Below are 49,418 nucleotides of genomic sequence, written 5' to 3' on the forward strand. Positions count from 1 at the left end.
GGGGTTGGTACCCCAGGCTGGGATGGGACGCACCGTTGGCGCTCAAGGGCAACGATTCACTGGACCGATGCAACCCAGCTTAGACGAGTGAGCCCAGATCCGTAGGGGCTCCACCAGTGGGGTTAGACTCCACGGGCCAAAGGCCCAGCACCATCCCAGCCTGGGGTGCCAACCCCAGGTGGCCATCCCCACCCACGCCGAGGGCTGAAAGCCCGCACCATCGCGGGGGCCTACACGCGGAATTCAATCTGAATCTCACCCACTTCTAATCACACCCCCTGTGAGGGTGAGGCGGATCCAAGCTTGCCAGTTTGGCCCCGGGTAGGGTAGGTTACCCTAGAACAAACCCGAGCTCCTAATTCATGAAGTCTTTCCTATCCTCCTTGCTTGTACTCGTGTCGGCGACGTCCTTCGCCGGGGTGGTCATCAACGAGATCCATTGCGACTCTGATCCTAATCCCTTGCATTCGGAGTTCATCGAGCTGTTCAACGATGGTTCGCAGGCGGTGGACGTGGGTGGATGGCGTTTTACGGATGGGATCGACTACACGATCCCGGCCGGCACCGTGATTCCGCCCGGAGGCTACTTGGTGGTGTCGGAGGACTTGAAAGGCTTCAACCAGGCCTTTGGTCCGAGCAAGCAAGCGGAGGTGATCGCGCATTGGAGCTTCGACGAGACTGCGGGCGACACGGCGGCAGACTCGACTCTAATCCCGAATGCCGCGGGTGAGTCTAAGACTGCGGTGGCCAGCGGAGGGGTGAACCAGAACGCCGAAGGCAAGTTCGGCGGCAGCGGGGTGAGCATCGACGGCGTTTCGGGGAGTTACCTCACGATTCCGCACCTGGATGCCTTGTGGTCGGGCAGCTACACCATCGCGGCCTGGGTCAGGCCCGAGGATCGAAGCTCGAACCCCATTCTGGCGGACAACCTGGCTCCGCAGGCGTTCCTCTTCAGTGTCGACACCGCTGCCAAGATGTCGCATCGGTTCGCCGCCGCCATGCCGGCCACTCAGCCGGTCTGGACCGGCTCTGGCGGAGTGGTTAGCTCCAACGCCTGGCAGCATGTCGCGGCGGTCTGGGATCGCGAGTCACAGGTGGGCCGGATCTACGTCAACGGGGAACTGGTCTATAAGGGAATCGTCGGAAAAATGCCGACGGAGCTCAAGATGGTGGAAAACGCCCGTCCGTGGCACATCGGACGCAACCAGGTCAATAACGAGTCCTTTAATGGGTTGATGGATGAATTGTGGGTGATTCGAGGCGCTCTGCCAGGAGCGTCGATCGTGACCCTCATGAACGAGAACCGGCTGGCGGCCACGGAGGTGGTTGACCTGGCGGATGTGGTGGGCGGTGGCGATGGCTCTCGGCCCGGGGTGCCGGCCGACCGCGGCATCGATGCAGCCTCCGGTTTGGAAGTCTCAGGGCCTGGGGCGGGCGACCATGCTCCCACCGCACCGGGAGATTATTACCCGGTGGCGCATCCCCTCATCGACGGCGTTTTCGTTCCGAACGGCACTCTGGCCGATGGGCAGGTCATCACGAGCACCGGGGTCAAAGCGGCTCTCAAGTCGGGTGACGGCGATCCTTCCCCTGGCTTTTGGGTGAACGGCGGCGGGTTGATTGGCGATCCCTCCAAGGTGAACAACTCGGGGGGATATTATCTTCCGCGATACTTGGAGGAGACCCTGACGCATTCCTTGCTCTCCGGAATGGCGCAGAAGGGCATCACTTTCGATCTGGACGCGATCGAGGCCTCCCGCGGGGGACTGCAAGTCACCGCGTTCACCGCCGTGGCGGCGGAGTCCCGGATGCAGGCCGGCGGCAAACTGACGGCTATCGTGCTGGTGGATGGGACGGAGATGTTCCGACACACCAACATCGCGGGCAACGAACAGGTCATCGATCTTTCGATCGGCCGTGATGCCCGGTTTCTGACGCTGGTGATTGGCAACTCCGACAATAACAATGCCAACGATCATGGCTTCTTTGCCGATCCCTTCCTGCACCTTGAACCCTCCTCCGGCGCTGGAACGCCGTTGCCCGTGGTGGGGCCCTATCTGGGCGCGCTCGCCTCCGAGGGTGAGCTGGTCACTCTGCGGAACACGGCGGGAGTCGTGATCGACGAGGTGGAGTATCGAACGGAGTTTCCCTGGCCAATCGCTGCGGCTGGAGAAGGAAGTTCAATGGAGCTTCAGCACCCGCGTCTCGACAATCAACTGGCCGGCAGTTGGCGTTCTTCGTTGGGAGCGCCCACGCCTGGGCTTCGGAACAGCGTGTTCACCGAGAATGCCGCGCCCCAGATTCGCCAGGTGGAACACCTCCCGAAGGTTCCGGCGGCCCAGCAGCCTCTAACCATCACCGCCAAGATCACCGACCCGCAGGCCGTGGGCAAGGTGGAGCTTCACTACCAGATCGTGCTCCCTGGGAGCTATATCTCCTCACATCTCGCGCTCACCCCGGCCCAAGTCACGGCCAATCCATCCGCCCCGCGCATTCCGAACCCGCTATTCGAAGCCTCCACCAACTGGGTTACCGTTGCCATGGTCGACACCGGCGCCGCGGGGGACGCGTTCGCCGGGGACTCGGTGTTCACCGCTATCGTCCCCGGTCAGGTCAATCGCGCTCTGATTCGTTACCGGATCACGGCCACCGATGGCTTGGGCAGCGCTGTGCGTGTGCCGTATGCCGATGACCCCGCCTTGAACTTTGCGGCCTATGTTTATAATGGAATCCCCGACTATGTGGCCGCGACACGCTCGGTCACTGGCACCCCTGGGTATGTGCACTCCAAGGAGGTAATGTCGTCGGTGCCAGCTTATTCGTTGATCACCGATGCCAATGATCTGATCAAGTGCATGGCCTACAATGGCAGCGACCAGATTCCTTCCGACAATTTTGAATCCCGCGAGGCGTTCAACTGGAATGGCACGTTTGTCTACAATGGCGAGGTGTATGACCACATCCGCTATCGTCTGCGTCAGCGGAACGACCGTTACGGCGGGGCAGGCAAGCGCAGTTTCCGATTTCGGTTCAACCGTGGCCACTACGCCCAGTTTCATGATGTCGAGGGCGCTCCGTATCCCGAGAAGTGGCGGACATTGAATTCCCACAAAATGAGCGCCCGCGGCGGCCCCAACCTGGGTTTGCATGAGGTGGCTAACTCGTATCTTTGGAGAATCTTTGGGGTTCCTTCCCCGGGGGCGCATTGGTTTCATTTCCGCGTGGTCGACGGGCCGGAGGAAGCGCCTGCCGGTGTGAATGGACAGCATCTGGGAGACTTCTTCGGCCTGATGCTGGGCCTGGAGGACTATGATTCCCGCTTCCTGAGAGCTCGGAAGCTGCCGGCGGGAAACATTTACAAACTGAACAGCTATATTCTTAACGGCAAGGAAGTGCAGCGATACCAGGCGCCGGACAGCGTCACCGATGCTTCGGACTTCTATAACATTCTGAATAATCTGAGACCCCAACGGACGACCGAATGGTTGAACACCCATGTCGATTTTCCGGCGTGGTATCGGTATCACACGGTGGTGGACGCGGTCCGCCATTATGACGTCGCTCCGAACACGGGCGAACATCTCAAGAACCGAGCCTGGTACTTCCAGCCGGACGCCCAGAACCCCCTGGGGAAGCTGGTCACGCTTCCGTGGGACTCCGACACCAGCTGGGGTCCGAATTGGAACGGCGGGGAGGACTTCACGAAGGCCGCGGTGATCTCCTCGAACAAGCCTGAGTTCGTGCGTGATTACCGCAACGTGGTGCGGGAGTTCCGCGACCTGGTGTGGCAGCGCGATCAAATCGAGCCGATGCTGGATCGCTTTCAGGTCATGATCGCTCCGTTTCAGCTCGCCGATCGGGATCGCTGGACGGGTGCGCCCGCAGCCGCGGGTTCCCAATCCGACCCCGCCTTCGCTACCAAGGTGGCTGACATGAAGAAGTTCGCTTTTATCGGGGGTACCTGGGAGGGCGGAGACGATCCGTCCGAGACCGCCTCGAAGGATAGCGGCCTATCGGGTCAGCAGGGACGCGACGCCTACCTGGATTGGTTGCAGACCGACGCCGCCATCCCGGCGACGCCCGTCATTAGCTATTCCGGGGCATCCGGGTATCCGGCCAACGGGCTGGCCTTTACCTCCTCCGTCTTTGCGGATCCTCAGGGCGGAGACACGTTCGGAGCCATGGAATGGCGCTTGGCGGAGTATCAGCCGAATGTGATCCAGCCGGACGACGAACCCATTATCGCCGCAAAGTCCACTTGGAAATTCGACGACCGCGGCATCGATCGTGGGACCGAATGGCGGCAACCTGGCTACGATGACTCGGCCTGGGGTGTGGGCAACGGTGACTTTGGTTACGGCGAGGCTGGGTTGGGTACGACCAACTCGTTTGGTCCCAGCACTTCGAATCGGCACCTGACTTATTATTACCGCAAGCAATTCACCGTCACGGAGCCGGAACGGTTCACCGGCTTCCGGCTGGGAGTTCGCCGGGATGATGGGGCGGTGGTCTATCTCAACGGACAGGAGGTTTTCCGCACTGGGTTACCGGCAGCCCCAGCGCCGATCCTGTTTACCACTCGCGCGAGTTCAGACCAGAATGGCGCGAACGAGACCACGTACTTTCCATTCGTATTGCCGGTGAGCGCGCTCGCGGTGGGGGCCAACACCATCGCAGTGGAGGTGCACCAGTTCTCAACCAACAGCTCCGACATGCGCTTCGACTTGACCCTGGGCGGAATTTATCCCGTGCCGCCGGTCCCGGCCGAGTTGGCTTGGGAGTACGAGCATCGTTGGAAGTCTCCTGTTATCACCGCGTTCGATCCGGCCATCAGCATTCCAGCCAGCGCGGCTCGTGAGAACCGTCACTATCGCGTCCGGGTGCGTCATCAGGATAATACCGGGCGATGGAGTCACTGGTCCGCTCCGGTGGAGTTTCTCACGACGCCTCCGAGTATTCAGCCGTTGCTCGATCATTTGGTGATCTCGGAGATCATGTATGATCCCGCGTCTGAAACACCGGCCGAGGCGCTAGCCGGATGGGGCTCGCAAGATTTTGAATACATCGAGCTGGCGAATCTGAGCTCGGCACTCACTCTGGATCTGACGGATGTCCGCTTTACCAGGGGGGTGGAAGTGGATATTGCCGCTGGAACACGTTTGGCACCTGGCGCCCATTGTTTGGTGGTCCGCAGTAAGGCGGCTTTTGAGTTGCGATATGGCAAGGGTCTTCCGGTGGTTGGAGAGTTCTCCAGCTCGCGGCTGGACAGTGGCGGCGAGCCGTTAAAGCTGGCGTACGGCGGGGGAGTTCCCCTGCGAGAGTTCCGCTATGATGACGAGGCTCCCTGGCCGCTGGGTGCGAACGGCACTGGGCTATCCATCTCCTATCCTACGGGCCTGGGAACCGCGGACCAGGGTGAAGGACTGCGTTGGCGTGTCGGACCCGCCACTCCTGGACACTCGAATGTATTCCCTCAGGACTGGGCGTCCTGGCTGCGGAATTACTTCGATCCGGCCGATCCCACTTATGCGGTGACGTCGGCGCCGGATGCCGATGCGGATGCCGATGGGCAGTCCAACATCCTGGAATATATCCTGGGCTCGTCGCCCAACGTCGCATCTTCCAAAGGGGTGGTGTTGGCCGGAACGGTGGAGCACGAGGGGGCGCGGTACTTCGCCCTCTCCTACTTGCAGCGTCCAGGAGTGACGGTGAGTATCGATGCGTCGAGCGACCTCACGGCTTGGTCGCTTGAATCTCTACTCGAAGTCACCCCTCACCTGGTGCTACCCGATGGATCCACAGCGATTACTCTCCGGGAAGCCGTTCCGTTGGGAGCCAACGGTCGCACCCGGTTCCTGAGGATTCGGGCTAGGTTTTAGGTTTAGAGCTCCGGGATCTGCCAGTCGATCGGCCTCAATCCCGCATCTTCCAGATAGTGGTTGGTGCGGGAAAAGCAGCGGCAGCCGAAAAACTTGCGAGCGGACAACGGCGATGGATGCGCACAGCTGATCACGCGATGTTGGGTTTGTGTGATCAGCTGCGCCTTTTTTTGGGCTGAGGCCCCCCAGAGCAGGAAAACTACCCGGGTTGGCTTGGCGGCTACGAGCTCCAGGATCCTATCGGTGAAGAGTTCCCAGCCTTGGCGTTGATGGGAGTTCGGCTGCCTTGCCTCGAGAGTGAGAACCGTGTTGAGCATCAGGATTCCCTGCTTCGCCCACGTCTCCAAATGGCCGTGTTGCGGGATGGCACATCCCAAATCCGAATGCAGCTCTTTGTAGATGTTTCTCAACGATCCCGGCAGCGGTCGGACTTCCGGCTTCACGGAAAAGCACAACCCATGAGCGTAGCCAGGAGTGGGGTAGGGATCCTGGCCCAACAAAACAACCTTCACGTCGTCAAACGACGTGAGCTCCAGCGCCCGGAAGATGTCTTCCCGCGGTGGTAGCAGCGCCTTTCCGGCGGCAAGTTCTCGAGCAAGGAAGGCATCGAGTGCCTGGTAGCTGGGTTTGGTTGTTTCGTTCTGGAGCAGGGAGCGCCAGCCGACGGGGATGGGAGGCAGCATGCGATCACTCCGGGGGTCAAGCCTTGGCGTCTGATACCGCGACCAAGGCGGTGGCTCGGTGCAGTGCCTGGCTGAGCTCTTCAATTGTGTTGGGCTTGTGCAGCACGTCGCGGATTCCGGCGAGTCGCGCGCGGTGTCTGAGTTCGTCGGTAACGCGGCCGGAGCAGAGTAGGACGGGAATATCCGGTCGGATCTCCAAGATGCTCGACGCCGTCTGGAAGCCGGACATACCCGGCATGTTCTGATCGGTGATAACGGCGTCGAACCGTTCAGGTGCGCTCCGGAATACGTTCATCGCTTCGTGTGGGCTCGTAAAGCCGTCGACTTGATATCCGAGACGCTCGAGCATCCGTTTCGCCAGACTCACGAGGCTGCTTTCGTCGTCCACATACAGCACCCGCAGTCCATTTCCTCGGATGGGCTCGGCGGAACTCGCGGCGACCGCTTCTTCGGTGTTGATCGCGGCGGGGAGAAAAACTCTGAACAGCGCTCCCCGCCCGGGTTGGCTCGCCACCGTGATGGATCCATCGTGATCGTGCACGATGCCGTGCACGACGGAGAGGCCGAGACCTGTCCCCTGGCCGGGTTGTTTGGTGGTGAAGAACGGATCGAAAATACGGCTGAGAGTGGTGGCATCCATTCCCTTGCCGGTGTCGCGCACGGATAGGCAGGCAAACAGACCTGGACGCAACCCCTCGATCCGCTCAGGGCTGCCCGCGGAAACCATGACCGGCTTGAGTTTAATCTCGATGCATCCGAGCTGATCTCCGAGCGCATGCCAGGCGTTCGTGACCAAGTTCGCCAGCACCTGATGGATCTGGGTGGGATCCGCCACCACAGGGGGCGCCGAGTCGTCGATGGAACTGAGCAACTCGACCGTGGCCGGAATGGTTGCCCTCAGAAACCGGACGGTTTCCTGGACGATGGGCGCCAGGCCAATCACCTGGCGGTCCTGGGGTTGTTGGCGGCTGAAGGTGAGAATCTGCTGAATCAGACTTTTGGCTCGCGCGCTAGCCGCCTTGATGCCCGCTAGATTTTCGTAGGCCGGATGCAGGCGCGGCACTTCGGTCATGGCTAGTTCCGCATTTCCGAGGATCGCCGCCAGGATGTTGTTGAAATCGTGAGCGACGCCCCCCGCCAACTGGCCTATGGCTTCCATTTTCTGCGACTGCCGGAGTTCGCGTTCGCTTTCCTGAAGGGCGGCCTCGGCGCGCTTGCGGGCGGTGATGTCGGTGATGGTTCCGACCATGCGAAGCGGCTTTCCGTTCGCGTCCCGCACCACCACCTTGCCTCGATCCAGAAACCAGCGGAACTCTCCGGACTTGTGGCGGAGCCGAACCTCATCCTGCTTCACCGGCGTCTTTCCGGAAAGGTGATCTTCGAGCACCTGTTGGATGCGCTGAACGTCGTCGGGATGGAGCACGGTGAAGAAGAACTCCACCCGCTGGGGGATTTCCTCCACCGAGTATCCCAATAGCCTGGCCCATTGCGCGCTGAAGTGCACGCTTCCGGAAGGGATATCCCAGTCCCAAAGTCCGTCGAGCGTGGCGTCCATGGCGTAGTTGAGCTGCTCCCGACTGGCAGCGAGCTCGCGAGCCTTGCGATGGAGCTCCAGCACGGACATAACTTGCCGGCCAAGAACCCGGAGCCCTTCCAGTTGGGAAGCAGTAAGCTGCCGCGGCGTCCGATCGATCACGCAAAGAGCCCCGATCGCATGACCTTCAGGAGATTGAAGCGGAGCCCCGGCATAAAATCGGATTCGTGGCTCGCCTGTCACGAGCGGGTTATTGGCAAATCGCTCATCGTGGAGAGCATCGGGCACCACGAAGAGCTCGGATTGTAGGATGGCGTGTCCGCAAAACGAGATGTCCCGCGCCGTTTGCGTCAGGGCCGTGCCGACCTTCGATCGGAAAAACTGTTCCTGCTCACCGACCAGGCTCACGAGGGAGATTGGGGTGCCGCATATCTGGGCGGCCAACGCCGTGAGATCGTCCAAGCCCGGATCCGGAAGATCGGTGGGGAAATCATAACGCCGCATCGTCTCAAGGCGCGATGTCTCGTCGGCCGGGGGAAGCGGCTTGAACATAAATTAGTAAAACTCTATAGCCAGTCGTGCTGAGAATGGCGAGTGCGAAAAAGTATCTGACGAAGTCAATAAGGATGGGGGGGTTAGTCGGCCTGCTAAAATTTAAAATCCGGCTGCCGGATTTTTTGGAAATTCAGTCTGACTGCCCAGAATCGATCTGTTTTGCCTCCATTCATCCCGCTCCGCTTGCTTTTCAGACCGCCCTCACCATCCGGTGCAGTCTCTTGAGGTTGTAGGCCGTGCTGGGGAGGCAAAAGAAGTGGTGTGTCGTGATCAAGATTGAGGAAGCGGGGACCCAGGCAAAACTCGACGGCGTTGCCCCGCTCCAGCTTCAAGCATACCAACAGCGAATCGGCTCTTTTCCGCAGGAAAAATATCTAGCAGCCTGTCGCGACGATTCCTAAAAGATAACTCAGCACTATCGGGCTCCAGAGCCGGACTTACGTCCGGTCGGGACAAGTCCGACAGGCTGCTAGGCCAGGACTTCACGCACGACGTGTCCATGGACATCGGTAAGTCGACGGTCGATCCCGCTATGCCGGAAGAATAGGGCTTCGTGGTTGATTCCGAGGAGGTGAAGGAGGGTCGCGTGGAAATCGTAGGTAGTGACGATCCCGGAGGCGGCTTTCCACGACCACTCATCGCTCTCGCCGACGGAAGCGCCCGGTTTGATTCCCGCTCCGGCGAGCCAGGAGACGAAGGTGCCGCCGTTGTGGTCGCGCCCGGTGCTTCCCTGGCTGAACGGCATTCGCCCGAATTCCGTGGTCCAAACCAGGAGAGTGTCCTCGAGCATGCCTCGAGCCTTGAGATCCATGAGGAGCGCGGCGGCGGGCTGATCCATGCTGCGTGCGGCGGCACCCAGCTCGCGCGGGATGTCCCCATGATTGTCCCAGTTGTCGGAACCACCACCATGTCCGCTCCAGACTTGGACAAACCGCACGCCATGTTCGAGCAAGCGACGTCCGAGCAAGCAGCGTTTTCCGAAGTCGGACGTCGCGGGCAGATCGAGACCGTAGAGCCGCTTGGTGGCTTCGGACTCGCCGGCCAGGTTCAGAAGCTCGGGGGCCGAGAGCTGTAGTCGGGCGGCCAGCTCGTAGCTCTGCATGCGGGCGTTCAGTCGGGAATCTCCAGGACGGCTTTCGGCATGGGCGGCATTGAGCTCACGGAGGATCTCAAGACCATCACTTCGGCTCTGAGCCGAGATATGAGCCGCTCCTCCGGGCGCTCGAAGATGGGTCATCGGCTGTGCCGAGGAAGCGTGGATGATGGTTCCCTGGTGGTTGGCTGGGAGAAACCCGGAGGTGAACGCGCTCCGGCCGTTGTAGGGTAGGCCTCGTGCGTCAGGCAAGGCCACGAAGGCGGGTACGTTTTCCGAGAGGCTTCCCAAGGCATAGGAGATCCAGGCCCCAGCGCAAGGGAATCCCGGAAGTGAGAACCCGCTGGTTTGGAGATAGGCCGCCGGACCGTGCACATTGGACTTGGACTGCATCGCCATCAGGAACGCCATGTCGTCGACATGCCTCGCCAGATGGGGCAAGGCGGAGCTGACCCAGCGTCCGCATTGTCCATGTTGAGCCCACTCGAAGGGGCTTTTCATGACCGCTCCCGGGACGCTCACGCTGGCTTCGACGCGTGCGCCTGCGCCCGGGTCGAACTTCTGACCGTGGCGAGCTATCAGCTGGGGCTTGTGATCGAAAAGGTCACACTGGCTCGCGCCGCCATTCATGAAGAGCTGAATGATTCGCTTGGCCTTGGGCAGGTGGGGCGGCGGAGTGGCCGCGGTGGCGTCCCGTTGAAGCAGGGATCCCAGAGCGATGCTGCCCAGGCCGCTCCCGATGGTTCCCAGAAAGTCCCGTCTGGTCTGTGAGGTGTGCATGCTTAGTCCAGAAACAAGAATTCGTTGCTGTTCAGCAGCAGTTGGCAGGCGTTGGCCAGTCCGTGCTGACGAACATAGCCGGCGAACCGCCTCCGTTCCGGCTCGCTGGGCGGTCTGAGCAGGATGGCCTGGAATGCTGCTTCAGCCTGCTGATCGGGAGACTTTGACCGATGACCCAAGCGATCGGCGATATGTTGACTCTGTCGAATCAGGAAAGGGTCGCTGAGCAAGGCGAAGGCCTGCTGCGCGGTGCTGGAGGCGCTACGAACGGGGGTCGGGGTGCTTCCGTCCGGGCAATCCAGAGCATCCATCAGGGGGTCCGGTACGGTACGGAAAAGGAAGCGGTAGACGGCGCGACGACGGGCGGCGCCAGCATCGGGGTCGAAGTGCTCGTAGTCCAAGAATGCCGGATTGCCCCCGGACATGAAGGTGGCGTCGCCTCGAGAGACAAACTGGACGACTGCGGGACCACCCATGGTGAGGTCGAGCCGGCCGGCGAGGTCGAGCACTGTGTCGCGCACCTGTTCGGCGGAGAGACGGGTGCGATTCTGTCGCCAGAGCAGTCGGTTGTCAGCATCGAGCGAAGATCCGTGATCGGCCAGAGTGGATTGCCGCCAGGTTTCGCTGGTCAGGATGAGACGGTGGAGCGCTTTTAGGGAGCCCTGGGCTTCGTCACGAAACCAGATCGCCAGCCAATCGAGCAGCTCCGGATGGCTGGGCGATCCGCCCATCTTGCCAAAATCATTCGGAGTGTCACAGAGGCCGCGGCCAAAGTGCCACGACCAGACGCGGTTGACGATGCTCCGCCAGGTCAGCACGTTGCGGTCATCGACCAGCCAGCGCGCCAAGGCTGCTCTTCGGGCAGATTCTTCGGCGCTTTCCGACACAGAAAGATCGGGGGAGAGTTCAGGGACGCAGCTCAGGGTGCCCGGATGGACCCGGACGCCCGGCTTGCTCAGTTCCCCACGCGCCAGCACATGCACGGGTCGTGGATGGATCGCGGGCTTGAAGTTGTCGCCATCCGGCGGAAAGTCATGGGTGATAGCGTAGACCGATTGCGGTGTCGGGAGAGCCGCCAGGGCATTTTCGTTCTCACGCTGGAGGAAGAAGAGCGCAAGATCTTGCGCCTGCTGAGGAGTTCGCTGTCCGGGGGGCGTGGCCAGAAGCGCGGTCCATTCCGCCGCCAGCGGGGGGAGCGAGGCCGTGGCGGGCGACTCATCGCTCAGCGAGAGCCGGAATCTTCCAATGCCATGGCCGGGCGCGCCACCCTGATGTTCCAGCAGCACGGTAAGGAGCGATCCGTCCACTAGGAGGGTGGGGTCTTTGATCTCAAAGACGGCTTCGTGAGGCTGGCCGTAGCGGGGATGCACTCCCCAGTGAGTCTCGTTCTTACCATCGATCGCCTGAGCGATGGAGATGGTCGGTCCTTCATCGTAATCGGAGATGGCCTTGCTGAAGACGATGGGCCGAGCCGCTTCACCTGAGTTGGGCACTGAGACAAAGGCCTTGATCTCACTGAGATGGAGGTTCCCGTTATCCCAGCGGCCTGGTCCGCGCTGGGGGAGACTGTCGTCGGGCAGCACTTGCAGTCGCAGGGCTCGAGGGCGTCTTGCTGTTGTCCTCGTGGTGAGAATGTAGGTGTCACGATCGGGACGTTTGCCGCTGGCCAGCCAGCTGTCATCGGGTTGTCGTGTCAATGAAGCTCCTCCCGTGGAGATGGCATTCTCTAGACGCAGTGGCGTCCATGCCTTTTCCCGACGCGACTGCTGAGCAGCCCACTCGACCACCTTGGATTGGGTCTCGGGGGAACGGATCGCGGCGAGCGCGGAGGCATCGCGCCTTTTCAGCGACCGCTGCTCGGCCAGCAGTCGTTGCCGAGAGGCGTGAATGGCGGTGTCAGGATCGAAAGGTCGGTTGGCCCGATCGACTCCGGCAAACACCGCCTGCAGCGAGTAGTATTCGTGTTGGGTGATGGGATCGAACTTGTGATCGTGGCACCGGGCACAATGGATTGTCAGGCTTTGGAAGGTCCCGATCACCGTGCTCACCATATTGTCTCGGTCCAGATACTGGGCCATCTGGTGATCCACGGTGTCTTCGCGCACGGTGACCATGAGGGTGTGATCCCACGGACCCGCCGCGACAAATCCCAGGGCCACGGTCGCTGCGGGATCGTTGGGAAAGAGAACATCTCCCGCGACCTGCTCCTGCACGAACCGGTCGTAGGGCTTGTCGGCATTGAGCGATTGAATGACGTAATCGCGATAAGGCCAGGCTTGGGGGCGGGCGTAGTCGTGATCATTCCCGTGGGTATCGGCGTAGTTCGCCACGTCGAGCCAATGTCGGGCCCACTGCTCCCCATAGCGAGGCGACGCGAGCCATCGATCGACAAGCATTTGATAGGCTTGGAACGATGGGTCGGATTCGAAGGAAGCGATTTCCTCGGGCTGGGGAGGAAGTCCGGTGAGATCGTAGCTGAGCCGGCGGATGAGAGCCCGCGGGGCGGCTGCGGGGGCGGGACTGAGGCCGTGCTGTCTGAGTTTGGTCTGGATGAAGGCGTCCAGAGGATTGGCTTCACCTGCGGGGACGGCTGGCTTCTGAAGTGGGGTCAGTGACCACAGCGGTGTTTGCGCAGCTGGTTGGGTGGGCGTGTTGTTCAACCCCGCCGCGACCATGGAGAGGGTGCAACCGAGAAAAATGAATGTCGTGCCAACCGCTTTCATCGGAGCCACCAGTCAGATGACGCTCAGCCTGAAGAACCAGACAGCAGAACGGGTATCGAGCTGAGTCAGGTCTGTGTGTGATCAAAGAGTGCTCCTTGTCGGGTTTCGGATCCAGTGCAAAGTCAAAAAGACAATGGGTCCTCGGAAATGGGAGTGGGGACGTCTTGCCCGCGGACGACGCGGACCACACGGACCTGAAGAGGGACTTGCAACGGCCGGGCCGACTGACGCTACTGTTCTTCTGAATGCACTCCGACTCCGTGTGCTCCGCGTGATCCGTGGGCAAAACTCTTGCTCGGATTTGGTCCCGGCCTCATGGAGAGGCTGTCGGATCTAGAACGCTACTTGGGTTTCGGCCAATTCAGGTGCTTGTGCAGAAAATCGAAAGTGCCTTTGCCGTTAATCGTGTGCGGGCCGTCGAAGAACTCAATCTCGGCTTTGTCGCCCAGGCCCAGCTTCACATATTGACGCTTCGTCTTGGCGAATTCGTAAGCCACCCATTCATCCGGCGCGACACCATCGTCGTGACCGCGTTCCACCATGAATGGCCGGGGGATCATCAGCCAGCTGAGCTCGGCGTAGTTGAAGGTGTTTCCCAGGTTGAACTCCACCATGTCGTACTCGCCCCAATAGAGATAGCAATAGCTGGAGCGGGCCGAGGTATTCTTCCAAATCCATTCGTTGTAATCCGCGGAGCAAATGCTGAGGCAGTACTTATCCAGCAGGGTTGGGATGCGCATGGCAGTTTTCCCGCCATAGCTGAGTCCGTAGAAGGCCATGCGGGCTGGATCCACGAAGGGCTGGGCAGCCAGCCAGTCCAGAATCACTTCATGCTGACGCATGATAAAGGACCAGAGAGTGAGTTTGAGTGGCTGTGCTTTGCGCAGGACCTGACGGAAGCGATTCTCCCCGATGTAGCAGTTCTGGGGCGCAAACGTGATGAAGCCACGTTCGGCCAGGCGGCAGGCATAGGTGTGGTAGGCGGGGTGGTCGACCTTGGGATCCGCCACGTCACGGGGGCGTCCTTCGAGCCCGTGCTGACAGACCACCAACGGACGCTTCTCGCCGGGCTTGATGCCCTTGGGCACCACTAAAATTCCGTAGGCGAAGACATGCGGGTGGACATCCAGAACCACCTCATAGCAGGTGATTTTGTCGGTTTCCGAAACTTTGCGAGATCGCGGGTTGGCGGGCACGGAAGCCGCGGGAATGGGGCCTACGATTTCATTGAGGAAGTAATCCCGATACCATTTCGTGCTCTCGGCGAAGGTGGTGGCATTTTTGCGGTCAGCCTGCTTCCAGAACGCGGCACGAGTGTATTCCCCCTCGCGCATGAGCCACTGCGTGTCCTCAAGAATCTGGGAATACTGGCGAAGGGAGCGCTGAGCATGGTCCGGGGCGGGATGCACGGTCGAGACGGGTGCGATCGAAGTCCCGCTGGCACCGCTGAGTTCGAGTCGCTCCGCGATGGTGGAGAGCGTTTCGATGTTGAAAATGTCCTCGGGTTGGCCACCGACCAGTTTCCAGCGATCCACTCCAGGGACGTCCTTCAGCCAGCTTCGGGCTTCATCCAGCACGCGTCGGGCGACCTCCGGGTTGGGACGCCCCAGTGTTCCCGGAGCGGCACCGTTATGAGGTTGGCCGGGTTTGGGATACTCCGTCTCGGGGAACTGGCCGTTCTCCCAGACGAGCGTTCGAGGCGCGATCAGACCGACCAGCTCTCCGGCCCCGAATTCCTCCGTGATGGCCCATATATTGCGGTAGATCGGTTCATCGTGGAGGTTGGGGTTGATATGATACCCGCTCACTGCGGTAAGGTCGATGCGTGGATCCAGAGCGCCGGCGAAGCAGGCAATAAGACCGCCCTCGCCATAGCCCACCACGGCGATCTGAGACTTACTCCCAGCTGCCTTGGGCTGTGAGGCAAGCCAGTCCACGGCCGCCAGCACCTTCTGCACTTCGTAGCCTTGGATCGTGCGTCCCATTTCATAGGATGCCCGCCAGAGAACTTCCCGTTGCGACTGCTTCAGCTTTCTGACCCCTGGCAGGCCGCTGTGGGTATCCGAGCGGTCGACCAGGCAGGGGATGATCACGCGGCAGCCGTCCTCGGCTAGTTTGCGAGCGAACTGGGCGGCGGCGGGAACCCCGGGCTGAAGTCCCACGAGCTGCTCCGGAGTCCAATCACAATCGGGCAGGGCGACGACCGATGCCTTGATCTCGCCATCCGGCAGCAGCAGCAGTCCGTCGGCCTCCACTCCACGGAACACATTCCACGAGACCGACAGGACTTTGAAGCCCTTGCCGCGTCCGATCTCAGCCGGGTTTGCCGGGGTGTTGGCGGAGAGCGGAGCGGTGGAGCGCAGGACTACGGGATCGCGTTTATCCACCACGCCGAGCAGGGTGGCCAAGCGCTGACGGTTGGTGGTGATGGACTTGGTATAGGCCTCGGCCGAGCTCAGGTCGCGGGCCCAGTGCACCGTGCGGGTTTTGGGTGCTTCGGCCAGCACGGCGTCGAGGTAGGTATCAATTCCGCTGACCATCTGGGCGGCGAGATCGCCCTCCATATTGAGAAGCTGAGTGCCGGGGAACGGCTGAGCCAGCACGGGAAGGCGCAGGACCGCCAGGAGAACGATGGCGGATGAAGCTCGGAGCAGATATCGAAAGTCCATATGCGTTGAGATGTGGCTGACCATCGAAAATGTCAGCTGAAAATGCAAGACCTTGCGTCAGGTGGGGGCCGGGCTTTCAGCCCTTGGAGGTAGGGGGATCCTTCCCTGGGGTTGTCACCCCAGGCTGAGATGGGACGCACCGTTGGTGCTCAGGCCCAACGCGTCACCCAACTCAAGAAGTAACAAACGTGGCTTGAACGAGGGAGCCGAGATCCTTAGGGGTTTCACCAGCGGCTTGGGAGTCCGCGGGCCAAAGGCCCAACACCAGCCCAGCCTGGGGTGACAACCCCAGGTTCCTTCCCCCCACACACGCTGAGGGCTGAAAGCCCGCACCATCGCGGCAGTCACCCGCTGAATTCAACCTGGATCACACCCGTGTGATGGCGACGTGGATTATCCCGAAGCGCTCCTCGCCGGCCAGAAAGCCAATAGGCCGATGGCCACCACGGCCGCGATTCCGAATCCCCAGATGATCCTTACCAGCAAGCCCCGCGTCCCGAGCATGGCCACGGTTCCGGCTTTAAAGATCAGGTTCGAGAGGGAGGCGACGAGAATGAGGCGCAGGCCGGTGATCTCCGAGATTTCGGCTGAAGCGGTGAGTTGGGACACCGAGAGGGTAATGGCGTCCATGTCGGTGAGGCCTGAGAGCGCGGCCACCCCAAAAAGTCCGCTAACGCCCAGGAATTTCTTCGCGGCGGCGACTGCCATCAACACCCCGGCGTAGAGCAGTCCGAAAAGCACCGCCGGCTTGAGTTCGCTGGGATTTTCCTGCGTGGGCATGGGTGAGGCCGCCTTCTGGACTCCGCGCAGGTTGAGCCATCCCAGAAGGCAGAGAACCGCGAACATCACCAGGAACGGAATTACCACAAAGCGAGCGAAGGCGGGAGCCGTGGCGCCGACCAAGATAGCCACCCGTAGAAAGACCACCGCCGAGGCGAGCAGGATGACGAAAGCTCCGAGCGCTGGATTTTGGGGACTCTGCTGGCTTCGCCGGGCATGGCTGACCGTGGTGGCGGTGCTGGAGATAAGGCCGCCGAGGATGCCGCTGGCCCAGATTCCGGCACGTGCGCCGACAAATTTGTAGATGATGTAGCCGCCCAGACTTATGCCGACGATCAAGACCACCATCAGCCAGATTTTAAACGGGTTAAGGACATTGAAGGGACCGTAGTTCTGCTGAGGGAGGACTGGAAGGATCACCAACGATATCAACACGAACTGCATCACCGCCGTGAAGTCACGGTCCCCGATCTTGGCTGCGAGCGTATGCAGTTGGGGTTTGAGGTGGAGGAGGACGGCGGTCGCTCCGCCCACTGCGATCGCGACGGCGGTGGACCCGATCATCCCATAGGCGGCCACGGCGAACATGACCAGCATCGCAATTTCCGTGGTAACCCCGGGAGGATCTTCCTCGGCTTGTCGGAGGGGAAGTCGACCCCCCACGATCACCAGCGCCAGGCTTGCAAATCCTCCGGCGACGACCCAGCCGCCAAAATGCGGCGCGAGCAGCCCGCAGAGGGCTCCTAGGGCGGAGATCAGCGGAAAGGTACGAAACCCCGCCAATCGTGAATCGGTTCTCTGGCGTTGCAACCCAATCAGCAAACCGAGCCCAAGGGCGACGCCTAGTCGCCCGAAAAGTTCTGGCAGTTCCAGCACGGTATGAGTCTACCGCAAAGCGTCCATGCGAACGAGAATTGTTTTGGATGCGGGGGAGTTCCTGAATCCGCCGCCGAGAACCCGCAGGGTTCAAAGAGATTAGCCGGGGCTTGGAGCGCAGCGACACCCCCGGTCTATCGCACCCCAGTTTAACAGCACCCTGAAAGGCGTGCCACTCGCCGACGATTGGACTGACGAACGGATTAGGTTCTTTGAGTAGGGGTGACGCGAGTCTTGGAAGCCGGTGGCATCGCTGCGCGATGCTCCGTAATTTTAACAGTTCCGGGGGTGCGAGCACCCCCGGCTAAATCTCTTTGAACCCTGCGGGTTCGGGCTCCCTAACACCAAGGTGAGAAACTGCCGTATTGCCCAGCTTGTTTAGTCCGCATTTTTGGAGGTAAAGATGAGAGTCCTCTACCGCTCTTCAGCGCTCGACGGAGTCGGGATCCCCAGCCGAGAAGCACAGTTCTCACTCAGTCCAAATCGCCCCGCGAGCTTCAGCGGAACCGCCCTATGGACTGCGCGTGGCATGCCACCGCTTTTCCTGCGCGCCACGCCAGGCCTTGCGTTGTGCAGGGATCCGTCATGAATTTGGGTGAAATGTAGTTCGGGATTGATCAAGATCATTCCCATGAATCCACTTCTGACGCTGCGGACCTTCGTCTTGCTGTGCGTCGCTACCCTCTCCGTTCGCCCCGTTCGGCCGTCTCGTTGTTGTGAGCACCCGTTTGAAGATCAAGCCCATCTCAAGACGATCAACCAAATCCAGGTCCTCGATGTGGCCGGCGATGTGACCTGGGGGAACATCCTTCGGTGAGCCGCGGGCTCCGTGTCGCCTATCTTATGAAACGATTGTTTCTCGCTTGGTCGTGGCTCGGGCTTCTGGAAGTGCTCGTGTACGGTGCGGTCGGTGAGATTAAGCCGGTAGTCACCAAGCGACAGGGCGTTGCCTTTGTCGATTACCACATAGGCTCAAGGCCGATGTCTCCAGCATCGACCGCCGCTCCCGCTGGCGTCCAATTGTGGATTCCGGGTAGCGAACCCAAGGCCATCGAATTTCGTGACGTGAAGCAAAGTCCCGGGGCGTGGGAGTTGGGACCCACCCAGGTGGGTGATCTTATCTTGAGATGGCGGATTACCCAGCGGAATCCTTCGTTAGTCGAGCGGACCTTGGAAGTCAGATCACTCTCAGCGCAACGCTTCAGCCTCGTGTTTCCCTTATTGATGTCGGAAGCAGGCGAGTTCGCTTCGTTCTCCGGGCCCGAAACATCTCGTGTTCTGTTCGACACCGGTGTGAGGGAACGACGGAACCAGACCTATCCTGTCGCCTTGTTCCGCACCACCGACCACGTTCTCGGCTTGGCAGCCGATTCTCCGGGACTCTGGGAGAATCGTTGCCAGGTGCTCCTGGATCCGCCGGCGGGACGGATGGCGGTGCTTACCGGCGATGGGAGCAGTCCCTTCCAGATGATCATCAAGCCACCCGAAGATGCACGCGACACTTACCAGTATTCGATGGACGGCTGGCAGCAGATGGGTCCGGGCGAAACGCGTTCCTACACGACGTGGGTTTTTGTCAGCCCCGCTCGACATCACTATGACGCTCAGGTGGCGGCCCAGATCGCGGTTGCGAACGCGAAGGGATGGAACTCCTCTGCGCTCGAAGCGATCCTCCGCAACACCTCCCATTTCCTGCTACGGAGAAATCTCATGCGCGATGAGAACAATCAGCCGCGCGATGGACGGTACATCTTTATCTCGGGGATGAGCTATGGATGGAAGCAATGGGTGAGCACCGGAATCTATTCGGCGCTGGGGCTGGATGATCCCGAGAAGATGATCGAGTCGTATCGGGCAGTATTCTGGCATCGGATGGATTACGAGGACAACTCGCAGTATTACTTGATATGGGCCGCGCTGGCCAAACGTGCCGGGGGAGCCGTCAACGAAGCGTTGAACCGTAAGGCCTATGAGTTTATCCGGAAGAACGAGCGGGATGGATTCTACATTCCACCTCCGCTCCCAGGCGCTCCTCATCCCAAGGGTTGGAAAACCTACATGGATATTCTGCAGTACGACGATGATGACGCTCCGGCTAGCAACCAGGGCTTTCACTGCGGAGCCCTGATGGCGGCACGGGAGCTGGGCCTGGCGGTCACCGAGGCGGACATCGATCGATCCATCACCGCCTACCAGAACATCTTTAACCGCGACCGCGGCTTCATGCCTACTAGCCTCAAACAACGGGATATCCTAGGGCAGGACACGCTGTACGGAGCGACGCTGACATATGCGGTGTTTGGTCGGAAGGTTCTCACCGACGAGCAAGTGCTGTCGCACTATCGGGTGTCGGAGAAGGTGAAGTCTCCCTACGGACTCCGAGTGATCTCGGCCGCAGACGGATCGTTGCTACCCGGACACAGTGGAGCCTATTGTCATGGCGGGTCCTGGTTTTTTTGCGACTCAGGCAATTATTTGTTGGCGGGAGCGCACGGGTTGGCAGCGTCAGAGGTCGACACGCGCCTGATCGAGAGAATCAAGCTGGAGTTGGTAAACAATCCCGCTTTCAACGAGGATATCAATACGGTGACTGGGAAGCCTCACGGCAACACGCCCTATGCGGATTATTCCGTGTACCTGTGGTTGCGAAAACACATTCGCACCCGACTGAATCAGACGGGACCCGACCCGGTTGGGGTTGCGATCGACGCTTACCTGGGAGTCGTGCGAGAGAACGGGGTTCTCAGGTTGGAGCCAGAGCTGGTGATCAAACCGAGTGCTCGTTAATTCGACCAAGCCTAGAAAGCTTGATGGAAACCCCGTTCTTCCATCCCGCCCATCAGCGGGGCAGGAGCCGGGGGATTGGATGGAATCGAAAGCTTGGTGAGGGGTCCACTGAGAAGTGGATCTTCAGCACTCGTTGCAGTGAGTCGCGTTCCTGCTGAGTGACCCGAATACCTGTCTCGGACGGTACCAGGGCGTTTGCCAGGTACACACTGATGTCCTCCGCGTTCCGGTTCGTGAAAATCAGCTGATGAGACTTCGGACGAAGGGGAGTATGGGTCGCTACAAGCTGCAGTTGGATGATTCCGGTCCCTTCCTTCAACTCGGCGATCGATGGGAACCGATGATGCTCGATTCGGATTTCCTGTTGGCGTGCATCCAGGGTGAGTTCGAGGGCTGAACGGACCAGGTCAGCATAGGCGTCGGATTCGGAGGGAGAGATCTGCCCGTTCTGATCCGCGTCGAGAACACGGATGATTTGGTGAGCTACTTGGGCGCCCGGGGTGAGGTCGAGTTCAATTCGGATCTGTCGGATTCCCACTTCGATCCGCGCCGCCTGAAGGCACTCATCAAGGCGGTGTGCTCCTGTGTGAGTGATGCCCGCTAGCAAGACAAGGAGGATCACTCCCCAGGAGCGGCACCGAGTCGGCCGGCTTACCCGCTGGGCCTGGCGTATCAGGGCTTGAGCCATTTGGCTCCGAACTCGTTGGAGAAGTCGCGATACATGGTATGGATATGCTGGGTGGCATCTCCGCCCAGCCGTTGCGGCGAATACTCAATAAACAAGGTGGGCCCTTGAATTCGGAAATAGGCGGCGCTGCCTGGCGTGGTCGGCCCGCTCCAAGCGAACCAGGTTTCTCCGAGACCCGACTTGATCTCGGACATTCGGGGAGCAGCGGTATCCGCATTCAGGATGCCCACCCATTGCTGGATCAGATCCGTCAGCAGCGCGCGCTGCTTCGCTGTGAAGGTCGAGACTTTGACTCCTTCAGGCACGATCTTCTTGCCTTCCTGCCCGGGTCCGAGCACCAGATCGCGAAATTCAGATCCGAGGATGGCTTGCTTGCGTTGGGAATCGTCCAGGGCATTGATGAGCTCAAACGACAGATCATTCTCCGCGCCCAAGGGGCGGATGGTCCTTCCCTCCCAGGTGAACTTGGCCGGTTGGGCTGCAGTATGGCTCGGAGCGAGCGTTCCCTTGTCTCCCACAAACGTGATGTTCAGGGCGAGATGATGCCCGCCGAATTGGATCAGCCAAGGGTTCTGGGCCGACGGCGCTCCCAAGAAAGAGAGATAATACTCATCCCGTCCGAACACGATGTTCCCTCCGGGCGCATTTTTCGTCAGCAGTTCGTCCCCCTCCATGATGCCAATCACCTTTTGGTAGCCGGCCGGGCTCAACACCGACGCGAGAAACGCCAGGGCGGCATCGCGTTGAGGGCGGCTAAGGTCGCCCAGCCGTAGGCCCGCACGTTTGTAAATGCCGGTGGGCAGGTTGGACCATCGTTTTCTCTGCTCCGCGTTGTCGAAGGGGAAGATGGCTTTCGCGCGTGCCGGGCCATCCAGGGTGGCCAGAAAGGCCTCGGCAGCCGAAACGGCGGGATTGGTGCCGCGCGTCGCTCGCTCAAGCGTGGCCGGCTGAGCGTTGATCTGATGGGGGAGAAACGTGGCAAGAAACGTCCCGGTCATCAGGACGACGGTGGGCGACAGTCGCAGGAGGTGCATCCCGCAACCATGCCCAGCAGGCCAAACGAACGCAAGTCCGTCAAAAAAAAGCGGGCCTTGAAATCAAGGCCCGCTTGGATAAGCAACATTCAGTGTCGGTGGAGGCACCGAGCCAACCGAATCACTTCGTCGGAACGGTCGCGATCGTCTGCAGGATGCGGCTCGCGATCTTGTAGGGATCGCCCTGGGAGTTCGGTCGGCGATCTTCCAAGTAACCCTTGTAGCCGTTGTTCACGAAGCTATGCGGGACTCGGATCGAGGCGCCACGGTTCGCGATGCCGTAGTTGAACTTGTCGATCGACTGGGTTTCGTGAAGACCCGTGAGCCGGAGATGGTTGTCGGGGCCGTACACCGCGATGTGCTCGTTCTTGTATTTGTCGAAAGCTGCCATGAGAGCTTCGAAATAGGGCTTACCTCCGACTTCACGCAGGTGCGTGGTGGAGAAGTTCGAGTGCATGCCAGAGCCGTTCCAATCGACGTCGATGCCCAGCGGTTTGCAGTGGAAATTCACGTCCACGCCGTATTTCTCGCAGAGCCTCATCAGGAGGTAGCGCGCGACCCACATCTGGTCAGCGGCATTCTTTGAGCCTTTGCCGAAGATCTGGAATTCCCATTGCCCCTTGGCCACTTCGGCGTTGATGCCTTCGTGGTTGATGCCGGCGTCCAAGCAGAGGTCGAGATGGGTTTCGACGATCTCGCGAGCGATGCATCCGACCGCGTCGTAGCCGACACCCGTGTAGTACTTGCCCTGCGGCGGAGGAAAACCGCCGCCTTTGGGGAAGCCGAGAGGAGCCCCATCCTTATAGAGGAAATATTCTTGCTCGAACCCGAACCAAGCGCCGGGATCATCCAGCACCGTGGCGCGAGCATTGGTGCGATGGGGAGTCTTGCCGTCCGGCATCATGACCTCGCACATCACCAACACCCCGTTCTTCCGGGTGGAATCGGGATAGACCGCCACCGGCTTCAGCATGCAATCCGAGCTGTGACCTTCGGCCTGCCGCGTGGAACTGCCATCAAAGCCCCACATGGGGAGCTCTTCCAGCTTCGGGAAGCTGCTGAACTCCTTGATCTGTGTTTTGCCACGGATGTTTGCTACGGGCTCATACCCGTCCAGCCAGAGATATTCGAGTTTGTATTTCGCCATAGATATAAATGCAGCGTAAATCGACTCCTTCAACGGTGTCGAATACTTGATTTTATGTAGTGATAATGGTTAATCGATTTTTGTCTAGCAAGCAGAATGCCATGGGACGCCTGGAAGCCCTCGTGCATCCCCAGCCTGGTCGGAATTCATTGTGAGGGAGCTTGATATTCATGATGAAGGATTTTGCCGACCGGATCCGAGTGCCCCTGACGTTGTGGCGCTATTTAAGCACCATGTCTAAAGATGGCCAGGCTGGATGATTTGACCAAATGCCTTCTTTGGGTCAGTCTCGGGTGGTCATGTTGCAGGTAAAAGACACGCTGAGGGCCACGGTCCAGGTAAGTTTCGATGGTCGGGTCTTCAAGACCTATCACGGGCCGGATGCGCCTCAGCGCTTCGAGCGGGAGGTCAAGGTGTTGAAGTATCTTGAATCGCGAGGTTGCGGCTTCGTGCCCAAGTTGCTGGAGGCAGACCCTTCGAAGCTTCGAATCGCGACCACCAACTGCGGCACGCGAGTTGAACATTTGGACGCGGCACGCACTGCGGAGCTTTTTGCGGAGCTGGAGACGTTTGGGGTGCGTCATGACGACCCCGAAATGCGTAATGTGACGTATCGCCAGGCCGATGGGCGGTTCTGCATCATCGATTTTGAGTTGGCGACCATCCTTTCTGAGGCGGAAGGTCAGAAGTAATCTAGGAACCGCATGGAATCTGAAAGCCGCCCTTTGTTGGCAACAACCTTGCAGTGGTTCGGATGGACTGACCGTGGCCGAGTGCGAACTAATAACGAGGATTCGTTCCTGGGACTTCGGTTTGATGCCCGGGAGGTTCACTATTTGGGCCGGGTAGGGGAGTCTCCGACGGGACAAATGGATTTCGTCTTTGCGGTGAGCGATGGCATGGGCGGGGCCATGGCTGGAGAGCATGCCAGCCGCATTGCGGTCCAAACGATTACCAAACTGCTCCCACGCGGTTACCGATTGTCGGCCGAGGGCCTGGCCTCCGGTTTCTCGGATGTGCTGGAGGAGCTTTTCAGCCAGGTTCACGGAGAGCTGAAACATCTGGGACGGTGCTATGAGGAGTGTTCCGGGATGGAGACCACCCTGAGCTTGTGCTGGTTTACCCCCGAGTGGATGTATTTTGGCCACGTGGGCGACAGTCGCATCTACTACCTGCCCGCCCGCGGAGACGCGATTAAACAGCTGAGCCACGACGATACCTACGTCGGATGGCTCTTCCGCAACGGGAAGCTGAATGAACGGGAAGCGCGTTCACATCCGCGCCGCAATGTGCTGCAGAAGGCTCTCGGTGGAGGCAACCAATTTGTAAGTCCCCAGGTGGGAGCGGTCGGATATGAGCCCGGCGACGTGTTTCTCCTCTGTTCCGACGGTTTAACGGAGGGTCTCTACGATAGCCATCTCGCGGAGATTCTCCGCACTCCGGATTCGAACCTGGCTGGGAAGACCCTGGCGCAGCTTTTGGTGGACGAGTCGTTGGCCAAGGATGGTCGTGACAACACCACCGCGTTGGTGATCCGCGTGGTTTGACGAACCCTAGGCCCTACGGTCCACCACGACGACGGGCATTCCCAGCACCGCCATCTTGGGCCTTATTCCCAACCCCGGTGCTTGGGAGGCCGCGAGCCGGCCGTTACGACGGGTGGGCGCACCGTCCGCCGTGCTGACGGTCACATAGCTATTGAAGTCGGTGGTGCTGAATAGGAACTCCGGAGGGGTGCTGTGGGCGAGATGAGCGATGGCGGCCGTTGCGATGTCTCCACCCCAGGAATCTTCCAGGGTCATGGCGATACCCATGCTGATGCAGAGATCTCTGGCTTGCTTGATTTTCGTCAGACCTCCGAGTTTGCTGATCTTGAGATTGACCACATCCATGGCGAGATCGGACTTCGCCCGCAGCAAGATCCCCAGATCATCGATGTTCTCATCCAGAACAAACGGATGCTCGCATTGTCGGCGGACCGCCAGGCATTCCTCGTAGGTTAGGCAGGGTTGCTCGATGTAGACATCCACCTCACGAACCGCCTTGGCCACTCGCACCGCCTCGTGCTGAACCCAGCCGGTATTGGCGTCGGCAACCAAGCGATCTCCCGGGAGGAGTTTTGCCGCGACCGCATGAATGCGAGCGATGTCGACATCGGGATCCCCTCCGACCTTCAGCTGAAATCGTCGATAACCTTCCGCTCGGTATCCGCTCACTTTGGCGGCCATCTGCTCGGGCTCCTCCTGAGAAATGGCGCGGTAGAGATGAAAGTCGTCGCCGTAGCGGCCTCCGAGCAGCTCGCACACCGGCATTCCTGCCGCCTGTCCCAGAATATCCCAGCAGGCGATATCGATGCCGCTTTTAACATAGGGATGCCCCTTCAGTACGGCGTCCATGCGACGGTTCAGCTTCAGCAACTGGCGGGGGTCCTCGCCTATCAAATGGGGGCCGAGTTCACGCAATCCTGCGCGGACTCCTTCTGCATAAGCCGGCAGATAGAAGGGGCCCAGTGGACAAACTTCACCGTAACCCACCACCCCGGTGTTGGTCTCGATGGCGACGATGGTGCTGTCGAAGACCGAGACGGACTTGCCCCCGGACCATTTGTAGGTGGTCTCGTGGAGAGGAAGTTCCACACGGTATGCGAGGATGCGCTGGATATGCATGAGTCGACTGTAACCGGGACGATCATCCGTTTTGGATAAAAATCTTGCCCCGCGCACCCGCCTTTTGACTTCGGTCATGGCCTGTGCCATACGGATACACATAAGGACCATGAACCTGGTTACCGAAGCGGGGCTTTATTTATGAATCATTTGAAGGTGTGGGGAAGGCTGACGGTGTTGCTGGCAGCGATGTCGTGTGTGCAGGGTTGTGCGGTACTCCTCGTTGGTGGAGCAGCTGCCGGTGTTGCCTATGGCACCATCAAGTACAGCAACAACACCCTGGAGACGACGCACAATGTATCGCTGGACCGGGTTTGGACCGCGGCCACTGCCGCGCTTAAGGACCTTCAGCTGCCGGTGAATTCCTCCAAGAAGGACGGCTCCGCGGGAGTCCTCCAGTCCAAGAATGCGCAGGGGCAGCCGGTGACGGTCCAGGCCATCCGGAAAACCGACACGGTGACCGACGTTCGAATTACGGTGGGAACCTTTGACAGCGCCGAGAACCGCACCAAGGCCCAACAGATTCACGACAAGCTGAAGGCCAGGCTGTGACGGTGACCGTGTCGGCTTGGAACGTGAACGGCGGCTGCCCCGGAAGCAAGGAGGGCAGACGCCGTCGCTGTGAGTTCCGCCTCTGCCTCTACTTCTTCAACAGAAATTTGTGGAGATGCCCGAACTGGCTCCATTCGGAGACGATGAGATTGCCATCCTTGTCCATCGATGCTCCGTGCGGTGAGTTGCAGATGCCCGCTTGCCAGTCCTTAATGGGCAGTCCGTAGTTGGCCCGTTGCTTCTCGTTGGGATTGTCTCCCACCTGAGCCACGATGGCGCCGGACTTGTCCAGGACCGTGACGCGACCCTGAAGCTCGGGGAAGATGGCATATTCACCCCGGATGTGCACCGCGGCGGGCATGCGCAGATTCTTTTGAATCACCTTGATGAAGTTGCCCTCGAGGTCCCAGTGCTCGACGCGGTTGTTGTTCCGGTTGCAGACCAACAGCAGGGGCTTGTCATAGCGGGTGTCGATGGAGATGCCGTGGCAAGTTTTGAATTTTCCCTCTTCCTCACCCGGCCCGCCGAAAGCTTTGATGAACTTGCGATTTTTGTCGAACTTGAGCACGTGGTTGGAGCCGTAGCCGTCCGCCACGTAAATCGAGCCATCCGGGGCGACAGTGACAGCACAAGGGTTGAAGCCGCGCGGCTCCTTGTACAATCCCGACTCCTTGGGAAACTCGAGGGTCCATTCGGTCTCGCCGGTCAGCTTCAGCTTGACCACCTGATGATCCGTCGGACGGGCGCCATAGATGTATTCCACACCATCCTCTTCACGGATCTCCAAGCCGTGGATCCGCATGGGGCCGCACGCCCGCAGGAATTTGCCATCGGGACGAAACACGACGATACCCCGGACGGTGTCGGTGGTGATGTAGATGTTTCCCGCTTTGTCGATCACCGCTCCACCATGGCAGGCGCCGAGGCGTTCGCCGCCCGGTGTTTCCTCAAAGTAGTTTGGAGCTATCGAGTATTGCAACTCCGCGGCCGAGATCGTTCCGGCGGCGAGGATGCTGAGGCAGAGCAGTGCAAGTTTCGAATGGGTCATGACGGTTTTCATGGTGGATGATGTGCTAGGTATATCACTCCGCGCGGAATTGTCCCGCGTTTTCGTCGAGTGCAGCGGTTAAGGAGGGGAATCTTTTAGCGACTCTTCGTCAGGGACCGTTTGCCCTCTCCGCGACGTTTTTGAAAGGGAACGCTGTTAACGACCTCCTCAACGAGAACCGAGAAGCGATAGTTTCCGTCGGCCAGTTTCTCGACGATTCGGTCCACCGCGCATCGGTCGTAGTGCTCCAGCCCTCGTCCCAGGGCGTAAGTGAGCATTTTCTCCGTGATGCATCGAACGAACTCGGCTCGCCGCTTGTCGTGAAGCAGCTGTTTGAGTTCGGCCGGTCCGTTGAAGGACTGGGTAGGGCTCAGCCCGCCGGTGGTGTCCAGGGCCGCTTGGCCCTCGTGGGTGCGCCAGCTTCCGATGGCGTCAAAGTTCTCCAAGCCAAAGCCGATATCATCCATCCGTTCGTGACACGAGGAACATGCGGGGTTGGCGCGGTGCTGCTCCATGCGTTGGCGGAGGGTGCCCGTCAGTGGGTGGTCCTTGTCGATCTTGAGCTCGGGGACGTTGGGTGGTGGTGGAGGCGGCGGGGTCCCCAGGAGGGTTTCCATCACCCACTTGCCCCTTTTTACTGGGGAGGTGCGTGTTGGATTCGAGGTGATCGTCAGGACGCTGCCTTGAGTGAGCAATCCCCCTCGCTCGCGGTTCTTGAAGGTCACCCGGCGGAACTCTTCTCCTTTCACTCCCTCGATGCCATACAGCTTGGCCAGACGTTCGTTGAGGAACGAAAAGTTTGTATCCAGGAACTCCAGGACGCTGCGGTCATCCTGGATGATCGATCGGGCAAAGAGCAGGGTTTCCTGCATCAAATCTTGTCTCAGCTGCTCCGTGAACTGGGGGAATTGCTTTGGATCGGGGCTGACGAGCTCCAGGTTGCGGATTTGCAGCCATTGGGCTGCGAAATTGTCGACCAGGGCGCTGGCTCGGGGGTCCGCGAGCATTCGTTTGAGCTGTGGTGCCAGCCGCTTGCGAAGCTGTCCGGTATCCGCCAAGCGAGAAAGCTCTTCGTCCGGCAGGCTGCTCCACAGAAAATAGGAGAGACGGGAGGCCAGAGCATGTTCGCCGATCCAGTGAACTTTCTGCGCCTGATCCGGCTCGGGCTGGAGTTCGCCTCGAAAGAGAAAGTGCGGCGAGATCAGCACGGCTTGCAGCGCTACTTTCACGGCCACCTCAAACACCTCGCCTTCCCTTTTGGCAAGATCGTAGAGGGATAGCAGCCTTTGCAATTCGGCGGTGTCGACGGGACGGCGCCAGGCGCGTTTGGCAAAGCTGCGCAGGAGTTCTGCCGCCGTAGCCCGAGGATCTAGTGGATCCGGTGGGCGGAAAAAGATGCGACGATGGGTTTCGGGCAGGGGTTGAGGCCCCGGATGAAATGGCCCCTCGATTTCGATCCGTTGCAGGAGAAGGTTTCGGTCGCGATTTTTTGGGTTGGGATCCCTGGGGTTGATATAGTTGTTAAGGTAAGCCACTGCGAAGGTGTGGGTTCCGCGACGGGCTTGGAAGCGAGATTCATGGACTTTGGCTTGGGCCGCCGTCTCGGGCAGTTCGACGCGGGCAATCTCCTGCCCGTTCCAGCGGACTGCCATTTTCACCGGCTCCGGACCGGCCTGTTCACCTGCGGCTTTGACTCTTAGGACATACTCCCCGTCGGCTGGCAGCCGGACATTGCCATGGACATCGCCTTCCCGAACCAAGGCGAGCCAACCCCCGTTTCTTTGATCGAGGGGGGCGGTGGCTGCCAGGCTCTCCGGCTCGAATTTCCAGGTCCGAAGGCGCGTGAGGTCTTCCGTTACAATCGCGTCGTCCAGCACTTGTCGGGCGGCGGTCAGGTATTTTTCTAGAAGTATGGGGGACAGCGATAAGACGTCGCCGATGTTGTCGAAACCATATCCGATGTCGTCCTGCGGAAAATCTTCTGCCGGCTGGTAGTCAATTCCGACCAAGTCCCGGATCGTCCGGTTGTACTCGGATCGGTTGAGCCTCCTCAGGGTCACCCGGCCGGGGTCCGGATCGTTGCAATCCACCGGAAAGAATTCCTGCTCGATCCATTTCACCATCCGGATCCGCTCTTCGGACGTGGGTTGGTTTTTCTTCTTGGCCGGAGGCATTTGTTCCGAGCGCAGGTTCAGGAGCACGTGCTCCCAGACTTTGGGCTCTTTTCGCACCGCTGCCAGAGTTCCGAAGCGATCGAAGCTGAGATGTCCCTTTTCAACTCCATCCCCGTGGCAATCAAAACAATAGCTCTTGATGAGGGGCAATATCTCCTGCTCGTAGGTCACGGAGGGACTGGATTTCGCCACGCGCTTGGCACTGGATGGCTTCGCAGCCTGTGCGTCTCCCAGCAACAAGGCACTGAGCGCCAGCCCAAACCACGATCCACGGATTCGAATTCTTAGACACATAGACAGATAGTTCCGGTTGTATTGGACTGGGTCACGCCGGATTAATTCGGGGGGATTTAGGGCAGTGCAGCCGTCGCGAGCAACAACGCCTCGCCCCCTCCCCCTTTCCCCACCCGCTCACAGCGACCGTGTGGGATGCTTCCGGCCTGATGGGGGGTGCGTCATCCGATAACTGAGTTGTAGTCTGCTGACTATCAAATACATGCGAATCCTATAGCAGCCTGGTTTGGACTAACCGTTGGGGGGGAAGGCTCCCGACGCTCCTACCTCCTGCCAACCTCCCTCGTTGAGGCCTGTCCCCGCTTGATGCAGGTCCTACCCGGGCCGAGAGAGGTCTGTCCCTGCTGAGAATGGGGGAGGGTCTGCCCGCCTCCCTGGCCAGTAGAGAAGTGAGGCCTGTCCCTCTTCAGGGGCTGGTGAGGTCTGTCCCCTTCCGGGGGAGAATGGGTGCGAGCGAGGCCTGTCCCTGTTGGATGGGTGGCGGCTATCGTCTCGCGGGGGATGGGGTGGCGGGTGCGGAGATGGAGCGGCTGCTTTCGATGTGCATTCCAGTTGTGATTCCCTGGGCGTCGAGTTGTCGGAGGTTGGAAACACCGAGTGCAGCGACCTGGAATCCTCCGATTTCCCCAAAAATTTCCGTCCTTTTGGCTGGTCAAATTCGCAGAAGGATGGCAAACGCTTCCCCCTTATTCGATGAACGAGCAAATCGTCATTCTCGACTTTGGTTCCCAATACACCCAGGTCATCGCCCGGCGCATTCGCGAGTGCCATGTGTACTCGGTGATTTTGCCCTACAACACACCCGCTGATGAGTTGGCCCGGCTAAAGCCCAAAGGCATCATCCTGTCCGGAGGTCCCTCGAGCGTTTACGACCCGAAGGCGCCGCTGCCGGACCCCCGGGTCTTTAAGCTGGGGGTTCCTATCCTGGGCATCTGTTTCGGGGTGCAGCTGCTCGCTCACTTCCTGGGCGGCAAGGTGGAGAAGGGGCTCAAGCGGGAATACGGCAAAGGCACCCTCACGCTCCGGGACCCTTCGTGTGAACTGTTCCGCAAGCTTCCCACCGCCCTCCAGGTTTGGAACTCGCACGGCGACAAACTGACCAAGTTGCCTAAGGGTTTTTCCGCAGTGGCGACCACGGAGAACTCGGACTTTGCCGCCATCGAGGACCACCAGCGTCGTTTTTACGGCCTTCAGTTCCATCCCGAAGTCGCCCATACGCCTCGCGGCAAGGAAATCCTCACCAACTTTGTTCATGGGGTCTGCGGCTGCGGCAAGGGCTGGACGATGCGTCGGTATGTCGATCAGGCCGTGGACGAGATTCGCGCCCAGGTCGGCCAGGAAAAAGTTATCCTCGGACTGAGCGGGGGCGTCGATTCAAGCGTCGCCGCCGCGTTGCTGCACCGGGCGATCGGCGATCAGCTGACTTGCATCTTCGTCAACAACGGACTGCTCCGCTCACGAGAGGCGGAGGTCGTTCAGGAGGTCTTTGGGCGCAACTTCAAAGTGAAGCTGCAGTACGAGGATGCGACGAAGCTCTTTCTCGGCCGACTGAAGAAGGTCACGGATCCGGAGCGCAAGCGAAAGATCATCGGGAAGACCTTCATCGAGGTTTTTCAGGCGGCGACTCGCCGGGCCGGTAAGGCCAAGTTTCTCGCTCAGGGCACATTGTATCCCGACGTCATCGAATCCGTTCCTATCGCCGGAAATCCGGCCGCACTGATCAAGAGCCATCACAATGTCGGCGGCTTGCCCAAGAACATGAAGTTCTCCCTGGTGGAGCCGCTCCGCTGCTTGTTCAAGGACGAGGTTCGCGAGCTCGGCTTGGAGCTGGGCTTGCCCAAGGAAATTGTTTACCGGCAGCCTTTCCCCGGCCCCGGCCTGGCCGTGCGCATCCTGGGCGAGGTCACGCCCTCCCGCTGCCAGATCCTGCGCGAGGCGGATGCGATCGTGGTCGAGGAAATGAAGCGGACCGGCTGGTACTACAAGATCTGGCAGAGCTTTGCGGTGTTGCTCCCGGTGCGGAGCGTTGGGGTGATGGGCGATGAACGTACCTACGACTACACCCTCGCAGTGAGAGCGGTGGAGTCGCAGGACGGCATGACGGCCGATTGGGTTAAGCTGCCGTACGAAATCTTGGAAAACTTGAGCCGCAGAATCACCAATGAGGTGAAGGGGGTCAACCGCGTGGTGTTCGACATCACCAGCAAGCCGCCTGGAACCATCGAGTGGGAATAGCGCTCTGTTTGAGTCTGAGCCTGCGGACCAACCAGGGCAGTTGAGCCGCTTCATGGCGGTGTCGCCGGTTTCCTTATGAACCGAATTCGTTTGCTGTCGGAACAAGTCGCCAACCAGATCGCCGCCGGCGAGGTGGTCGAGCGACCGGCGAGCGTGGTGAAAGAGTTGGTGGAGAACTCTTTGGACGCCCAGGCCACCCGCATTACCGTCGAGATTCAAAACGGTGGCCGCAGCCTGATTCGGATCACGGATGATGGAATTGGAATGAGCCGGGACGACGCGTTGCTTTGCCTGGAACGCCACGCCACTTCCAAGATCCGCAAGGCCGAGGACCTGAGCTCGATTTCTACGATGGGATTTCGGGGGGAAGCCCTGCCGAGCATTGCCAGTGTGAGTCGATTCTCCCTGACGAGCCGCGAACGGGATAGCGAATCCCCTGAAGGTACCCAGGTCATTGTCAATGGAGGGAAGGTGGTGGAGGTGAAATCCGCTGGCGGACCTGCGGGAACCGTGCTCGAGGTTCGGCAACTGTTCTTCAATGTGCCGGCGCGTAAGAAGTTCCTGCGGACCGAGGAAACCGAGTTTACCCACATTCTTCATTATTTGACGCTGGCTGCATTGTCGCATCCAACGGTGGGATTTACTCTGGTCAAGGATGGCAAGCAGGTCTTGCAGCTTCCCGGTGGCAAGCCAGCCGGGGAGGGCCAGCTTCCCTTTGCAGCGGTTCGCGAGCGCCTGCGTGCAGTGCTCGGCGGGGAAACGCAACTCTTGCCCGTCGACTTCACGGCCGAGTTGGCTGACGTTCGCCGACCGATTTCATCCGAGGACGACGACGCGTTTCACGATGTCTCGACTCAAGAATTCCGGCTGTGGGGCTTCATTGGGCAGCCGGGCGTATCCCGCGGCACTCGCGACCAACACTTCGTGTTTGTGAATAAGCGTCCGGTGGACAACCGAGGCATCCAATTCGCGTTGCTCGAGGGCTACCACACGGCGCTGATGAAAGGGCGGTATCCGGTCTGCTGCCTGTTTCTCGGAATCGATCCGGCGCGGGTGGACGTCAATATTCATCCGACCAAGCGCGAGGTAAAATTTCACAACGAGGCCGAGATCCGGCGACTCACCGCTGAAGCCGTCCGCCAGTCCTTGCTCGCCTTTCATCGGGGCACAGCGGCGGCGGTACCCGAGGCGGAGACACGTTCGGCCTCGGTTGCGTCGGCCGGTTCCCCGGCCCCGCGCGGCGGAGAGGTCGGGCGCTCGGCGGCCGCTGCTCCCTCGGAGACTCCCGAGCTTTTGAAGGTGCCTCGCACTCATCCCAGCGCGGTTTCACCCGGCCCTTCACGGGTATTGCCGCTCGCCGCTGCTGTTCCGGCCAGCGCCTCCGACTTGACATCGCCCGGCGCCGCTACGGTTCAACCGCCACAGGACACGGGATCCACGCCGCGGGAGCCCTTGGCCGTTACTGCGCCAGCAGCCCGGCCTGCCTCGGAGCCTCCGATGCCATCGTCCCCCAGCAGGGGTGACGCCCTGCCCGCGGCTCCGTTGTTGCAAGTGCCGTTGCGCATTCTCGGCGCGATCGGCCGACTTTACGTGCTCATGGAGTCGGATCGCGGTTTGGTGGTGATGGATCAGCATGCGGCGCACGAGCGGATTCTTTTTGAGCAGATGATGCGACGTCTCGAGCAAAGCCAGGCCGCGTCGCAGCGTCTGCTGTTGCCTGAGACCGTCGAGTTGTCGGCGGCCGACGCGCGTTTCCTCGGTGACTTGTTGCCGATACTTACCCGGCTAGGGGTCGGACTGAGCGAATTTGGAGAACGCACTTTTCTTCTGGATGGAGTCCCGCCCTTCGTGAAGGCGTCGGACGCCCGTCGCTTCGTCCTCGGGTTGATCGATGAACTCAAGAAGGCCGGTCAGGAGATGCACCGGCTGCGTCTGGGGGAGGAGGTCATCGCCAAAACGGTTTGCCGCCACGCCGTAAAGGCCAATGATCCCTTGGGGGGCGCCGAGTTGGAAGGGCTGCTCGCCGATCTCCGCCAGTGCGAGATGCCCTACACCTGTCCGCATGGCCGTCCTACCCTGATCGAGATGAGTTACCGCGAGTTGGAGAAGAAGTTCGGCCGGCTGCAATAGCCTGCCGACTGCCTCTGCGTGCTAGGCCGCCTTGGGCTGGACTTGCATTTGACGGATTCGGACCAGGGTGTTCACGTCCAGAATGAGCCCCACCCGACCATCGCCCATGATCGCGGCTCCCGCGATCGCCGGGTTTGCCTTGAAGGTTTCACCCAGGCTCTTAATCACGACCTCCTGTTTGCCCAGCAATTGGTCTACGAGCAGACAGCGGACATCCTGTCCCGCTTCGATCACGATCACGATGGACTCCTCCGGGTTCTTGGTCTGAGGCTCGATGTTGAATGCCTCGTACAGCCGGAGCAACGGATACAGTCGGCCGCGCACGTTGACCATTTCCCCGCGCTCGTGAACGGTCGACAACATTTGAGCCGTCGGCCGGAACGATTCGCGAACTGACAGAGTGGGGAGGATGTAGCGCTCGTTCCCGATGCTGATCACCAGCCCATCGATGATGGCCAGGGTCAGCGGAAGATAGATGTTGAAGGTGGAGCCTTTGCCCTCGATCGAGTCAATTTCCACTTTGCCGCGGAGTTTCTCGATATTCCTTTTGACTACATCCATACCGACTCCTCGTCCGGAAATGTCGGTCACCTTGTCGGCGGTGGAGAATCCGGGCGCGAAGATCAGGTCGAAGATCTCTTTATCGGGCAGCTGTTGATCGGGTCGGAGGATGCCGTTTTCCACTGCCTTTTTCAGGATCTTATCTTTGCGCAGCCCGCCGCCGTCGTCCTTGATTTGGATGACAATGTTGCCGCCTTGATGGTAGGCGCTGAGACGGATGGTGCCCTGCGGGGCTTTGCCGGCTTTGGTGCGGGTATCGGGCATCTCGATGCCGTGGTCCACAGCGTTGCGGATCATGTGAACCAGTGGGTCGCTGATCTCCTCGACGATGGTGCGGTCGAGTTCCGTATCCTCACCTACCAGGACCAGATCGACCTGCTTGCCTTGTTTGGCACACACGTCGCGAACGAGGCGGTTCATCTTTTGGAACGTCGGACGGATCGGGACCATGCGCATGGACATGGCTATCCGCTGGAGCTCCTTCGTGATGCGGCCAAGTTGAGCCAGGTTGCGGTTTAGATTCTGATTGCTCAGCCGAGTCACCTCCGGATCGAGCTGGACCATCGACTGCGCAATGACCATTTCGCCGACGAGGTCTACGAGGCTGTCCAGTTTGAGAGTGTCCACCTTGACAACTGCTCCGGTGGCGGCGTTTCCACTTCCTTGCGAGGCTTTCCCCGTCTGCGCCGGGGCCGCCGGCGCCGGCGTTGGGGCGGCCGGGGTTTCGGGTGCGATCGACGTGGAGGTCGGGGTCAATTGGGTGCTGCTGGCCGCGGTCGCTGGCGGGTTGGCCTTCGCTGCTTGCGCCGGAGGGATTTTGCTTCCCGTGACGGCGGCGCGCACGCGCGTGAGGAGGTCCTGGGTATGCACCAGGATGGGTCCAGGAGGACGCTTGCCCGAAAGCTGCTCGTTCATCTCGTCGATGTATTGTTTCAACACATCGCCGCCTTCGAGAATGAGGTTGATGATGTCGATCGTGATCTCGAGCTTATCCTGGCGAGCGAGGTCGAGGAGGTTTTCGAGCTCATGCGCCGTCCGGTTCATGGGCATGAGGTTCAGAAGTCCGGAACCGCCCTTGAAGGTATGGAACGCGCGGAAGATGGAGTTCAAGGTATCGCGGTCCTTGGGATGATCCTCGAGCACGAGGACACCTTGCTCGATGTTCTGAAGGTGTTCCTGCGATTCGTTGGTGAACTCGCGAAGCAGATCGCCATCGCTGTCGATATTCATGATGAGCGGCGCCTCAGCCTCCTGGGTAGGAGCGGCGGTCCCAGTGGCCGGGGCGACGGGAGCGGTGGCGGGGGTGGAAGACTGGGCGACGGCCGTCCCCCAATGAGCGGGCATGGGGGGAATATTGCCGCCCGTCAGCCAAGCGTCCCCCGCGTTTTGGGCCCAAGTGCCCCATTCGCCGAGCAGGCGGAGGGTAGATTCATCGAAGGTGGCGGTGGTATCAAAAACCTGATCGATCCACTTACGGGCGAACTTGACGGCATCGACCCAGACCTGACCGGCGGCGGCCAACGGCAATTCCTCGATTTGACCCAGCAGACTGTTAATCGGCAGCAGGCCCGAGTCCTTGCCTACTTCGGCGAAGACGAGCTCCATGCTGATCTTCTCCGACAACTGTTTGAACATGCCCTTTTGGTCCGCATTCATAGAGGTAGAAAAATTCTCCGCTTGCTTCACATCCCCAAGCTACCCTTGTGATCGGCCCTGTTGGGAAGGAGTTAAGCAGGCATTTGAGGCGTGGTCAGACGATCTCAACAAAAGTCTTTCTAGAAAGCCCAAGAACCAGCACTCTCTTGGTCCATGCAAGCGTCGCTGAGGCCGGCGACGTCCAATCGAATGCTGGTCATTGATTCCGAGACAGTTTTGTTGAAGAAGAGAGTTCCGCTCACCATCACTCGCGGCACGCGGGCTGAGTCTCGATTGCTGTGGGTGAGGGTCTGTTCCGAGGGGATTGAGGGGTGGGGCGAGGCTGGAGAATTCTCCGTTGGTCCTCTGCGTCAAGATCTTGCGGAGCTTGAAACTCAAGCTCAGAGAGTGGCCAGCATGTTGGCCAAGGAAGACCCATTCGACCGGGCGGCCATGGAGCATGTGATGTTGCGTGCGCAAGTTCCTTCAGCGCTGCGGGCGGCGGTGGACCAAGCGTTGTGGGATTGGAGCGGGAAGCGTCTTGGCCAGCCGGTCTGGCGTCTGCTGGGGCTTTCTTCCTCCGGAGCTGTCCCGACCTCGGTTACGATAGGAATCTGTGCGCCTGAAGTGGCCCAACAGCGCGTTCATGAATGGCAGCTCGCAGGCGAAGTTCAGGCTTTCAAGGTCAAGCTAGGGTCTCCGCTGGGTTTGGAAGCGGATCGAGCGATGTTCCAAGCGATCCGATCTCTGCTCCCCGATGGATTTCATATCAGCGTGGATGCGAACGGTGGATGGGATCCGGCGCAGGCGATCGAGATGAGCCGGTGGCTGGCGGATCGGGGGGTTGATCATCTTGAGCAACCACTGGCGCGCGGCCGGGAAAAGGAGATGGTAGAGGTGTGTGGGAAATCTGCCCTGCCGATTCTCTTGGATGAAAGCTGCTTCACGAGTGCCGACATCCCCGACCTGGCGGAGATATGCCACGGGATCAACATCAAATTGTACAAGTGCGGCGGTGTCTCGGAGGCGCTTCGGATGATCGCGGTGGCGCGGGCTCATGATTTAAAGGTCATGCTTGGATGCTATGGAAACTCCGCGTTGGGCAACACCGCCGCGGCTCATCTGGGGACCTTGGTAGATTACCTGGACCTCGATAGTCATCTCAACCTGGTCGATGATCCTTTCCAGGGCGCGAGTTGGATCGGCGGCCATCTTCAGCTTTCCAGCCTGCCCGGTTTTGGTGTCAGCCATGAGCACGTCCCGACCCACTAAACTCACCTCCGGTCAAAAGGCCGCCATCCTGCAGCATGGCGGTTTGACGGGAGTCGTTAACGGCAAGACCGGACTTTCTTTGCTCCGTTACAGCGAGGCCGAGATCGTGGTGGTGATTGATGAGGAGAATGCCGGTCGTTCGCTGCGTGAAATCACGGGGCTTCCACTGGCGAAAGATATCCCGATCGTGGCGACCACCCATGAGGCGCTCCGGTTCCACCCGGATGTTTTGGCCATTGGTGTCGCTTTCTCCGGAGGAAAGCTCCCGGAGGCGTGGCTCGGCGCCGTTCGCGAGGCCGTGCGTCACGGCGTCTGCATTCAGAATGGCCTTCATACCCGTCTGAATGAGGATCCCGTGATCCGCAGTTTGCTGCGTCCCAGTCAGTGGGTCTGGGATATGCGGCAAGAGCCTCCTGACCTTCCGGTGGGGACCGGAGCTGCCCGCCACCTGGCGTGCAAGCGGGTGCTATTTGTTGGGACGGACATGAACGTCGGCAAGATGACGGCGGCCTTGGAGTTGAACCGTGCGGCGCACCAGCGCGGTATACGGTCCAAATTCATCGCCACGGGCCAGACGGGGATGATGATCGTGGGAGATGGGGTGGCTCTGGATGGCGTACGGGTGGACTACGCATCCGGTGCCATTGAGCAGCAGATGATGCTGTTTGGCCCCGACCATGAGATGCTTTTTGTCGAGGGGCAGGGCTCGCTGATCAACCCGGCTTCGACAGCCACGTTGCCGTTGATCCGCGGCTCTCAGCCGACCCATCTGATCTTGGTGCACAAGGCCGGCATGACGCATCTCAAGCGCTTTCCTCACGTCAAGGTTCCTCCGTTGAGCGAGGTGGTGAAACTGAACGAGGCGGTGGCCAGCGCGGCCGGAGCTTTTGCGCCGGCCCGAGTCACCGGCATTGCCCTGAATGGCTGGGGTTTCAGCGATCAGGCGATCGAGGCCGAGATTCGCGTAATCGAAGCGGAGACCGGCTTGCCTTGCTGCGATGTAGTTAGAAGCGGCGGGGGGAAGTTGCTCGACACGATTGTCTAGCAGCAGACACCGCCTTCGCGATCCGTCGGTTCTCACTGATTGAGTGCTCCTCCGCGTTCTCCGTGCCTCCGCGAGAAAAGATCCCTCCCCTGACTCGGAAGGACTGCCGGAATCTCTCGCGGAGGCGCGGAGAGCGCGGCGAGTAAAGAGTCCATGGAGAGCGTGTCGGACTTGTTCCCACCCCGACCCCGAGTCATCCGAGAAATCCGCGGTTTCAACTGCTTTTTCAGGCTAGCTCCTCAAAACCGCTCCATTCTACCTCGCTTCATCCCTGGAACTCGCGCCGCGGTTTAACTTTCGAGCCTCGTGGATGACGCGCTCCCAGTTAAATGCCGGACCTGGATCCACTTTGTCGGTCTGGATGTGGTAGTGCCCGATCAGACCCTGATAATCCTTGAGGTCGGCGTCCGGAAGTTTTTCCCGGACCAGGTTCCCTTGCTGGTCCCGAGGGTAGTCGCAGCGGAGCTTGGGAAAAACCCGGCAGAGAGTCGCTGTCAGCCGGCTGAGGGCCTTATACTGTTCTTCGGTGAAGTCGTATTGGCGCAGAGTCTTCCCTTGGATGGTTCCTTCGACGGCGTCGGGTCGGGCGGGCGAAGGCACGTACGCCGGGTTGAGAAGCCCGGAGTTGGCCGGATCGGTGGGGAGCTTCAGCACGGTGCGGCCATTCGCGCTCCTCTCGTACCATCTCTGCAGGCGGTCCGCCTGGTCGATCGGAAAGGCTCCCGGGCTGGCGATTTCGACTCCGACCGAGCGGCCGTTGGAAGTAGTGGCGTGCCAAGCGCGCTCTTTGGCATCCAGGGTCTGATAAATGGTGCCATCGAGGTCGATCATGAAGTGCACACTTAAGCACCTCTTGTCATGAAGCACCTCGAAGCAACGTCGGCTCGTGCCGCTCATGTCGAAATGAATCACGAATTGGTCCACGACCTCCTGGAGCAGAGTTAGCGGCCATCCTCCTCCACGAACTTGTTCCAGCTGCCCGGGCGAGAGCGATTCCTTGCGAACGCCAAAGCGATTCGGGGAGGCGTCCTTGGGAAGCGTCGGTTTCGACGCCTCCCATCCTGCTTCCTGGATGGGCGCGAATCTTCGATCGACGCGATAGGCATCATAGCCGCCAGGATCCATCCAAGTGACCACTCGAGTGCCGGTGTGGAAGAGTTGGCCCGCCACGATGATTTCATCGCCTGAACGAACCAGGCGCTTTCCGGGCGGCTGGGTAGATCGACATCCGCTGCCCAGGGCCGTCAGCAGGACAATGGCGCAGCACGTGAGGTTGCGGAGAGAACGGCGCATGGTTTTACCGTGAGTGTGCAAGGTTCGCTCAATCGGCCCGGTAGCCGGCGGTGAATGGGGTGTTGGCAGGGACTTTGGTGATACCCCGGCCGACGTTGGCGGACAGATGTTCGCAGATCTTGAAAATCATCTCCGGGTCATCGCTACCCAGCGAGCCGGCTAACTGGGTAACCGTGAAGGACTGACCCGGGCTGGCTTTGAGATACTTCACGACCTGGGATTGCAGGGAGATCACCGACCCGGCCGCCTTCTTGCCGGCTTCGACGCCCGGCTGATGATAGGCATTGATATTGACGAGCGTGGCATAGAGGCCGACCGCGCGTTCGAACAGCGCGATGAGCACACCGACCGAGAAGCCGGAAACCTCCGACACAATCAAGGACACCGACTCGCGCCCTTTTTCGTACAGCGCCTGACGAGTGCCCAGGTAGAAGCCGGACAGGAAGTCTCCGCTCGTGACCCCGGGCTCCACCTCCATCGAGGCCCCCGACCGATCTTTAAGCACTTCGATGAAGGTCACGAAGAAATTATGCAGGCCTTCGCGCAGCTGTTGAATGTACGCATGCTGATCCGTGGATCCCTTGTTTCCGTAGACAGCAATCCCTTGGTTTACCACCTGGCCTTCCAAGTTGAGCTCTTTGCCGAGCGATTCCATGATCAGCTGCTGGAGATATTTGCTGAACAGCTCCAGGCGGTCCTTGTAGGGCAGGACCACCATGTCCTTGGAGCCGCGTCCGTTGCCTGAGTAATACCACATGAGGGACAGCAGGGCGGCTGGATTCTTGCGGAGTTCGGTGCGACGCGTGATGTCGTCACAAGCGCGGGCGCCTTTCAGCATGCCATCGATGTCCAGTCCCTGGAGGGCCGCAGGCAGCAACCCGACCGCGGAGAGCACACTGGTTCGTCCACCGACCCAATCCCACATCGGAAAGCGGCGCAGCCAGCCGTGCTGCGTGGCATAACGATCCAGCTCGCTGCCGAAGCCGGTGACGGCCACCGCGTGAGCGGCAAAGGAAAGGCCGGCGCGCTCATAGGCTGTCTGGGCTTCCAGCATGCCGTTTCGGGTTTCCTTCGTGCCGCCGGACTTGGAGATGACAACGCAGAGGGTCTGGCCGAGTTCGGTGATCACCTGAGCGAGCACTTTGTCCATGCCATCGGGATCGGTATTGTCGAAGAAGCTGACGCTCATCTTGTCGGTGAGCGAGTGGCCGAGCGCATGGGCTACGAATTGCGGGCCCAGTGCCGATCCGCCGATGCCAATCACCAGCAGGTTCTTGAAAGGACCACGCGCCCCGGAGATCTTTCCTCCGTGGACTTCCTCAGCGAAGGCTTTGACGGCGACGATCGTGTCCTCGATCTCTTTCGCCATGGACGCGGTGGGCGCTAGAGACGAGTTTCGCAGCCAGTAGTGTCCTACCATCCGCTTTTCGTCAGGGTTGGCGATGCCGCCTTTTTCCAACTCAGCCATAGCGACCAGGGCCTTCTGGATTGGGGTGGACATCGTTTGGAGAAAATCCGCTGGGAAATTCATCCGACTCAGATCAAGCGAAAGGCCGAGCTCAGGGTAGTCCGAATAAAGACTTTGAAAGCGATCCCAGAGCTGAGACTTGGAAGGTTGCGTCATGCGTCCGCAGTGTACGAAGGAACGGCCGAAGCGCAAACACGATTTGTGGGGGGAGTGACGAGTGACGAGTGATGAGTGACCCCGACCACTGACTACTGACTATTGCCCCTCGTCGGTTGGTGAATTTTCAATAGGTTTCGAAGACGCGGGGGCCTTTTAGCCGCTGACGCCAGCTTCTAACCGTTCGGCGGGCGAACTGGTAGAGTCGAGACCTGCGGACAGGGAGCAGCTCGGTGTCGATGCGTTGCGCCAATTCGGAAGGGAGGTCAAAATCGGATGCCCCGCAGTTCTCCTCGACATGGGCCAGGGAGCCGGCCTTGGGGATGACGATGGTGGTCGGGTGCCGGAGGCACCAGCGCAATGCGATTTGAGCGATGCTCCTCCCGGTTTGTTGGGCGATGGCTTCCAGTGCGCCTTTAGGGTCACGCGCTCTGATCGCTGCCAGACCTTGGGCCAACGGACTGTAGGCAATGACCGTGATTCCTTGTGCCTCGCAGTATGGGATCACGTCCAACTCCATCGAACGTTCGACCACGTTATAGACCACCTGATTCGAGACGATCGGCCGAGCGGAGGCCGCTTGAGCAGCCTTCAGCTCCGGCACTGAAAAGTTGCTAACGCCCAGGTAGCGAACCTTTCCCATCTCGACGAGCTTGTTCAGCGCAGCGAAGGTTTCGGCGATGGGGACGGCGGCATCCGGAACGTGGACTTGGTAGAGATCAATGACGTCGGTTTTCAGCTTTCTGAGGCTGGCATCCGCTGAGCGCAGCACGTCGTCGTACCGAAGCGCTCGCAGCTTCGTGGCGATGAATACTTGATCGCGGCGGTCTTGAATAGCCTCCCCGACCAGGGCTTCGTTTCGGTATAATTCCGCGGTATCGATGAAAGTCGCACCGAGCTCGATGGCTCGTTGGATGGGCGCAACTCCATCTTCAAGGCGATAGGTGCCGAATCCGATCTCCGGAATGGATAAGGCTGTCCGCCCCAGCTGTCGCTGTCTCATGCGCACCCTTTAAACTCTCAGCGACCGGCTGGTGTCGGTTGAAAGGCATTCAGGTCGAGACTGCCCTCCCGCAGGCAGCCAGCGTGACGACCGTTTGCCAGATAAACGGTACTTTCCAGGCGATAGTCCAGCTTTTGGCCCTCGACAATCGATCGCATGCGGCTGGCGAGACGAAGGTTGCTCAGGTGAAGTTGGACCGGTACCGTGGTGGAGCTGAGGCGAGGCACCTGGACAGCGTCTCCAGAGAGTCCCTTACCGAGATAGGTTCCGTCCAGATAAAGCTTGAAGACGCCGCCGTGCAGAGCGAGCGGTTGGGGGGTGGCGTTCTCGATCCGTACGGTGAACTCCATGGTCGTCTCCGTGACGGTCACCCCGGTGAATCGCACGTTGGCGAGTGTGACGTCGATTTCGGGATCGTGTTGCGGGGAGGCACAGCCGGCCAGGCAGAGTAGGAGGGCGGTCCAGAGCGACAAGCAAGTGCGGGTGCGCATTGGGAGTCTTTAGCGGAAAGCCGGTCGGAGCGCAACTCCCGCTCCGAAGGGGCGAGCAGCCCGGATGTTGTTAAAAGTGGGTGAGGTCAGGGGATCCCGACTCCGTCGGGGGGGCAAAGCGGTAGAGGTCTACCGCACTCCATATGGTCAAGCACCTCGCGAAGCGTCTTGGAGTGCTGTAGCCCTCTACAGCTTTTCCACACCGACGGAGTCGGTCATCTGCGACGTTCCGTCAGTTCGGCTTCTTTTTGAACAGGTTCAGCGGGTTGAGGTTGGAAGGCTGCGCATTGGTTCCGCTCGGGGTGTTGGTGCCGGCAGACTTACGTCCGCCCAGGAGATTCCCCAAGCCATCGCCGAGGTTGTTGACTGCATTGCCCACCCCTTGGATGACATTCGCTGGGGCTCCGCCTAGAAGCCCGGTGGCGGCGCGAGCTGTGAGCTGCAGGATCTGCATCTTGTCAGTCTTCGTCTCCATCTTGCCCAGAGTTCCACTGAGGGCCGCGAATTGAGGCAAGGCGACATAGGCCGCATTGGTTGGCGTGTCAGAATTCATGAGATTGGCCTTTTGGGCCACGCCGCGGGCCAGGGAGATATGCAGGGGTATTTGGACCGGAGAAAGATCGGTGATGTCGGCGATCTCAACGCCCCCGGAGGCCTGGGCCTGGAAGGCGGCCCCTTGCACGATTGCCTGTTCGAGCGTGATCCGACCTTTGGCTGCTTTTGCACCCAGCTCGATGTGTTGAATCGGGGAGCGGGTGATTTCTGGGATATTGAGCAAGGAAGCAATGAGATTGAGATCCAAGGGAAGAAACCAAAGTGTATGGCTGCCTTTCAGGACGTGGATGTTCGCGTTGGTGATGTTCGCGCTGATCTGCGCCGCGAGGTTTTGGCGAAGTTGTGTTCCGGTCACCCCGGCACCCTTGATTTGTGCGTTGGCGACCAGGTTGCCATTCACCTGACCGCGCAGGTCGGGCGAGAAAGTGTTGACGAGGGGCTCGAGTGGCAATCCCTCCACCTGGCAGCTCAGATCGTAGCTCGTGCCTTTGATGCCCTGATCTAGATCTACCGAGATCCGGACCGGAGCGCCGTTCAGGGCACATTGAAGGCCGTTGAGCTTGATCCGACCACCGTCGATAAGCAGCGAGCCTTTGGCGCCGGCCAGGGTAATCTCGCCGAGAAACACCTTGGCGAGATTCAGCTCCACGGTGAGCGGTTTGAACGGAAGGATCGAGGGCTCCGGTTCCACTCGAGGCAGGCCCGAGCTAGCGGTTTCGGGCGGGGTCGGCTTCACGGCCGCCGGATCGGTCATGGCCTCATAGAGCGGCGTGAGATCCAAGGTGGTCGATTGGAGGGTGAACGTTCCTTTTTGAGCGTTCGGTGAACTGGAGTCCAAGCGCCCTTGAACCAGCAACTCGTTGGTCGCAGCGTTGGTCGTGGCGGGAAATCCGAGGGCAAGTCGCTTTAGCTCCAGCACTGATGAGGGCGAGAGGCTGCCTTCAGCGGCGAGGGACATCTGTCCGGGTTTGGTTCCGCCCGAACCGAGGAGGCGTCGAGCGAACCACTCGGTCGTGGCCTTGGCCGAGAAGTCTCCCTTGGCGTTATCCCAACTGGCCGTGGCGTTCACGGACATTGCTGGCTTTCCGGCCTGCGTGAGCTGGACGTTGAGTTGATCGACAACCAACCGCTGAAAGTCAGAGAGCTGAGCTTTGATCTGCAGCTGGAGATCGCCTTGCCGAAAGCCGTTGGTTCCCAAGGTGAGAGAGAGATCTTGGATCCCGGTCTGGGTGTCTACCCGCAGGACTTTACCTCCGTTCTGAGCAGCTATAGCCGCTTTGGAGGTCAGACGTCCGGAGCTGATGGCCTCGCCTAAAAACGCTCCCCAGTCGGACAGGTTGAGGTCGGTGATGGACACCTGCCACGTGGCGTCTCCGGCGCTTGCGGCGGCGGTCGAACCCCAGGCCAAAGCCATCGGCGACGTCAGATCTCCGGCGATCAACGCTCGCCCATTCTGTTGACCTTGCAGCCGGAGCGAGGAGATAGTGGCGCTTTGAGCTGCCCGGTCGGCGGCCACCCCGAAGACCAAATTCAGATCCATGGGTGGCGTGGTGCGGCCTTGCTGGGTGGCGCTGAAACGGTTGACTCCGACGCTGCCGGAGGCCTGGAAGGCTTGGCCACCTTTGGAGATGTCGAGATCGGATTGAGCGGTGAGGGTCGTGTTGCCCCAATCCAAACCGCTTCCGGCGGTGAGGGAGCCGAGCAACTGACGATCGATTCCTGCGACTTGGAGCTTCAGCTTGCCTTCCTGTTTGGCGGCATTGAACGGCCCGGCGAGGGTCGCTGAACCCAGCGATTTACCCCCCTGCTCGAATCGCAGCGCCACTTGCTTGACCTCTGTCGCCGTGACATCCATTTCCAGGGCGGTAGACAAGCCGTTCAGGTTGGCGAACTGTCCGCTTGCTTGCGCGATCGCAGCACGCACTGCCCCTTTGAGCAGTTGGGGGAAGGAAGCCTCATCCAGCGTCAGTTCGAGCTGAGATTGAACCTTGCCGCTCCAGGCTCCGTTGGTGCCCCCGTCCAGCTTGAGATCCGACGAAAAATCCAGCCGCCCCGGCTGGCCTGTGACCAGCGGATCAATCTTGAGGGACAGGCCGGTGGCAGTGATCGATTGTGATGGGCCTTTGGTCGCCGGAGCGACGTGGCGGAAGGAGCCGTTATTGACCGAGAGTTGATGAATATTGAGCTTCATCGCCGGCTTCGATTCGGCAGTCGGCTTTGCCGGGGTGGGATCGTTCAACAGCGGAGCCAGGTTATCCTTGCCGTCGGCCGTGGGAACGATCTGGATGGTCGGAGATTCCACGCGCACTTCGTGAAGGGTCAATTTGCCACCCAAGATATCCATGAGGCTGTATCGTGCCTGGATTTCGGTGGCGGTCAGCAGGGGTATTTCACCTTGCGTCAACACCTTGAGCCCTTTGATGGAGACGGAAGAAAAAGGGCTTAGCGAGATGTCGTCCGCCGTAATGGTGGCGTTCATGGACGTTCCAACGCGGGGCAGGATCACGCTCTTGATGAAGGCACCGCTGGTCCCGACGAAGTAAGCCACGATGAGGAGCACGATCAGTACGCCGGCACCTAAACCCAATCGTCTCACGACGTTGCTTTGCTTCGGAACTGTCTTTGAGGAATCAGCCATAAAAGTCGCTTCTGTTAGATTCCTTCTCGCGACGCCACGCCTAGTGATGCTCGAGACGAACCAATCCCTAAAGTGGGGTTTAAGGCTGGGATGTCAACCGGATCCGGGCACTTTGGCGTTTGGATAGCCTATTTGCCGGAGCTGGCGAAGGGCTGTGTTTCAGCGCATCAGGAGTCCCCCGAAGCGAATGCCACGGGTGCTGATGGTAAGCTCGTCGAATCCCAGTTGTTCCATGACGCCCTCGTAGATGGCGGCACCGGTGAGAATGACATCCGCTCGCTTTTTCGGCAGGCCGATGATGCGGCGGCGATCGTTAAAGGAGAGCGACCAGAGGCGCTCGACCAGGGAATGGATGTCGGTGCGCTTGAGCACCGCCCCTTCGAGTCGATCGCGCTCGAAGCTCTCGAGTTGGTAGATAATCCGGCCCATGATGGTGGAGGCGCCTCCCGTCCCGATCAGGCGGCACGGTGTGGTGGAGGAGCGAAGCGCACGACCGACATCGGGGACAATCCGTTCGCTAATGAACGAGCGGATGGTGTTGCGGCATGCCTGCAACTCCCCCGGGAGCGGAGGATCCGCCGGGTGCAGTTGCTCCAGCAGGCGCACGCTCCCCATGTGGAAGCTCTCCTGGAATTGTTTGCGCGGGCCTTCGCCCAGGATGAATTCGGAACTGCCTCCGCCCACATCCAGGATAAGCAGTCGTCCGCCTGCGATGGCGGGGTCGGTCGTGACACCCTGATACACCCATTCCGCCTCTTGGTCGCCGGAAATCACCTCCACAACCAACCCGGACAGACGTTGCACAGCCTCGAGTAGTTCGGCCTGGTTTTGGGCATCGCGGGCGGCACTCGTGGCGATGACTTTCAGGGATTCCACCCGCAGTTCCTCAGCGATCTTTTTAAAGTGGAGAACGGCATCAGCGGTGTCTTGGATGGCTTCGGGGAGCAGTCGGTGGGTCTCGTAAAACCCGCGGCCGAGCCGAGTTTGCTCGCTCACCTCGTGAACCGGGCGCACGCAGTGACCGTTTACCTCCGCCACCAGCAACTTCACAGAGTTGGTGCCGATGTCGATCAGGCCCCGTAGAGTGCCTACGGACGGTATGGTTCCGGTCGGGTTCAAGCGATTGTCGCAGCCATCAAACCGGAGCGGGACCTCCAAGGTCAAGAGCCGGGATGTGACATTACCGTAACATGAGTTGCAAGGGTGCGTTTTGATCGTTCAGCTGCAGCGCTTTCCGCCCGTGGAGACACCCCGTTGACTCTGGATTTCTGCCCCTAGTCGCCGGCCAACACTTCTTCGGTCTTCTTGCGCAGATCCGCGTTGATATCATCCGCCGATCGATTGCCATCGACGATGGTAAAGCCGTAGATCTTGTGCAGGCGGCGGAATTCGCGTTCCACGAGCGCCTGGTATTTCAGGAAGCTGTCGAACATCTCGCGGGATAGGCCCAGGTCCATGCCGCTTTCCCAGTAATCCAGAGCGAAGTCCTTGGCGAAATTTCGCTGGAGTCGTTCCTCGGGCGAAACATCCAGATAGAAGACGGCATCGGGTATGAGCGCCACTCCGTAGAGATTCTGGAGCCAGTCCAGATCGCTGCCACGAACCAGGTCCCGGGCCATGAGGGTATAAATATAGCGATCAGCCAGCACCATCCGGCCGGCCTTTAGTCCGGGGAAAATGACGTTCTCGAGCTGATCCGCGAAGTCAGTCGCGTAGAACAAGCTCATGGTGGTATGGCTTAGAGTATTGCCATTTTGGGCGATGTTGAGCTCCTCGCTGACGAGCGTGGATCGCTTCAAGCCCATTTGAGTGGTGGCGTGACCGCTGCTCTCGAGCCACTCGACCAACTTTTGGATCTGCGTAGATCGGCCGGAACCGTCGCAGCCTTCAACCACAATCAGTTTGCCGCGGAGCTTGTTGGGATCGACGCCCGGGATCCCGTGGCCGAAGAACCGTCGGCTGCTCGGTTTGGGCACGAGAATTCGGGGAAAGGCGAAGAGCTTTGGCTTCTTGGTTTTACGCGGGCTCATGGCTCAAGCGGGCTTGGGAAATTTGACGGAGATTTCACGGCGGAAATCTTGCAGTTGGATACGGTTGGAAATCAGATCCCGAACCACGTTTTGCTGAACCTCGATCGGTTGGTTTGCATCGATGATCTGGAATTTAAACTCGGTGCTCATGGCCAGATAGCGTTCCAGGATGCGACCCTGGAAGATCCGAAAACTTTCGTAGGGATCGTTGGAGAGCCGTAGATCCATGCCTGCCTCGAAGTATTTGAGCTGCGGCCGGCCTTCAAGAATACGGTTGAGGGACGTTTCCAGCTCGGCCCGGAAGAAGAAGGTCAGGTCCGGAAGCGCTGCGAAGTCGTAGATGCCCCGCACCCAGATGGGCGGACAGCCGCGCACCGTGTCGCGGGCGAAGGCGGTGAAGATATAGCGGTCGCACAGCACCAGGTAGCCGGCGCGGAGCAGGGGCACCAGCTGCCGCTCATAGCGATCCGCGAAATCGGTCGCGTGGATCAGACTGAAGGTGGTAGGGGAGAGCAGTTCCCGCTTTTTGGCCTTGCTGGTAGCCGACTTGACCAGCTCCGAGGAATTCCACTCGCTGAAGAAGACTTTGAGGCCTTCCTGCTCCAACCAGCGTTTGAGTAGATAGATTTGGGTGGATTTGCCGGATCCATCCAACCCTTCGACTGCGATCAAGCGTCCCGGGAATCCGAGTTGAGCGAACGTTTTTGTCATTTGTCGAGTGGCACGTGCCTTGGTCGAGCGCGACTTCGTGCCCGTTTCCGAATCGGGCACCCCTAAAGCACGGCCTGGCTTCAAGCTCAAGGGAGCGCGCTGGGCGCTAACCCGGGGCGCAGCCTCTGGACCGCCAAGAGGAAATGCCGGTTGCATCGTCACGGCCTAAGCTAGATCGGCATTCTGGGATGACAATGAATTTCCGAGGGGGGCGTGAGGGGTTGTGATTAAAT

General features: G+C 59.9%; 31 protein-coding genes. 10 read left to right on the forward strand and 21 right to left on the reverse strand.

Annotation, left to right across the window (positions count from 1 at the left end):
* Window positions 1-362: 362 nt before the first annotated feature.
* On the forward strand, window positions 363-5,879 hold the full coding sequence (locus JNN07_06220; protein MBL9167318.1) for a lamin tail domain-containing protein: 5,517 nt from the start codon (window positions 363-365) through the stop codon (window positions 5,877-5,879).
* Between the two features lie 2 nt (window positions 5,880-5,881).
* Here the strand turns inward: JNN07_06220 and ung are convergent, their stop codons facing one another.
* From ung to JNN07_06250, 6 genes are all read right to left on the reverse strand, one after another.
* Window positions 5,882-6,562 (reverse strand): uracil-DNA glycosylase, encoded by a 681-nt coding sequence (gene ung, locus JNN07_06225; GenBank protein ID MBL9167319.1) that lies wholly within the window; start codon window positions 6,560-6,562, stop codon window positions 5,882-5,884.
* 16 nt (window positions 6,563-6,578) lie between these two features.
* Complete coding sequence (locus tag JNN07_06230; GenBank protein ID MBL9167320.1) at window positions 6,579-8,648, reverse strand: PAS domain-containing protein; 2,070 nt, start codon at window positions 8,646-8,648, stop codon at window positions 6,579-6,581.
* 472 nt (window positions 8,649-9,120) lie between these two features.
* The gene (locus tag JNN07_06235; GenBank protein ID MBL9167321.1) at window positions 9,121-10,524 is read right to left on the reverse strand and encodes a DUF1501 domain-containing protein; all 1,404 of its coding nucleotides are present in this window, start codon (window positions 10,522-10,524) and stop codon (window positions 9,121-9,123) included.
* A gap of 2 nt (window positions 10,525-10,526) precedes the next feature.
* On the reverse strand, window positions 10,527-13,256 hold the full coding sequence (locus JNN07_06240; protein MBL9167322.1) for a DUF1549 domain-containing protein: 2,730 nt from the start codon (window positions 13,254-13,256) through the stop codon (window positions 10,527-10,529).
* Window positions 13,257-13,588: 332 nt separating this feature from the next.
* Window positions 13,589-15,916: a dienelactone hydrolase family protein gene (locus JNN07_06245; GenBank protein MBL9167323.1), complete on the reverse strand. Its 2,328-nt coding sequence runs from the start codon at window positions 15,914-15,916 to the stop codon at window positions 13,589-13,591.
* Between the two features lie 393 nt (window positions 15,917-16,309).
* Window positions 16,310-17,572 (reverse strand): MgtC/SapB family protein, encoded by a 1,263-nt coding sequence (locus tag JNN07_06250; protein MBL9167324.1) that lies wholly within the window; start codon window positions 17,570-17,572, stop codon window positions 16,310-16,312.
* A 631-nt stretch (window positions 17,573-18,203) separates the two neighbouring features.
* On the opposite strand from JNN07_06250, the gene JNN07_06255 reads away from it, so the two are divergent.
* Both JNN07_06255 and JNN07_06260 read left to right on the forward strand, forming a co-directional pair.
* Complete coding sequence (locus tag JNN07_06255; protein MBL9167325.1) at window positions 18,204-18,389, forward strand: hypothetical protein; 186 nt, start codon at window positions 18,204-18,206, stop codon at window positions 18,387-18,389.
* A 26-nt stretch (window positions 18,390-18,415) separates the two neighbouring features.
* Window positions 18,416-20,359 (forward strand): hypothetical protein, encoded by a 1,944-nt coding sequence (locus JNN07_06260; GenBank protein MBL9167326.1) that lies wholly within the window; start codon window positions 18,416-18,418, stop codon window positions 20,357-20,359.
* Window positions 20,360-20,411: 52 nt separating this feature from the next.
* Here JNN07_06260 and JNN07_06265 read toward each other — a convergent pair whose 3' ends face one another.
* The 3 genes from JNN07_06265 to JNN07_06275 form a co-directional block, all read right to left on the reverse strand.
* A complete protein-coding gene (locus JNN07_06265; protein MBL9167327.1) occupies window positions 20,412-21,047 on the reverse strand; it encodes a hypothetical protein in 636 nt (211 codons plus the stop codon).
* On the reverse strand, window positions 21,032-22,081 hold the full coding sequence (locus JNN07_06270; protein MBL9167328.1) for a DUF3500 domain-containing protein: 1,050 nt from the start codon (window positions 22,079-22,081) through the stop codon (window positions 21,032-21,034). The genes JNN07_06265 and JNN07_06270 overlap by 16 nt, the downstream gene beginning before the upstream one ends.
* A gap of 121 nt (window positions 22,082-22,202) precedes the next feature.
* Entirely contained in the window at window positions 22,203-23,228 is a 1,026-nt protein-coding gene (locus JNN07_06275; GenBank protein ID MBL9167329.1) for a glutamine synthetase beta-grasp domain-containing protein, read from the reverse strand.
* A 299-nt stretch (window positions 23,229-23,527) separates the two neighbouring features.
* Between JNN07_06275 and JNN07_06280 the strand changes: the two genes are divergently transcribed.
* Complete coding sequence (locus JNN07_06280) at window positions 23,528-23,920, forward strand: serine/threonine protein phosphatase (protein MBL9167330.1); 393 nt, start codon at window positions 23,528-23,530, stop codon at window positions 23,918-23,920.
* Between the two features lie 12 nt (window positions 23,921-23,932).
* Window positions 23,933-24,775 (forward strand): serine/threonine-protein phosphatase, encoded by an 843-nt coding sequence (locus tag JNN07_06285; GenBank protein MBL9167331.1) that lies wholly within the window; start codon window positions 23,933-23,935, stop codon window positions 24,773-24,775.
* Between the two features lie 6 nt (window positions 24,776-24,781).
* Here the strand turns inward: JNN07_06285 and JNN07_06290 are convergent, their stop codons facing one another.
* A complete protein-coding gene (locus tag JNN07_06290) occupies window positions 24,782-25,972 on the reverse strand; it encodes a mandelate racemase/muconate lactonizing enzyme family protein (protein ID MBL9167332.1) in 1,191 nt (396 codons plus the stop codon).
* A gap of 63 nt (window positions 25,973-26,035) precedes the next feature.
* Between JNN07_06290 and JNN07_06295 the strand changes: the two genes are divergently transcribed.
* Window positions 26,036-26,446, forward strand: a complete 411-nt coding sequence (locus JNN07_06295; GenBank protein ID MBL9167333.1) for a DUF3568 family protein — start codon at window positions 26,036-26,038, stop codon at window positions 26,444-26,446.
* An 88-nt stretch (window positions 26,447-26,534) separates the two neighbouring features.
* On the opposite strand, the gene JNN07_06300 is transcribed toward JNN07_06295, so the two are convergent.
* Together JNN07_06300 and JNN07_06305 are read right to left on the reverse strand one after the other, a co-directional pair.
* On the reverse strand, window positions 26,535-27,506 hold the full coding sequence (locus JNN07_06300) for a hypothetical protein (protein MBL9167334.1): 972 nt from the start codon (window positions 27,504-27,506) through the stop codon (window positions 26,535-26,537).
* A gap of 83 nt (window positions 27,507-27,589) precedes the next feature.
* Entirely contained in the window at window positions 27,590-29,962 is a 2,373-nt protein-coding gene (locus JNN07_06305) for a DUF1592 domain-containing protein (protein MBL9167335.1), read from the reverse strand.
* Between the two features lie 693 nt (window positions 29,963-30,655).
* Between JNN07_06305 and guaA the strand changes: the two genes are divergently transcribed.
* Entirely contained in the window at window positions 30,656-32,197 is a 1,542-nt protein-coding gene (gene guaA / locus JNN07_06310; protein ID MBL9167336.1) for a glutamine-hydrolyzing GMP synthase, read from the forward strand.
* Between the two features lie 75 nt (window positions 32,198-32,272).
* A complete protein-coding gene (gene mutL / locus JNN07_06315) occupies window positions 32,273-34,327 on the forward strand; it encodes a DNA mismatch repair endonuclease MutL (protein ID MBL9167337.1) in 2,055 nt (684 codons plus the stop codon).
* A 21-nt stretch (window positions 34,328-34,348) separates the two neighbouring features.
* Here the strand turns inward: mutL and JNN07_06320 are convergent, their stop codons facing one another.
* Window positions 34,349-36,544 (reverse strand): chemotaxis protein CheA, encoded by a 2,196-nt coding sequence (locus JNN07_06320; protein ID MBL9167338.1) that lies wholly within the window; start codon window positions 36,542-36,544, stop codon window positions 34,349-34,351.
* Between the two features lie 153 nt (window positions 36,545-36,697).
* On the opposite strand from JNN07_06320, the gene JNN07_06325 reads away from it, so the two are divergent.
* Window positions 36,698-37,795, forward strand: coding sequence for a dipeptide epimerase (locus JNN07_06325; protein ID MBL9167339.1), 1,098 nt, complete (start codon window positions 36,698-36,700; stop codon window positions 37,793-37,795).
* On the forward strand, window positions 37,773-38,840 hold the full coding sequence (locus JNN07_06330) for a DUF1611 domain-containing protein (GenBank protein MBL9167340.1): 1,068 nt from the start codon (window positions 37,773-37,775) through the stop codon (window positions 38,838-38,840). The genes JNN07_06325 and JNN07_06330 overlap by 23 nt, the downstream gene beginning before the upstream one ends.
* A 255-nt stretch (window positions 38,841-39,095) precedes the next feature.
* Here JNN07_06330 and JNN07_06335 read toward each other — a convergent pair whose 3' ends face one another.
* The 8 genes from JNN07_06335 to JNN07_06370 form a co-directional block, all read right to left on the reverse strand.
* On the reverse strand, window positions 39,096-40,133 hold the full coding sequence (locus tag JNN07_06335) for an N-acetylmuramoyl-L-alanine amidase (protein ID MBL9167341.1): 1,038 nt from the start codon (window positions 40,131-40,133) through the stop codon (window positions 39,096-39,098).
* Between the two features lie 28 nt (window positions 40,134-40,161).
* Complete coding sequence (locus JNN07_06340; protein MBL9167342.1) at window positions 40,162-41,757, reverse strand: glucose-6-phosphate isomerase; 1,596 nt, start codon at window positions 41,755-41,757, stop codon at window positions 40,162-40,164.
* A 127-nt stretch (window positions 41,758-41,884) separates the two neighbouring features.
* On the reverse strand, window positions 41,885-42,760 hold the full coding sequence (locus JNN07_06345) for an aldo/keto reductase (protein ID MBL9167343.1): 876 nt from the start codon (window positions 42,758-42,760) through the stop codon (window positions 41,885-41,887).
* Between the two features lie 17 nt (window positions 42,761-42,777).
* On the reverse strand, window positions 42,778-43,251 hold the full coding sequence (locus JNN07_06350; GenBank protein MBL9167344.1) for an LEA type 2 family protein: 474 nt from the start codon (window positions 43,249-43,251) through the stop codon (window positions 42,778-42,780).
* A gap of 232 nt (window positions 43,252-43,483) precedes the next feature.
* Window positions 43,484-46,444: a hypothetical protein gene (locus JNN07_06355; protein ID MBL9167345.1), complete on the reverse strand. Its 2,961-nt coding sequence runs from the start codon at window positions 46,442-46,444 to the stop codon at window positions 43,484-43,486.
* A gap of 159 nt (window positions 46,445-46,603) precedes the next feature.
* Window positions 46,604-47,608 carry a hypothetical protein gene (locus JNN07_06360; protein MBL9167346.1) on the reverse strand — a complete coding sequence of 335 codons (1,005 nt, stop codon included), beginning with the start codon at window positions 47,606-47,608 and terminating at the stop codon, window positions 46,604-46,606.
* 110 nt (window positions 47,609-47,718) lie between these two features.
* Window positions 47,719-48,474 (reverse strand): dTMP kinase, encoded by a 756-nt coding sequence (tmk, locus tag JNN07_06365; GenBank protein MBL9167347.1) that lies wholly within the window; start codon window positions 48,472-48,474, stop codon window positions 47,719-47,721.
* A 3-nt stretch (window positions 48,475-48,477) separates the two neighbouring features.
* Window positions 48,478-49,185, reverse strand: coding sequence for a thymidylate kinase (locus JNN07_06370; protein ID MBL9167348.1), 708 nt, complete (start codon window positions 49,183-49,185; stop codon window positions 48,478-48,480).
* Window positions 49,186-49,418 lie beyond the last annotated feature (233 nt).

It is taken from the genome of Verrucomicrobiales bacterium (genome assembly GCA_016793885.1).
Taxonomy (GTDB): domain Bacteria; phylum Verrucomicrobiota; class Verrucomicrobiia; order Limisphaerales; family UBA11320; genus UBA11320.

What these genes read in the sequence shown, in the direction of transcription:
- JNN07_06220 (MBL9167318.1), top strand. Translation starts at nt 363, where the DNA reads ATGAAGTCTTTCCTATCCTCCTTGCTTGTACTCGTGTCGGCGACGTCC.
- ung (MBL9167319.1), bottom strand. Translation starts at nt 6,562, where the DNA reads ATGCTGCCTCCCATCCCCGTCGGCTGGCGCTCCCTGCTCCAGAACGAA.
- JNN07_06230 (MBL9167320.1), bottom strand. Translation starts at nt 8,648, where the DNA reads ATGTTCAAGCCGCTTCCCCCGGCCGACGAGACATCGCGCCTTGAGACG.
- JNN07_06235 (MBL9167321.1), bottom strand. Translation starts at nt 10,524, where the DNA reads ATGCACACCTCACAGACCAGACGGGACTTTCTGGGAACCATCGGGAGC.
- JNN07_06245 (MBL9167323.1), bottom strand. Translation starts at nt 15,916, where the DNA reads ATGGACTTTCGATATCTGCTCCGAGCTTCATCCGCCATCGTTCTCCTG.
- JNN07_06255 (MBL9167325.1), top strand. Translation starts at nt 18,204, where the DNA reads ATGAATCCACTTCTGACGCTGCGGACCTTCGTCTTGCTGTGCGTCGCT.
- JNN07_06260 (MBL9167326.1), top strand. Translation starts at nt 18,416, where the DNA reads ATGAAACGATTGTTTCTCGCTTGGTCGTGGCTCGGGCTTCTGGAAGTG.
- JNN07_06265 (MBL9167327.1), bottom strand. Translation starts at nt 21,047, where the DNA reads ATGGCTCAAGCCCTGATACGCCAGGCCCAGCGGGTAAGCCGGCCGACT.
- JNN07_06270 (MBL9167328.1), bottom strand. Translation starts at nt 22,081, where the DNA reads ATGCACCTCCTGCGACTGTCGCCCACCGTCGTCCTGATGACCGGGACG.
- JNN07_06275 (MBL9167329.1), bottom strand. Translation starts at nt 23,228, where the DNA reads ATGGCGAAATACAAACTCGAATATCTCTGGCTGGACGGGTATGAGCCC.
- JNN07_06280 (MBL9167330.1), top strand. Translation starts at nt 23,528, where the DNA reads ATGTTGCAGGTAAAAGACACGCTGAGGGCCACGGTCCAGGTAAGTTTC.
- JNN07_06285 (MBL9167331.1), top strand. Translation starts at nt 23,933, where the DNA reads ATGGAATCTGAAAGCCGCCCTTTGTTGGCAACAACCTTGCAGTGGTTC.
- JNN07_06290 (MBL9167332.1), bottom strand. Translation starts at nt 25,972, where the DNA reads ATGACCGAAGTCAAAAGGCGGGTGCGCGGGGCAAGATTTTTATCCAAA.
- JNN07_06295 (MBL9167333.1), top strand. Translation starts at nt 26,036, where the DNA reads ATGAATCATTTGAAGGTGTGGGGAAGGCTGACGGTGTTGCTGGCAGCG.
- JNN07_06300 (MBL9167334.1), bottom strand. Translation starts at nt 27,506, where the DNA reads ATGAAAACCGTCATGACCCATTCGAAACTTGCACTGCTCTGCCTCAGC.
- JNN07_06305 (MBL9167335.1), bottom strand. Translation starts at nt 29,962, where the DNA reads ATGTGTCTAAGAATTCGAATCCGTGGATCGTGGTTTGGGCTGGCGCTC.
- guaA (MBL9167336.1), top strand. Translation starts at nt 30,656, where the DNA reads ATGAACGAGCAAATCGTCATTCTCGACTTTGGTTCCCAATACACCCAG.
- mutL (MBL9167337.1), top strand. Translation starts at nt 32,273, where the DNA reads ATGAACCGAATTCGTTTGCTGTCGGAACAAGTCGCCAACCAGATCGCC.
- JNN07_06320 (MBL9167338.1), bottom strand. Translation starts at nt 36,544, where the DNA reads ATGAATGCGGACCAAAAGGGCATGTTCAAACAGTTGTCGGAGAAGATC.
- JNN07_06325 (MBL9167339.1), top strand. Translation starts at nt 36,698, where the DNA reads ATGCAAGCGTCGCTGAGGCCGGCGACGTCCAATCGAATGCTGGTCATT.
- JNN07_06330 (MBL9167340.1), top strand. Translation starts at nt 37,773, where the DNA reads ATGAGCACGTCCCGACCCACTAAACTCACCTCCGGTCAAAAGGCCGCC.
- JNN07_06335 (MBL9167341.1), bottom strand. Translation starts at nt 40,133, where the DNA reads ATGCGCCGTTCTCTCCGCAACCTCACGTGCTGCGCCATTGTCCTGCTG.
- JNN07_06340 (MBL9167342.1), bottom strand. Translation starts at nt 41,757, where the DNA reads ATGACGCAACCTTCCAAGTCTCAGCTCTGGGATCGCTTTCAAAGTCTT.
- JNN07_06345 (MBL9167343.1), bottom strand. Translation starts at nt 42,760, where the DNA reads ATGAGACAGCGACAGCTGGGGCGGACAGCCTTATCCATTCCGGAGATC.
- JNN07_06350 (MBL9167344.1), bottom strand. Translation starts at nt 43,251, where the DNA reads ATGCGCACCCGCACTTGCTTGTCGCTCTGGACCGCCCTCCTACTCTGC.
- JNN07_06355 (MBL9167345.1), bottom strand. Translation starts at nt 46,444, where the DNA reads ATGGCTGATTCCTCAAAGACAGTTCCGAAGCAAAGCAACGTCGTGAGA.
- tmk (MBL9167347.1), bottom strand. Translation starts at nt 48,474, where the DNA reads ATGAGCCCGCGTAAAACCAAGAAGCCAAAGCTCTTCGCCTTTCCCCGA.
- JNN07_06370 (MBL9167348.1), bottom strand. Translation starts at nt 49,185, where the DNA reads ATGACAAAAACGTTCGCTCAACTCGGATTCCCGGGACGCTTGATCGCA.